Genomic DNA, 57671 nt, shown 5'->3' on the forward strand with positions numbered 1-57671 from the left:
CTGGCACGGTGAAGAACATCACCGTGAGCCAGTCGTGTGGCAAGTGGTTCGTGAGTATCCAGACCGAACGCGAGGTCGATGAGCAGCCCACGGCGCAGGGGGCGGCAGTTGGCATCGACATGGGCATTGCCCGGTTCGCCACGCTTTCGGATGGCTCCTTCTACGCACCCCTGAACAGCTTCAAACGCCATGAAACCGCGCTGTGCAAAGCGCAGCAGGCGATGAGCCGCAAGGTCAGATTCAGCCGCAACTGGAACAAGGCGAAAGCCCGCGTCCAGCGCATTCACTCGCGCATCGGCAATGCCCGCCGCGACTACCTGCACAAGTGCTCCACCACGATCAGCCAAAACCACGCGATGGTGTGTATCGAGGACTTGCAGGTACGCAATATGTCCAGGTCGGCGGCAGGCACGGCCGAGGCACCGGGAAGAAACGTTCGGGCCAAGTCTGGCCTGAACAGGTCCATCCTCGATCAGGGCTGGTTCGAGTTCCGCCGCCAACTGGACTACAAGCTGGCGTGGCGCGGCGGCTGGCTGATTGCCGTGCCGCCGCAGAATACCAGCCGCACGTGCCCTTGTTGCGGCCATGTGTCGGCGGCCAACCGCCAGACGCAAGCGCTGTTCAGGTGCGTGGGATGTGGTTTTGAAGGCAACGCCGATGTGGTCGGGGCGATCAATGTACTAAGGGCGGGACACGCCCGGTTAGCCTGTGAAGTGAGCGCAGAGGTCATGGCGCCAGCAGCAGGAACCCACCGAAGCGACTCGGGGGCGGCTCGATGCCGCGCCTGAGCGCCGTAGGAATCTCCGGCCTTCAGGCCGGGGAGGATGTCAATGCCGTCCATAACGACCAGTGCTCGCCCACCTTGATGGCCGAGCGCTTCAGGCGTTCGATATGAGCACCCAGAGTTTCCTCTCGCATGCGTGCGATGGGGCCGGCGATGCTCAGGGTGGCGACCGGGGTCGAGTTGTCTGGTCGTGAGGGATCGAATACGGCCACCGCCACGACACACACGCCCACTTCACCTTCTTCGCGAACGACCGCGTGGCCCTCTTTGCGGATCAGGGCGATGTCATCGAAGATGTCGCGAATCGAAACGCGCGCATTGGGGCCTGCGTAGTCCCGGGTGTTTTCGATATCCCAGGCGGCGAGAATGCGCATGGCACGTTCATCGCGCATGGTGGCAAGCCATGCCTTGCCCGCCGCAGTGGTATGGGGAATGATTTTTTCGTCCAGGGCGCGTCGGTACTGCAGGCCTTTGGTGTTTTTCGTGGCTTGCAGTACCCAGGTCAGATGATCCTCTGCAACCGCCGCCAAACGAACGTGCTCACCGGTTTCAGTGGACAGATCGTCAAGCAACGGTTGCATGATACCGGCGAAGCCCGTTTCAGTGATGTAGTTCACCCCCATGCTGGGGATCATCAGTGTCAGGCGGTAATGATCGTGCTCGTTCTGGCACACATAGCCCCTTTCACGCAATGCACTCAATATGCGGTGAGCCGTGGCCATCGGGACTTGGGTCTGGTCGCTGATTTCAGACAGAGCGAGACCGCCTGGGTGCGAGAGCAGCAGTTCCAGTGTGTTGAAGTAGCGGCCGATATGTGACAATTTTTCCAATCCTCTTTGTTGCTGGCCGTAGCCAGCCATCCTTGCGCCACAAATGCTAGAGCGTGATGGGTATGCCGCCAAGACGATCTGACTCGTAGGCCGCCTCGATGACGCTCATGACTCGGTGCATCGTGGCAATTCCGGCGCCTGTGTAAGTCGTCTCACGATCAGGGGCGAGGACGTCGGTAACGAAGGTGTCGTAGTACACGTCCGAGTTCAGGCTCATGTGAAGGTCGCTGGCCTGTCCGGTGGTGTCGATCAAACGCAGGCCATCCGGGGTTGAGCGCACGTAGAACTGATCGGTCGACAATGAAAATGAGTACTCCCGTTGCTCGGGTGTATTTGCCGGGTAATTGTAACCAGTTTCGATCGTGCAGATGCAGCCGCTCTCGGTCACGAGAGTCATCATCGAGCCGATCTCTACGGCGGTCAGCTGCGGGTCGCGGTGCATCACCGCGGACACGCTGCGAATGCGTTCTCCGGAGATTTCCTGAACCAGATCGATGAAGTGAGCGGCCAGGTTGATCGTGCAGCCGCCACCCGAGCGTTTCGGTTCAAGCATCCAGGAACAGTTGTTGGTCAGGTAGCGTCCGGGCGGCCCGGCGTTGAAGCGAAACGACTGGGTTCTCCATTTGGCTTCACTTTGTAGCGCCGCTTGTTTGAGGCTGCTCAGTAACTCACTGTGCCTCCAGACCAGCGGCACCGCCACGAACAGGCCTGCAGCTTCGGCGCGTCGTTGCAGATCCTGGACTTCGTGCGGGTTGAGCCCGCAGGGCTTCTCCATGGCGAAGGGAATATTGCGCTCGATCAATGCCTTGCCTATGGCATGCAGCTCATCGTGCGGACCGAAGGCGAATACAAAATCCGCTTCCTGATTATCCAGCAGGGTTTTCCAGTGATCGTAGAGTTGTGCTCCGAAGCGTTGGGCGAGGGCAGGGCCGCGCGACCCTGTGGCGTCGGATACCGCCGTGACGGTCACATCAGGCAGACGCTCAAGGGCATCAAGATAGAGAGGGGTGTGCCAGTGGCTTACTTCCAGAAGAACGACTTTCAAGCATTCATTCCTTATAAACAGTGTGTGAAGAACTTGCCGGTCCCCATGGGATTGCTTAGCAGGCTAGCATGAGCCAGTTTCGAACGGAAGTGGATTCCGTTTTGTTGGCGGAGCCAGAGAGCGCTCACACTGAGCAGCAACTTCAACAGGTGCAAGGGGATGTGCACTGGCAGGGCAGTGCACATCGTTGGCCGTTTTGAGGGGGTGGGGCGGGGTTTAAGCGGGTCAGGTTGCACGCGATGCTTACAATCCGGCCCAATAGCGACGCTCGATATCTTCGAAACCCAGAAAGCTTAATGCCAGCAGGGCCTGGCCCAGGTGCATAGGTTGGCCATCAAGGGTCTGGCAGCCTCGCGACTGCGCTTCGAGCAGCAAGGCAGTCGGCTCGGACCGGGTGATGATATCGACCACCACCGTCGCCGGGTCCAACCGCTGTGCGTCTAGCGGCATCGGGTCGTCAGGGTTCATGCCGAGTGGGGTGGCATTGATCACGATGTCGTGACCGGCAGGGTCTGCCAGGCCTGCATACGCCGTGCACGGACCTTCTTTGGCGACTTGCTGCGCAAGCTCCAGAGCGCGGCGCGGATCCAGGTCTGAAATGGTCAGTGATCGGGCGCCAGCAGCGGCCACGGCAAACGCAATTGCCCTGCCTGAGCCGCCCGCACCGACAAGCAGAACGGATTTCCCGAGCAGCGTGACGCCATGCCGCTGCATACCCTGCACGCAGCCGGATCCGTCGAACACGGCACCCACCCAGCGCCCGTCACGTTCACAGCGCACGACGTTGATGGCGCCGACCTGGCGTGCGGTAGGGTGAAGCACGTCGACGATGTCGAGCATGCTCTGCTTGTGCGGCATGGTGACCAGGAGGCCAGCCAGGTTGCCTACCGCTCGCATGCCTCTGACAAAGTCAGCCAGGCCGCCTGTGCCTACCTGCAATGCAATACAAACGGCGTCAGACTGTGCTTCGGCAAATAGCCGGTTCAGCAACATTGGGGACTTGGCGCTCTTGATGGGATCACCAATCAATCCATAAATACGTGTGCTGCCTGTAATACGTGGATGCATATGAACCCATACAGAAAAGTCGCTGTTCAGATCAACCGAACAGCGAAGTGGTGTTGACAGGACAGGTTTCAGGAGTGTGTCGCTGACCCTGATTGGACGGCATTGACTTGCGGCTTGGCCATGGATTGTTTCTGGACCCGCTCGTATTCCTCTTTCGACATCGGGACCGCATTTGGATCACCAAGGTCCTTCAGGCGAATACGGTATGTTTCGCGGGTAGTAATAGCAGCGACCGCAGAGATGAGGCAGATACCAAACGTCAGTGCGCCGATTTTCAGAGGAATATTCTCGGTCCCTGGAGGCGCAATCGATACGAAAAGCGCCGGCAGAAACGCTGTGCAGGCCACGCCGATATTCTGACCAATCGCCATCCCGGTCACACGCACGCGTGTACGGAACAGCTCTGGAAACAGGCTTGGGAATACCCCATTAAAGCCTTGGTAAGCCACGCCCCACATCAACAGCGAGAGGATCAGCGAAAGCCACAGGTTGTGAATGCTGATCGCATAGAGGTAGGCAAACGACAAAAGCCCACCGCAAAGAACACCCACAATAACCGGAGGTCGACGGCCAATCCTGTCAGACAGCTTGCCGACAAAGGGGATCAGTATGACGGCGCACAAGTTGCCCAACACCGGTATCCACATGAACACCCCAGAAGGGAAGCCAATGCCGTAGGCGGGCTGCACTGCATAAGTTGCTCCGAAGACGGAGGCGACGATGGCAAGCACTGCAGAGAGCGCCATACCAATCACGCGTAGCACATCGCGCCAGTTCTGCGTGAGCACTTCAACCATAGGTAGTTTGTGGGTCACGGTTTGGGACTGCGCCTCAGTGAATACTGGAGCTTCATGGACTTCACGACGGATAATCCACCCGGCGACAAGCACCAGGGCGCTGAGCAGAAATGGAATTCGCCAGCCCCAGGCAGCAAACTGATCAGCGGGCATGAACTGGGCTAGCGGTAGGAAAACCGCAGCCGCCAGAAGTTGTCCGGCTTGTACGCCTTGAAGCGTAAAGCTTGCGAAATAACCTCTACGCCCGTCAGGCGCGTGTTCCAGCGTCATGGAGCTTGCACACGAGACCTCTCCCGCTACAGCAAAGCCTTGAATCAGGCGCAAGAAGATCAACAGGGCAGGCGCCCAGACACCGATCTGTGCATAGGTCGGCAGCAGGCCGATGCACACCGTTGAGAACCCCATCAAGAACATGCAATAGACCAGTACGGTCTTGCGTCCATGCCGGTCGCCCAGGTGCCCCAACACCACGGCGCCGATTGGACGAGCGATGTATCCGACGCCGAAGCTTGCCAGTGAAACGATGATTCCCACGGTTGGATTGTCTGTCGGGAAAAACAGCTGCGGGAAAAGCAAGGCCGCTGCGGTGGCATAGATGAAAAAGTCGTAGTACTCCAACGCCGAGCCGATCCAGCCGCTTGCTGCGGCCTTCTTTGACTGACGCTTGAGATGTGGATCGCCATGGGTGCTTTGACTCATGTGAAGTCTCCAATATCGTGATTTTGTTATTGTAACGATGTTCCATTTGTAATGTTGTTCCCTGGATTGGCGCCTTGTCAAGCGATATAACGGGGGTGAGATCACTCGGAGAGTGGAGAGCAACCCATGAATAAAGGTGTTGAAACCGCTCGTAATGCTCGAGGCATTTTTTGCAGGCCTCTGCGTTGACTTGTCGATCCTGGAGTGCCTACTATTGGAACCACGTTCCAGATAGAACCGAGTAACCAGAATCTATCGCTACTGATTAACAGTCGAGAAAAATCCCATGAGAGTCGTTAAAGGTGCTGTTGACCGCTGCCTGGAGGCCATCGAGCTGCTGGCCCGTGAAGCCCGCTGGATGCGAATGTCCGATATCGCGGCTGAGCTGGGTATGGAGAAAGGACCCGCCCACCGTGTGCTAGCTCAATTGGTAGAGCAAGGGTGGGCCGAGCAGGATGAAGCGACTTCCCAGTACCGCCTGACACTCAAGCTGGCGCTTCTGGGGCAAAGCTATCTCAATGGTATCGGTTTGCCCGAGCTGGTTCAGCCCATCATTGAAAACGTAGCGTCCATCTCCCACGAGCTGGTACGACTGACGGTCGTCTGTGAGAGCGGTCTTTCATGGCTCGCCTCGGCCCAGGGCGCTGCGCCAGGGTTGATGTATTCGCCAGCCATGGATCAGCCCATCAATCTCTACACCACTGCCAACGGCAAAGCCTGGCTTGCCTCGATGCCTGATGAGCAAGCCGTCGAGATTGCTATACGCAATGGCCTCGGTAAAGACCAGGGTGTCGGTAAAGGCCCAAGGGCTATCACAACCATCGAACGCTTGCTGACTGAACTGGCGGCGACCAGAGAACGTGGTTACGGACTGGTCGTGGAAGAAGCCGAGGCTGGGGTCTGGGCAATTGCGGTGCCGGTGAAATTGATCTCGTCTGGCGCCGTGGTCGGCACCATGAGCATTGCCGGACCGGTCATGCGCATGCATCCGGACCGTTACGCCGATTTGCACGCACTGCTCGACGATGCGGCGAATAAGCTCGGCACGGTTTGGCCTCGACAAGCCAGCGTGCAGGGGTAAATGCCATGCATCAGACTCAATCAGCCATTGTGCAAGCCGCTACTGAACTCGTGCGCGCGCGTCGAACGGGCCGCCGCCTGGAGGCTCTGCCCTGTGACGAGGTGTTATTGGGCCTGGAGCAAGGCTTTGAAATACAGCAACAGGTCGGCGTTCTGGCCGGCAAGACAGTGGGCGGCTGGAAATGCGCCATGCCCAAGCCAGGCAAATGGATAGTCGCACCTATATATACCGACAGCATTGTGCGCACCCCCCGATACCCCTTGGACTTCGCAACCTCTACCGTGCGAATCGAACCCGAGCTTGCCTGCGTCCTAGGGGCTGACCTGCCGGCCCGTTCGACGCCTTACACGGCCGACGACATCCTTCGCTCGATCAGTCAGGTACACCTTTCACTGGAGGTAATCGATTGCCGATATGCCGATCCGCACAAGGTGAACTTCGAGCAGCTTCTGGCCGACGGGCTTTTCAATCACGGTCTTGTATTGGGGCCTCAAGCGATTTCGCTGGACGCACGAAATCTTCCCCTTCACCTCGATGTAACCCTGAGTTACCCCGGTGTCGAGCCTGTGAGCATTTGCGGGGCTCATCCGGATCATGACCCTGTATCGCCAATCGTCTGGCTCGCCAATTTTCTTTCTGCACGTGGCATCGATCTGCGCACAGGTCAGGTTGTGATCACGGGCTCGTATGCAGGTGTTTTAGAAGTTCCCATTCACCAGCCGCTGAACATTCAGTTTGGCGAGGCAGGATCTCTGCCGGTCTTTTTCTCAACGCTTGAGGAGTAACGTATGCGTTTGGTTCGTTTTGGTCTGCCAGGACAAGAGCTGCCTGGAATTCTGGATGCTGAAGGACAAGTCAGGGACCTTTCTGGCATCGTCGATGATATTGATGCGGCGGCGCTGTCGCCTTCGAGTCTCGAGAAATTGCGCGGCGTCGATATTGAGCGCCTGCCACGGGTGCCCGCTGGAACACGCCTGGGGCCGTGCGTGGGCAGCGTTCCGAACCTGATCTGTATCGGTCTCAACTATTCTGATCACGCCGCTGAAACCAACACGCCCATACCGAGCCAGCCGGTCGTGTTCAACAAGCACACCGGGTCTATCAGCGGTGCCAACGACCCTGTGATTCTGCCGGGCGATGCGAAGAAACTCGATTGGGAAGTCGAACTGGCGATCGTCATCGGTTCACCTGCCTGGCATATCGAACAAAGCAAGGCGTTGGATCACGTTGCCGGTTATTGCCTGGCCAACGATGTCTCTGAAAGGGCCTATCAGCTTGAATACGAAGGCCAGTGGACCAAGGGTAAAAGCAGCTTTTCCTTTGCACCGCTGGGCCCTTGGCTGGTGACCCGCGATGAAATCGCCGACCCGCAGAATCTCGACCTCTGGCTCGAAGTGAACGGCAAGCGTTTCCAGAACGGTAACACCCGGACAATGATTTTCAGCGTGGCGCACATCGTCTCCTACCTGAGCCGTTTCATGCCGCTGATGCCGGGCGACGTGATCATTACCGGAACGCCGCCGGGCGTCGGGTTGGGCCAGAAGCCGCATGTATTTCTCAAGGCTGGCGACGTCATGCGCGTTGGGGGGCAAGGTCTGGGCGAGCAGTCTCAGACGGTCGTGCCCTATGTCTCGGAAATGGGCGCAGCCTGGGCTGTCGGTCGTTACCCTAACGTTGATTGATGCCTACTGGAGGAAGAACCTATGAGTTTTGCAGGAACGGGTGTCGTTGCAATCTGGCATGACCTTCTCCCCGAAGCGCGGGATGAGTTCTATGAGTGGCATAACCGTGAACACATGCCCGAACGCCTGGGGATCCCGGGCTTCCAGCGCGGACGGCGATACATTGCGCTGGATGCAGGACCTCTCTACTTCAACCTGTACGAGGCCGACTCCGTGCAGGTGTTAGGGGGCGCCGATTATCTGAATCGTCTTAATGCGCCGACGGTATGGACGCAGAAAGTCGTGCAGTCCTACCGCAATGTCGCCCGGTCGATTTGCGACGTGCACTATACCGCCGGCGTGGGTCATGGTGCTTATCTGTTGACTGTCCGTTTCGATGTCGCCGCCGAGCGCTACACGGACGTTCTGCAAGCGTTGCGTGATCGGGTTCTACCGCCGCTGGCGGATGCCCAGGGGATCACCGGCGTGCATTTCGGCACAGCCGATGAAGCCGTCAGCAAGGTTGAAACCGCAGAGAAAAAGGCCCGATCGGAGGGTACTGAAATTCCGTCCTGGGTCATCATGATCGAAGGCTGCGCCGCCGACTATGTTACCCATGCCAGAGAGCAACTGGTGGCCGAGCTTGGCACCCTGCTGGACAACCCTGCGCAGCCGCTCAGTGCCACGCTTTACCAGCTGGAATATACCCGATGCAAGACACCGGAGTGCGCGGGTTGATGAGTACTGGCCTGCGGTGATACTGCAGTTTTCCATCTGCCTGAGGCCTGTTGCCGATGACACTGGACATTATCCATTCCAACTTTTGCAACGGGATTCGCTATAAGCATCTGGTGTTGATCGACACCCTGGCGCGCACTCGAAACATGCACACCGCGGCGGCGTGCATGAACCTCAGCCAGCCAGCGTTGAGCAAGATGCTGCGAGACCTCGAGGATCTGTTCGGATTCGCTCTGTTCGAGCGCCTGACGCGCAGTATGGCGCCCACCGAGCTGGGCGACTATGTGGTGCGTTACGCCCAGCGTGTGCTGGCAGACTCGCAACAGTTCGTTGATCAGGTCAATCGCCTGCGCAAAGGCGGGCACGGCTCTATACGTGTCGGCGGAATTTTTGCTGCTACTGCATGGGTACTGCCGCAGGCCATTGCCACCATCAAGGCCCGCAGTCCATTGTTGTCGATCGAGGTGATGGAGCACTCCAGCGATCATCTGCTGACCATGCTGGAGCAGAACAGGCTCGACATCATGATTGGGCGATTCACTGAAGAACGCTTCGGCCAGATGTTCAACTACCAGCCACTTGAGCCTGAGCCTTTCAGCCTGGTGGTCAATAGCGAGCATCCTCTGAACCAACTGGCCAGCACGCCATTGTCGGCGTTGGGCGATTGGCCGTGGGTACTGTACCCGGTGGGCACGCCGATCCGTGACCGTCTGGAACAGGCATTCCGGGTGGCCGGGATTGCCACGCCCGCCGACAGTGTAGAAACCATCTCGATGCCGATGTTTTTGCAACTGCTGCAATCGGCGCCGATGATCGCCATGTTGCCGTGTTCGATGGTCGCCAGCCAACTGGCCAGCGGCCAACTCAAGGCTTTGCGCAGTCCCTTGTATCTTCCGGCGCTGGAGTATGGCGTGGTCACGCGCAAGGATGAACCACTGAGCGCTTCGGCTCGAACGTTCGTTGATATTTTGCTGGAAGGTGTCTGGATTCGGCGTGAAGAACAGAGCCTGTCAGTTCGGCGATAATTGGAACAGGAGGCAAATAAGCGGTTGCCTTCAAATAATGCCGTATTGATGACGGCGTGTTAATTGTGTCGCGTAGAAATTTAAATATCCGTGCCTGTTTTTATAGGGCAACGATTTGAAACGTCATGCGCGCACTTTTTGATTCTCATTTTAATGAAATAACGTTATCGCACGATCAAATTATATCATTGGGAAAGTTGCCTGAGAGTTCTTACAGTAGATCTGAATTAGCCTGATGCTATACGGGCAACCCAATAACAATAAGTCAGCCGCACCGCCCTGAGAGGTCCTATGCAACTGATTGCCAAATCCGGCGACCCTGCCGTTATCCGCCTCAACCCGCTGGACAACGTTCTTATCGCCCGCCAGGCCCTGCAGCAAGGGCTGCACCTGGAAGCCGAGGCGATTACCGTGCGCCAGTCGATTCCCTCAGGCCATAAAATCGCCACGGAGCGAGTTGAGCACGGACAGCCCTTGCGCCGCTATGGACAGATCATCGGTTTTGCTTCGCAGCTCATCGAGGCCGGTGACCACGTGCATGTCCACAATGTACAGATGGGTGATTTTTCCCGCGACTACGCCTTTGGCGTCGATACCCGCAGCACGCCGCGCGCCGAGGCGGTGTTCCAGGGCATCGTGCGAGCCGATGGGCGGGTTGCCACGCGCAACTATATTGGCATCCTCACCTCGGTGAATTGTTCGGCGACCGTGGCCCGTGCCGTTGCCGACCATTTTCGCCGTGATATTCATCCCGACGCATTAGCCGACTATCCAAACATCGACGGTGTGGTGGCATTGACCCATGGCGCCGGTTGCGCGGTGGACCCCTCCGGCGAGGCCCTGGGCCTGTTGCGCCGGACCTTGGGAGGATATGCCGTACACCCCAACTTCGCTGCGGTGCTGATCATTGGCCTGGGGTGTGAAACCAACCAGATCGACAGCCTGCTCGAGACTCAGGGGCTGACGGCGGGGGCGCAGTTACGCACCTTCACGATTCAAGGCACAGGCGGTACGTCGAAGACCATTGCGGCCGGCATCGAGCAGGTCAAGGCTCTACTGGCAGAGGCCAATCAGGTCGAACGTGAGCCAGTCAGTGCTCGCCACCTGGTTGTCGGCCTGCAATGTGGCGGTTCCGATGGTTACTCGGGCATCACTGCCAACCCGGCATTGGGTAACGCCGTCGACCGCCTCGTGGCGGCCGGGGGCACCGCGATTCTGTCGGAGACACCTGAAATCTATGGTGCCGAGCACCTGCTGACGCGTCGTGCGGTGAGCCGTGAGGTCGGCGAAAAGCTGATCGCCCGCATTCACTGGTGGGAAGACTACTGCCAGCGCATGAATGCCGAACTGAACAACAATCCCTCGGCCGGCAACAAGGCCGGCGGCCTCACCACGATCCTTGAAAAGTCGCTGGGCGCAGTGGCCAAGGCCGGCTCCAGCAACCTCGTCGATGTCTACCAGTACGCCGAAGCGGTCCGGGCTCAAGGCCTGGTGTTCATGGACACACCGGGCTACGACCCTGTGTCGGCCACCGGCCAGGTGGCAGGCGGCGCCAACCTGATTGCCTTCACCACCGGTCGCGGCTCGGCCTATGGCTGTGCGCCGGCGCCCTCCATCAAGCTGGCGACCAACAACCGGGTGTTCGAACACCAGGAGGAGGACATGGACGTCAACTGCGGCGGTATCGCCGATGGCTCGACCAGTATCGAAGAGCGCGGTGCGTACATCTTCGAACAGATGCTGCGCATAGCGTCCGGCGCGCGCAGCAAAAGTGAACAGCACGGCTATGGGCAGAACGAGTTCGTGCCCTGGCAGATTGGCGCAGTGACCTGACTGACAGCCCACTCCTGAATATCGAGGTATTTACTCATGCACCTTAGCGGATCCAACTTCATTGCCGGCCAGCGCAGTGCTCAAGGCCAGACCCTGGTCTACAGCATCAATGCGCATACTGGCGAGCGCCTGCCTGGCGCTTTTTACCAAGCCACACTGGGCGAAGTCGATGCTGCCGTGACGGCTGCGAGCGCGGCATTCGCGCTGTATCGCAACCTGCCGGCGACCCGTCGGGCCGAGTTTCTGGAAGCCATTGCCGACGAGCTGGACAGCCTCGGCGATGACTTCGTCACCTTGACTTGTCAGGAAACGGCGCTGCCCAGTGCGCGCATTCTTGGTGAGCGCGGGCGTACCAGTGGCCAGATGCGCCTGTTTGCCCGCGTACTGCGTCGCGGTGATTTCTACGGTGCCCGTATCGACCAGGCTTTGCCGGCACGCACACCGCTACCGCGCCCGGACCTGCGTCAATACCGCATCGGGGTCGGTCCGGTGGCGGTGTTCGGTGCCAGTAATTTCCCGTTGGCGTTTTCGACGGCCGGTGGTGATACCGCCGCTGCACTGGCTGCTGGCTGCCCGGTGGTATTCAAGGCCCACAGCGGTCATATGGCCACGGCCGAGCGGGTGGCCGAAGCATTGATCCGCGCCGCCGAGCGTACCGGCATGCCAGCCGGTGTCTTCAACATGATCTTTGGCAGCGGCGTCGGCGAGGCGTTGGTCAAGCACCCAGGCATCCAGGCCGTGGGCTTTACCGGTTCGCTGCACGGTGGCCGGGCCCTGTGCGACATGGCCGCCGCTCGCCCACAGCCGATTCCGGTGTTTGCCGAGATGTCGAGCATTAACCCGGTGCTGGTACTGCCGCAAGCCTTGGCCAATCGTGGTTCGCAAATGGCCAGGGAACTCACGGCCTCGGTTGTTCAGGGGTGTGGCCAGTTCTGTACCAACCCTGGCCTGGTGCTGGGGATTCGCTCGGCGGCCTTCAGCGCTTTTATCGAACAGTTGTCCGGAAATATGGCCGAGCAGGCGGCCCAGACCATGCTCAACCCTGGCACGCTAAACAGCTACAAAAAAGGCTTGCGGGCGTTGCAGGCACATCCTGGCATTAAGCATCTGGGTGGTGCTGCGCAACATGGCACACAGGCGCAGCCACAGTTGTTCGAGGCCGATGTCAGCCTGTTGTTGACCCAGGATGAACTGTTGCAGGAGGAAGTCTTCGGCCCTTGCACTGTGGTCGTGCAGGTTGCCGATGAAGCCGAACTGCTGCGTGCTGTCGATGCCTTGCACGGCCAGCTCACCGCCACCTTGCTGGCCGACAGCGACGACCTGAGTGCCTTCGGCCACCTGTTCGCCGCGCTGGAAGTGAAGGTCGGTCGCGTGTTGCTCAACGGCTACCCGACGGGTGTCGAGGTGAGCGATGCGATGGTCCATGGCGGTCCATATCCGGCCACCTCCGATGCGCGCGGCACCTCCGTCGGCACGCTGGCCATTGACCGCTTTCTGCGTCCGGTTTGCTATCAAAACGTCCCCGATGCCTTGCTGCCAGCGGCTTTGCAGAATGCCAACCCACTGGGTATTCAACGTTTGATCGACGGCATCCCCAGCACTGCAGCCTTGAGCTGATCCCAATAAATGACAGTAAAGGTACACCTATGACTGATCGATTGAACACCAACCCTTCGCTGAAGTTAAGCCACGACACCAGCGTGTTCGACGCTGGAAGTTGGGTAGGGCGGGTATGGCTGCCGGATCTGGGCCCGGCGGTGGTCTTTGTGAAGCACGGCGCTGTACACGATATCAGCGCTCATGCAGCGACCGTTTCGGCCCTGTTGGAAGTGGCCGACCCTGTGGCTTACCTGCATACCCTGCCGCTGGACGAGCCACTGATCGAGCTGTCAGCGTTGCTGGACAATAGCGATCCGACTCAGCGTGATCCGCGCCAGCCATGGCTGCTGGCACCCATCGACTTGCAGGCAGTGAAGGCTGCCGGTGTGACCTTTGCCACCAGCCTGCTGGAACGTGTGGTGGAAGAACAGGCCAAGGGCGACCCCGCCAAAGCCGATGCTGTGCGTCACTCACTGGTCAGCCGCATCGGCGCAGACCTGTCACAGATCGTACCGGGATCAGCCCAGGCTGAAGCGCTGCGCAAGGTGCTGGTAGAGCAGGGGTTGTGGTCCCAGTACCTGGAAGTCGGCATTGGCCCGGACGCCGAGGTGTTCACCAAAGCCCAGCCGCTGTCGGCGGTGGGTTACGGGGCTGACATTGGTATACATCCCAAGTCGAGCTGGAATAACCCTGAGCCGGAAGTGGTGCTGGCAGTGTCGAGCGATGGCCTTATAAAGGGCGCCATGCTTGGTAATGACGTAAACCTGCGCGACTTCGAAGGCCGTAGCGCCTTGCTGTTGTCAAAGGCGAAGGATAACAACGCGTCCACCGCGTTAGGCCCTCTGCTGCGCTTGTTCGATGAAAGCTTCTGCCTGGACGATGTACGCAGCGCGGAGGTGGATCTCAGGGTTGAAGGGGAGGATGGTTTCGTTCTCTGCGGCCGCAGCTCCATGCGCAAGATCAGCCGCGACCCGCAGGACCTGGTGCAGCAAACCATCAACGAGAATCATCAGTACCCGGACGGATTGGTACTGTTTCTCGGTACTCTGTTCGCCCCCAATCAGGATCGCGACCAGCCCGGCAACGGCTTTACCCATAAGCCAGGCGATGTAGTGAGCATCAGTAACTCACTGCTGGGTAACCTGTGTAACCGTGTGACCACCAGCGACCTGGCACCGCGGTGGGAGTTTGGTTTGCGCTCACTTATCGACAGCCTCGGCCGGCGTGGTTTGCTGGACGTTGCAGCTACCGCACGCCAGCCCGGCTCATCCCGGACTCAGGGGGTTGTGGGTACGGGCGATTCTGGAACTGTTTAAACACTCGTTGTTTCAGGGGCACGAGTCAATTTATTGAAACGTTTGTTCTGAATCTCATTCGTGAGTTTTCAGCCGGCTTGGCTGTGCTCATAAAAACTGTCTGTGATGGAAATAATAACAATGAAAATCCGTGCATTCGATACTGTTTACAATCACTCATCGCTGTTCTTTGTGTTGCCATTACTCGGCACGGCAATGGGCGTGCAGGCCGCTGACACTGGCTTTATCGAAGACTCTACTGCGATGCTGACGCTGCGTAATTTTTATATCAATCGAAACTTCGTTAGTGATTCAGCCGCTCAAAGTAAAGCCGAGGAGTGGAGCCAGGCGTTCATTCTGAATTACACGTCAGGCTTCACGCAGGGGACCGTGGGTTTTGGTGCCGACGCTATTGGTATGTACGCCATAAAGCTCGATGGCGGGCGTGGTACGCGCGGAACACAACTGCTACCCGTGCATGACGATGGTCGCCCGGCGGATGATTACGGCCGCTTGGCCATTGCGGGCAAGGCACGAATCTCTGCTACTGAGTTCAAGGTTGGCGAGTGGATGCCGAACCTGCCGATCCTGCGCTCGGATGACGGTCGATCGTTACCTCAAACGTTCCAGGGCGCACAGATTACCTCTCGCGAAATCGAGAATGTGACCCTGTATGGCGGGCAATTTCGTGGCAACAGTCCGCGAAATGACGCCAGCATGGAAGACATGTTCTTTGCCCAGAAACCGGGGGGCAGGACGGACCGGTTCAACTTTGTCGGCGGCGAATATACGTTCAATGACAAACGTACCCTGCTTGGCCTCTGGAGCGCTGAGCTCAAAGATATATACCGCCAGCAACTGTTACAGCTCACTCACAGTCAGCCTGTAGGCGACTGGGTACTCGGTGTCAACGCAGGATGGTTCATCGGTAAGGATGAAGGACGTTCCCTGAGTGGAGACCTTGATAACCGTACCGGGTACGGATTGTTCTCAGCCAGGCTCGGCGGACATACCTTCTATGTCGGGTTACAAAAGGTATCGGGTCAGGACGGCTGGATGAAAGTCAACGGTACGTCGGGTGGCTCGCTGGGCAATGACAGTTACAATTCAAGCTACGAGAATGCCAATGAGCGATCCTGGCAACTGCGGCATGACTACAACTTCGCAGCATTGGGCGTACCAGGTCTGACCCTCATGAACCGTTACATCAAGGGCACCGATGTCCATGTCGGTACCGTGACTGACGCCAGTGAGTGGGGGCGTGAGAGTGAGCTTGCTTATGCTTTTCAGTCCGGCCCGTTCAAGAACCTGAACATCAAATGGCGTAATTCGACACTGCGTCGTGATTGGGGGACTAATACGCGCTTCAACGAGAACCGATTGATCGTCAATTATCCACTTTCGATTTTCTGAAAATAAACGGGTTGCATCGTCGAAACGGCAGGCCATTCGGGGAGGCCTGCCGATTGAGTGGCTTTGGCTTGTCCAGTGGTGTCTGTGTGCCAGTGAAAGTTACGCCAGCAAGGATGATGGCGCTTGTATTAAGTTGCTGAGAAAAGAAAGATAAAAATAGAGCCACAAAAATCCGCTGTCGATCCTTATCAGAAGGCTTGAGTTGCTGGTGCGCGCCACTGATTCTCAAATAAATTCTAATTGTCGGATTACCGGTTACGAGGTTCGAACTCTGCTTGCGATTGCCAACTACCTGAAGGATCAGAAGACAGATCTACAGCGTCCGCAGCCATTGGACGCAAAAGATCCGCGTATGGTGGCCGGCAAGGCTACCTATGCTGATAACTGCTCGGCGTGTCACATGAGTAACGGAGAGGGAGTTGCCAGGCTTTTCCCATCCCTGAAAAACTCCGGGTCGGTATTGGCTGAAGACCCTACGACCATTCTTCGGGTTGTCCTGCGTGGTACTCAGGCGGTGGCAACAGATGCAGCGCCGACAGGCCCGGCAATGCCACCCTTTGGTTGGCGTCTTGATGATACCCAGATTGCAGCATTGGCTACGTATCTGAGAAATACGTGGGGTAATGCGGCGGGACAAGTATCGAAAGATCAGGTGAAAACCCAGCGCGCTGAGCTAGCTTCTCAACCTTAATGGTCATAACCATCAAGCCTGGGCAAACATTGTGTATCTCCAGGCTTGATGGGGGCGTTTAAATGTCCATCCAGAGCAGCGATTTCTTCTCATCGTTCATTTCGTACTTACGCACGAAATCCAGTTTTCCGTCTTCTAGAATGCGGAAAATTGCCAGATTCGAACGGATCTTCCTCAGCGAGTCACCATCCTTGACCCAGACCGTCTTTTGATTCGCCACAACCAGCAGTTTGCCCGATGGATCGACCTTCATCGTCCGGCCTTCGATGCCTTCGGCGTCGATGATCTGGATCAGTTTAGGTTCACCCGTTGCCGGGTCGATTGAGAAAACCGCTACGTTGTTCTCGCCACCTGCACTTACTTGCTTACCATCCTGCTCCACCGTCGCGTCTGCCCGGTTTGTTACGTATAGAAATTTTCCGTTGTGATTGATCTGGATGACGCCACCCCGTTGGCGCGGCGTTTCAAGATTGGCTTTATCCTGAAGGGTATCAACATGAAAGGCCGGCCTTGTAGCCAAGGTGCCGTTGCTTTCCAGTGGATACATGTAGAGCTTGCTGCCGCGCTCCATGGATACATAAACCCAAGGCTGGCTAGGGTGGTAGGCCAAATGGCGTGGGCCGACGCCAGGGTCGATGGCCGAGGTCATCAGCTTTGCTAGCCGACCCTGGTCGTCGATGTTGAATGTGTTGATGCTGCCCGGCTGATCGGGCACTTGCCCGACTGCGTCATTCCCGCGTGCTAGCGCAACCACCGTCTTGTCACCTGGCGTGAACGTAACCTGATGGGTAAATATGCCTGCTTCGGGTACCTGATTCTGGGCAACCGCAGGGCTGACGCTACCGTCGTCTTTAATGGGGTGGACACTCAATGTGGCGGACTGGTTGTAGGCGACGACGGCGAAGTGATTTTGGTGATCCAACCCCAAGTTGATAGGCCGTTCCGGTAGCGTGATTGCTGTTCCGAACTGCCTGAGCTCGCCCGTCCCTGCATCGATTTTGTAGCTGTTCAGAACATGGGTGTCACCCTTGGCTCCGAGAGTCCCACTCCCGGCGTTGCTGGAGACTACATAGAGAATATCACCCGCATTATTTTTGACTGCGAACTGCACGTTGGCGGGCGCGAGGGTTTCACTCAAGTAGGTGAGAGAGGCGTTGTCTGGGTCAATGCTGTAGCCCAGGATTTTCTCCCCCAGGCTCGCGTACAGCAGTTCTGCATGATGAGTTGCTGGTGACGCTGGGTTGCCTGCAGCCAGAGCAACAGTGGGTAAAACAGCAGCGAGAAAAAAGGCGCTGAATATCGTCTTCATGGTGGCTTCTGCGGTGGTGGGATAATCGGCAGAAAGTCGGACTGGCGTCTAACACCAGAGACAGCCCGACAATCGCCAGGCTGCATCTGTCACTCAACAGGTGATCAGATGCATAGATCAAACAAGCTCTCTGATAGGCGAATCAGAACCGGTAAAGTCGTGCCGGGTTTTCAACGAGGATTTTGCTGATTTCCTCCCCGTTGCGTGTCCATACACTGAGCAAATCCATCATGCCGGCGTCGTCAGGCATGGCCTGGCGTTTGGTCTGCAGGCTGGGGTGAGGCCAGTCGGTTCCCCAGATCACTCTGTTTGGTGCAAGCTCGATCATGGTCTGGGCGAGTGACTTGATGTCCTCATAGGCCGGCCCACCCAATACTGAATCCTGATACGCCCCTGAAATCTTCACCCAGGCTCGATCCCGGCTCACCAGTTCCGCAATGAGTGCGTAGGCAGGGTGATCAATTCCGGCGGGATGCGGGATTCGACCAAAATGATCAAAAACGATTTGGACGGGCAGGTCGCTCAGTATTTCTTTCATGCCGAGCAACTCATCGGCACGCATATGAATCTCCACATGCCAGCCCATATCTGCGATACGGTGCGCCAATGGCTTTATCATCTGGGGAGTAGTGACACTTGCCACGCCCAGATTGAATCGAAGCCCACGAATTCCGGCCGCATCCAGTCTCTTCAATTCGGCAAGATCAACCTTGTCATCGACGACCGCAATGCCACGTGACGATGAGCCAAGTTGTGCCAAGGCTGCTACCAGACAGCTATTGTCCGTGCCGTAGGACGAGGGCTGGATCGCTACGCTACGACTCAGTCCCAGTCGGGATCGTAGCTTCAGGTAGTCTGCAACGCTTGCTGTGGGCAGATTTCGATCATCGACATAGGGGTAAGCCCTGTCATAGATATGATGGTGGCAGTCGCACGCCAGAGGAGGGGCTTTCAGAGCAGGCAAACCAGACCCTGCGCTAAAAGGGTAAGCCGTTTCAGCCCTCGTGAGTGGGGCGTGAGATCCGACGAGACCAACACCAGCAATCACCGTCATTGCTTTCACAAAGTCCCGGCGATTCATTTCCATACTGTTCATTTTTTTATCCTTGTTATCAGTACGCTTCATTCCCGACACGGGCGAGCCCTCAGTGAGGGCTTGCCCGTACCGACTAACCTTCCACTTTTTTCCTCTGGCTCGCTGTGCGCAGTCGAATGTTCAGCGCTTCGACGGCCAGAGAGAAGCCCATCGCGAAGTAGACGTATCCCTTCGGAATATGGAAATCGAGTGCCTCACCGATTAGCACGACACCCACGACAATCAAAAACGACAACGCTAGCATTTTCAGGCTCGGGTGTTTATCGATGAAATCGCTGATGGGCCCAGCCGCTAACATCATGAACAGAACCGCAACGATGATGGCTGCAATCATGACTGGAACGTGAGAAACCATACCGACTGCTGTAATCACTGAGTCCAGTGAGAACACGATGTCGATAATTGCGATCTGAATGAGGGTGCTGAGAAAGCCGCTACCTTTTTTGCCAGGCAACTCCGGGTCTTCTTCTGCGCCTTCTTCGGCTTGATAAATTTCGGTGCTGCTTTTCCAGATCAGGAACAGGCCGCCGAAAAACAGTATGAGATCGCGACCTGATATGCCTTCCCCGAGTACGTGGAAAAGATCCGCCGTCAGTCTCATGATCCAGGTGATCGATAGCAGCAGCAGGATCCTTGTCACCATTGCGAGGGCAAGGCCGAAAATCCTTGTCCTGGGCTGCATCGACTTTGGCATGCGGCTCACCAGAATCGAGATCATGATGATGTTGTCGATACCCAGAACAATCTCAAGAATGGTCAAGGTAAAGAACGCGACCCATATTTCTGGATTTGTAAGCCATTCCATAATGCGTATGTCTCTTGCTCTTACGTTAGAAAAAAGGGCGTGGGGCCCAAAACTGGAAGAAAAAGGGGCAGTCAGCATAGCGCTTATGCCCAGCGCTCAAATGAGCCAACGACCGTGTTTCAACATCGAAAACAGGGATAAAGACCAATAATATCGCCTGCCTGGCGATATCCTGACGTCGCCAACCGGTCAATCAGTCGAGGAGCAGAGATTGGCCCTCCATCTCTACGGGAATAGCTAGTTTCATGAGGTGCAGCAGGGTGGGTGCTATGTCACAGAGGCTGCCGTCTCGCAGTTGGCAATCCTGTGCCCGGTCACTGACGTAAATCAGAGGGACAGGGTTTAACGTATGAGCGGTGTGGGGCTGACCGGAGTCAGGATCCAGCATCTGTTCGACGTTTCCATGATCAGCCGTAATCAGGCATTCGCCTCCACTTTCAAGCGTGGCCTCAATCACGCGTTGCAGGCATTCATCCAGTGTCTCGACGGCTCTGACTGCAGCGTCAAAGTCTCCGGTATGCCCGACCATGTCGCCGTTCGCGTAGTTACAAACGATCAGATCAAAGGCGCCGCCGCGAATCGATTCAACCAATCGGTCAGTGAGCTCGTGTGCACTCATTTCCGGCTTTTCGTCGTAGGAGGCGACGGTCGGCGACGGAATCAAAATGCGCTCTTCTCCCGGGAAGGGCTGTTCGCGACCGCCGTTGAAGAAGAACGTGACGTGGGCGTACTTCTCGGTTTCGGCGATCCGCAGCTGAGTCTTGCCCAACTGGCCTAAGTACTCACCAAGACTGTTGTCAATCGACTCTGGCGGGAATGCACACAAGCTTCCCAGGTCTTGGGAATACTGCGTCAACGTCAGAAAGCGATCCTTGGCAATCGTGACTGGGCGGGCGAAATGATCGAAGGTCGTATTGATCAGCGCCTGGCTTAATTCCCGTGCTCGATCAGGGCGGAAGTTCAGAAACATCACGCCGTCAGCGGGTTCCATCCGCACCGGGTCGCCAATGACAGTCGCTTTGACGAATTCATCTGACTCTTCACGTTCGTAAGCGGCTTGAAGTGCATCAGATGCGCAAGCGCTCTGGTAATCCGCTTCGCCGCAGCTGACCAGCTTGTAAGCTGTTTCAACCCGCTGCCAGCGGTTATCCCTGTCCATCGCGTAGTACCGACCGACCACTGTCGCAATTCTGCCCGAGCCCAGGCTGGCAAGCTCACGCTCAAGTGACTCGATAGCCTCAAGTGCGCTGCGAGGCGGAGTATCTCGGCCATCGAGAAAGGCATGGACGAAAAAGCGCTTTACCCCTTTTTCGACAAGGATTTTGCAGGTTGCAATGATTTGGTCGACATGGCTGTGCACGCCGCCAGGTGAAAGCAAACCCAGCAAATGCACGGCGCCCTTTCTCTCTAGAACGCCGGTCAGCAAGGTGTTCAGCGCTTCGTTGTTGGCGAAATCACCGTCAACGATCGCTTTATTGATCCGTGTGAAACTCTGATATACCACACGGCCTGCGCCCAGGTTCATGTGGCCAACTTCAGAGTTGCCCATTTGCCCTTCAGGCAGGCCAACGGCCATGCCCGAAGTTGCGATACGAGCGTTTGGATACTGCTTGAGCAAAGCATCAAATACTGGTGTTTGGGCCGCTGCGAAGGCATTGGAATCCTTCGCATCACGCAAACCCACTCCATCCAGAATAATCAGTGTGCGAGCACTCATCGTTCAGCCACTCAGAAAATGTAATCGGTGGTCAGGAAGCTGGATTCCCGATTACGGATAATCTCGCTGATAAGCGCCTTATTGCCTTCCTGGAACTTGGTCGCAACCAGTGTGCGGATCGAAAATACCCGCAAGGCGTCGTCGACTGACAGGGTGCCTTCAGCAGAGTTTTTGCGACCGTTGAACGGGAAGGAGTCCGGGCCACGTTGGCACTGTGCATTCAGGTTGATGCGGCCGACCTGGTTGGCAAAGGCGTCGACCAGTCGGCCAACCTGAGCGGCATTGGTGCCGAAAATGCTCAGTTGCTGACCGAAGTCTGAGTCCAGCACGTAGTCAATCACTGTCTCGAGATCACGGTAGGGCACGATTGGAATAACCGGGCCGAACTGTTCTTCCTGGTATACGCGCATGTCCGCAGAGACCGGGTAGAGTACGGCCGGGTAGAAAAAAGACTCACGGGTGGAGCCGCCGCCTTCGTTTACGACCTTCGCGCCTTTTGCCACAGCATCCTCAACCAGGCCGGTCAGGTAATCCGTTTTCCCTGGTTCCGGCACGGGTGTCAGCGAAACGCCGGACTCCCAAGGCATGCCAGGTTTGAGCGCTGCCACTTTGCTGTTGAATTTTGACACGAACGCGTCGGCGACATCCTCATGAACGAACAGGATTTTCAGCGCAGTGCAACGTTGGCCGTTAAACGATAAGGAGCCGGTCACCGCTTCGCTGACGGCGTTGTCAAGGTCGACTTCCGGCAGTACGATGCCTGGGTTTTTGGCGTCCAGACCCAATACAGCGCGCAGGCGGTAAGGTTTTGGATGCAGTTTTTTGAGTGCGCTCGCACCTTTGTTGGTGCCAATGAAAGCGAAAATATCGACCTTGCCGCTGGCCATCAGCGCGCTGACCGTTTCGCGTCCGCTGCCGTAGATTACGTTGATGACGCCAGCGGGGAAGCTGTCGCGGAATGCTTCCAGCAATGGGCGAATCAGCAAGACGCCGAATTTCGCGGGTTTGAATACCACGGTGTTGCCCATGATCAGCGCGGGAATCAACGTAGTGAACGTTTCATTGAGCGGATAGTTGTAGGGACCCATGCACAGTGTTACGCCCATTGGTACACGGCGGATCTGCCCCAGCGTATCTTGTTCAAGCTCGAACCGACTTGAGCGTCGATCAAGCTTTTTCAGCGCATTGATAGTGTCGACAATGTAGTCACACGTGCGGTCAAACTCTTTCTCCGAGTCCTTGAGGTTTTTGCCGATTTCCCACATCAAAAGCTTCACGACCGCTTCGCGCTGAACGCGCATGCGGGCCAGGAAGGCTTCAACGTGCTGGATGCGTTCGGCAACTCGCATCAGTGGCCATGCGCCGTGGCCGTTATCGTATGCTTTCACCGCTGCATCAAGGGCGACCAGTGCGGTCTCGGCATCCAGTTGCGGAGTGCTACCGAGTACAACGGGCTCATCGCCGCTTCGTGTACTCAGGAATACCGGGCTGCGTACGGAGCCCAGCGGGCCGTGCCACGTCTGCAGGGCACCATTGACCAGGTATTCACGCTGCTCAATTATTTCGCCGAGACGATACTGTTCTGGAATGTCTGAGGCTGAAGGGAACACATTTTCGAGAAGGCCTGTGGTGCTCATGCTGTACCTCTTGGATTTATTCTTGCGGCATTGCAGATGGCGATGAACGAGGCGGCATCCAGTGATGCACCACCAATCAGTCCACCATCAATGTCGGGCTGTGAGAAAAGGGCTTTTGCGTTATCTGCCTTGACACTACCGCCGTAAAGAATCTGAAGATCGATGGCTGCCTGCTTGTTGAAGCTACCAATCACACCTCTGATATGCTGATGCACTGCCTGGGCTTGTTCAGGGGATGCGGTTTCGCCGGTGCCAATTGCCCAGACGGGTTCGTAAGCAATCACGCCGCGCGTCAGTTTCTCAATCCCTGCATGCTTGATGACGGCAGTCATCTGGGTTGTCACCACGCTATTGGTGATTCCTGCGCGGCGTTCATCCAGTGTTTCTCCTACGCAAAGCACAGGAATGAGTCCTTGCTCTATCGCCGCTGCAAACTTTTGGGCGACCACTTCATTGGTTTCTCCAAACAACGCTCTGCGCTCAGAGTGGCCAACAAGCACATAGCGACAACCGATATCGCGAAGCATTGAGGCGCTGACCTCACCTGTGAATGCCCCGTGGGTCGCGGGGCTCAAATTTTGAGCGCCGAGTACGACGTTGGTGTCTTGAAGGTGCGCTGCTACCGATGCCAGGTAGGGGAACGGTGGACAAATCGCAACCTCAAGGTGGCCTTCGTTTGTCTGGCTGGCCAGGACGTTTCTGAGGAGCACCTCATTGGTCTGCTGGTCGCCGTTCATTTTCCAGTTGCCAATGACAAGATTAGGCTTCATGGAAGGCCTCCTATGCGTTGCGCTTGAGCAGTGGCTCAGCGCTGTAGGGGGCAGACTCCTGAAGCGCTGCCTCGATACGAAGCAGACGGTTGTATTTACCGACGCGGTCGGAGCGGCAAAGGGAGCCTGTCTTGATCTGACCTGCGCAGGTCGCTACTGCAAGATCGGCGATAGTCGTATCTTCTGTTTCGCCCGAGCGGTGAGAAATCACGGCGGTATAACCCGCGTCCTGCGCCATGCGGATAGCGTCCAGTGTTTCGCTGAGGCTCCCAATCTGGTTGAACTTGATCAGGATCGAGTTAGCGATGCCTTTCTCGATGCCTTCGCGCAGGATGGAGGTGTTGGTGACAAACAGATCGTCACCAACCAGTTGAACCCGTGAACCCAGCTTTTTGGTCAGCGCAGCCCAGCCTACCCAGTCGCTCTCGTCCATGCCGTCTTCTATCGAGATAATTGGGTACTTGTCACATAGCGATGCCAGATAGTCTGCGAAACCTTCGGAGTCGAAAGATTTGCCCTCACCAGCCAGTACGTATTTGCCATCTTTGTAGAATTCGGATGCGGCGCAATCCAGCGCCATGGTGATGTCTTTACCCAGCTCGTAGCCGGCGCGTTCGACGGCTTCTTTGATGACCACCAACGCTTCTTCGTTCGAGCTCAGCGAAGGAGCAAATCCTCCTTCATCACCCACGGCGGTACTAAGCCCGCGTTCTGTCAGCACTTGCTTGAGGGTGTGGAAAATTTCGGCGCCAATGCGCAGTGCTTCTTTGAACGATGGTGCGCCAACCGGCTGAATCATGAACTCTTGAATGTCGACGTTGTTATCAGCGTGTTCGCCACCATTGATGATGTTCATCATGGGGACTGGCATGCTGAAGCGACCAGCCTGGCCGTACAGCGCAGCAAGGTGCTGGTAAAGCGGGATCGATTTGTACTCAGCAGCGGCTTTGGCAGTTGCTAGAGACACGGCCAGAACCGCGTTGGCGCCCAGATTGCGTTTACTGTCCGTACCGTCGAGCTCTATCATCGCGGCATCAATTGCCCGCTGGTTGAGAGCGTCCATGCCGACGATCTCATCTCGAATGGCGGTGTTCACATTGGCAACGGCCTTGAGAACGCCTTTACCTTTGTAACGTATGCCGCCATCGCGCAGCTCCAGCGCTTCGCGAGACCCAGTAGAAGCACCCGACGGTACGCTTGCTGTTGCTTTGATACCGCCCGCCAATGTCACTACGGCCTCGACGGTTGGGTTGCCGCGCGAGTCCAGGATTTCATGAGCGACGACATTTACGATCATGCTTTTGTTAGTCATTTTTATGATTACCTTGCAAAGGGGTATCTTGCTGGACGGTGACAGCAACGGTTGGCGAGACGTCATCGATCTGCAGCTCTTGCTGTTCCGCGTACTGAGCGCGGATGTCGAAGTCGCGTGGCCAGTTTTCGGTCGCTTCACCTTTAGCGTTATTCGTGCTCTGCATAGTGATGCTCCTCAGCGAATCGCTTCGCCGACCCGGACTACCCGGAGTGAGTTCGTCCCGCCTTGGGCGTTGGCGTAATCACCTTTCGTAATCAATACGTGATCGCCATCAGCCACAACCCCTCGACGCACTAGCTCATCTACGGCGCGGTGATTAACTTCCTCGTTGGGATAGTCGTCGGAGTCGAACGGGATGGTCGTGACGCCGCGAAACATCGTGACCCGGTTCTGAGTGCGGGTATTTCTCGAAAAGGCGAAGATGGGCAGGTGTGAGCGAATACGCGACATCAGTCGAGGCGTATCGCCACTTTCAGTCATGCAGATGATCGCTTTGACACCGTGCAGGTGGTTGGCGGCGTACATGGCAGACATCGCGACCGATTCGTCAATCTTGTGAAAGACCTCATCAACGCGGTGCTTTGATCGGTGTGCCAATGGATGCTTTTCTGCGCCCATGATCACCCGATGCATAGCATCAACGGTTTCAACAGGGTAGGCACCAGCTGCTGTCTCTGCAGAAAGCATGACCGCATCAGTGCCATCGAGCACGGCGTTTGCCACATCGAACACTTCCGCGCGAGTCGGCATCGACTGAGTGATCATGGTTTCCATCATTTGGGTCGCGGTGATCACAACGCGATTGAGTGCGCGAGCTCGATCAATGATCAGCTTTTGCACGGCAACCAGTTCGGCATCACCAATTTCGACCCCCAGATCCCCGCGTGCCACCATCACCGCTTCTGACGCTTCGATGATTGCATCAAGGATGCTCACATCGTTGACGGTTTCTGCGCGCTCAATTTTGGCGACCAGTCCGGCCTCGCCGCCCGCTTCATGTAATAGCTGGCGAGCCAGGTGGATGTCTGCTGCATCCCGTGGGAAGGACACTGCGAGATAGTCGACCTTCATGGTCGCAGCGGTCTTAATGTCGACGCGATCCTTTTCTGTCAGCGCCGACGCCGAAAGGCCGCCTCCCTTGCGGTTGATGCCCTTGTTATTAGAGAGGGGGCCGCCGACGATGACCTCGCACTGCAACTTGGTTTCTTCAACGCGAAGAACTTTGAGCTCAATTCGTCCATCGTCCAGCAGAAGGATGTCATCCGGACGGCTGTCAGTGATCAGTGCTTCGTAGTCGATCCCCACTCGGTGATGATCACCAGCATTTTTGTCCAGGGAGGCATCCAGCACGAACTGCTGTCCTTTTTGAATGACCACCTTACCTTCTGCAAACCGGGCGATACGAATCTTCGGGCCTTGCAAGTCAGCCAGCACGGCCACAAAGCGTCCATTCTTTGCGGCCAGCTCCCGTACCAGAGTTGCCCGGGCAATGTGATCTTCAGCGCTTCCATGGGAGAAATTAAGACGCACTACATCAACACCGGCCTTGATCAGCCCCTCGATGGCCTCCCTGGTTTCGGTGGCGGGGCCGAGGGTGGCAACGATCTTGGTTCTTCTCTGCATTACGGGGTTCCTTGAGGAATTTTGTAGGTAATGGTGCAAAATGGATTTTTACGCGTAAATAACCAGATTCTATTTGTTGGCTGAAAGCCAGTTCGACGCGTTTCAATGCGTTTCGAAAACCCGTTTTACGGCCTTTTTACTCTAATTTATCTTGATTTTATGCGCTAAAGTAGCTCGTCTTTTGGCCGAATCAATGATGTGTGGGTTCAAAAAGATTCGCACATTGTAGCGTTAAAATGCAATATTATTTTGGTAGTGTCAGCTGGCTTTCCAGATCTGACTGAATCGCCGGTGCTGTTCGACTGCAGCCCTCGCGCTCGAAGGGGCGTTACTGCACGCGGCAGCAAGAGGTTGAGGTTCGAACGCATAACAAGAAATCGCGGCTTAACCGCCAAGCGCACCCACTTCCAACGCTGGTAAACAAAACATGCCAACTGAAAAGCTCTGTGGTACCGGGCACCGGGAAATCTCTCAGTCTCAGCAATTTTTTACCGAGGTTCTGTCCTCGCTCATTTCGTTCGCCAAGGGGCTCTTCCAATGTTGATGAGGAAGATTCGGATTGCTCCCCGGGCGTTTATAGGATTCGCAGCCATCGCATTGCTGAGCGTGTTCCTCGGGTTGTTCGCGCTGAAGCAGATTCGAGATGTCCAGGTGCAAGCCGCCGATATCCAGGACAATTGGATGCAGCGTGTCCGAGCGTTGGGGGCCTCCAATGCATCATTGAACCGTTACCGAATGGGTTCCATGCAGCACATTCTGTCGACCACTGATGATGAGATGCAGTCTTACGAGGAAAAGACCGCTGGGCGTTTGAAGAGTGTGCGTGAGCAGATGGCGACCTATGCAAATCTGTTGACGACAGATGATGATAAAAACCGATTGGAGGCGTTTAACCGTAGCCTGGAAACGTATGCCAAAAATCATCTTGAGTTGCTAAGGCTTTCACGTCAGGGGGATAAAACCCGTGCACGCGCTTATCTGATGACGATTCGAGACTCTTACGATCAGATGACCAAAAACTTTGACGACCTGATTGATCGGGCAAATGAGGGTGCCGAACTTGCGGGTCAGCACTCTGACAGGGCCTACTCGAAGGCCGTGCAAGGCATTAGCCTGGTTATCTTGCTGGTGGGCATCGGCACGATACTAGTGGCGTGGTTGCTCACCCGTAGTATCACATTGCCCATCATGGCTGCAGTGCAGGTGGCCGAAACTATCGCAAAGGGCGATCTGACCAAGCCGATCAATCCCGAAGGAAACGACGAGGCGAGCCGCTTGCTTGCAGCGCTGGCCACCATGCAGGGCAGCCTGCTTACTACTCTCAAACAAATTACGGGCTCTTCCACGCAGTTGGCATCTGCCGCCGAAGAGCTAAACGCGGTAACGGTTGAGGGGAGCCGGGATCTGCAACAGCAGCACGGTGAGATTGAGCAGGCAGCTACGGCTGTCACGGAGATGACCGCCGCGATTGAAGAGGTCGCGAGGAACGCTTCATCAACGTCTGACCTATCGCAAGAGTCCCGGGCGATTGCTCTGAAAGGGCAGCAGCGAATGATGGAGGCGTTGTCTGCAATCCAGGGCCTGACTCACGGTGTAGCCATAAGCTCCGAGCAGGTAGGTGGGCTTGCCGATCAGGCTCAAGGCATTGGCAAGGTGCTTGATGTCATACGTACAATTGCTGAACAGACCAATTTGCTCGCACTCAATGCCGCCATTGAGGCTGCACGGGCGGGCGAGGCGGGCAGGGGGTTTGCAGTAGTTGCTGATGAAGTACGGGCGTTGGCTCACCGGACAGCTCAATCGACCCGTGAAATCGAGGAAATGATTGGTAGTATCCAGAAAGGCACTGCTGACGTGGTTGGTACCATGCAAACCAGCAGTAACATGACTCACCAGACCCTGGAGCTTGCGGAGTTAGCCAAAGTTGCGCTGGAAGAGATTGTCTCGGCGAATGATGAGATCAATGACCGAAATCTGGTGATCACCACTGCGGCTGAAGAACAGGCGCATGTGGCTCGCTCAGTGGATCAGAATCTGCTCAATATCAGAGAGCTTTCGATTCAGTCTTCCGAAGGCTCGCGTCAAACCACGGCAGCTTCGCAGTCATTGGCCAATCTGGCTTCAGAGCTCAACACCATGGTTAGGCACTTCCAGATCTGAAAATGCGCCAGGAACCCTTCGCTGGACTTATACTCCGGCAGCACTGGCCACGCCAGCGAAGGATCATCGTTCAAGTTTTTAACAAGTCAGTGAGTGAAGAATGGCTTCAAGCGCTCTAGTACAAAGGATCGTCGCAGAAATCCGCCAGAAAATTCAGGTCAAAGAACTTGAAGTGGGTGCGCACATGAGCGCCCAGAAAGTGGCTGATGAATTCAAAGTGTCCCGGTCTCCGGCCCGTGAGGCCTTGGTCACGCTTGCGAATGATGGCTACTTGGAGCAATTTGCCAACCGGGGTTTCTTCGTCCTGGAGCGGGCGCATGAAGTCATTGCACTCAATGACGAGGTGCGATCACTCGAAGAACCTGAGGAGTATTACCGGCTCTCCGAAGATTGGCTGAACAATCTGATTCCTCAGGAAGTGACCGAGCAGTTCTTGCGTAACCGATACGGCCTGACCAAGGTGCAAGTAATCGATATTCTCAACCGGGCCGCCAAGGTGGGTTGGGTAGAGCCTAAGCCTGGATACGGCTGGCGCTTCCTGGATGTTGCGAAGACTCCAGAAACGCTGGAGCAAATTTACAAGGTCAGGTCGCTCATCGAGCCAGCAGCATTACTTGAGTCGACCTACCAGCATGACATGGAAGTCCTGCGTCGCCTGAAGAAGGAACAGCAGGACATGCTGGACGGTGGGATTGATACGCTGCCAGCTGATGTGCTGCTCAAAAACGGTATCCGCTTTCATGAAGAGTTCATCAAACTCTCCGGGAATCCGCTTTACCTGATGATCCTCAAACAGATGAACAACATGCGTCGTCTGCTGGAGTACCGCTCAATGATCGACCGCAAGCGCCTTTACAAGCAGTGTACCGAGCATATTCAGATGATCGAGCTGGTGGAGCAGGGCAACAACCTGGACGCGGCACATTTGATGAAGCGTCACCTCAGTGGGTCGTTTGCTCGCAAGTCGCCGATTCTTAAGTTGCGGGTTGAAGATCAGACCTCCACCGAAAATGCCTAATGGTCGTGTAGGGCCTTTCGACTAAGGTCGAGCAACCCTACACCAATACCTTCAGTCGACCTTCTGTTCCTGTGAGGAGCGCCGCTTTACCCAGCAGTTATGAATTGGCTCAGCAAACAGCATCACCACGATCAACCGCATGATCTGCATCGCCGTCACCAATCCTACCGCCAAATGCAAAGCCTCTGCGGTGAGGTACATCTCTGTGCTGCTGCCCGGCATCATGCCCAGCGCAAGTGTGGAGGTCGGTAGACCGATGATGTGGCTCAAGAGCCACGCCACCAGGACGGTAAAGCCAATCATCGACAGCGTAAAGGCGGCCACCTTCAGCAGGTAAGTCGGGGCTGACTTGAAGAACTGCCGGTCAAAATGGATGCCCAATGCGCAGCCGATCATCAGTTGTCCGTAATGGCTCAGTTCCACCGGTAACGCCATCTGCAGATCAAACAGCGCCGTACAGATCGCACACAGCGCCATTGGGCCAAACATCCAGGGGTTTGGCCAGCCGAGGCGCTTCCAGGTCATGGCCACCAGCGCCCCTCCCAAGAGCATCGGAGCCAGCCAGCGCCAATCTGTTGGCAGCCTGGCATAGGACGCGTTGGGCAAAATGTGCGCTAGATAAAACATGGTAGGCGGCACGCACAGAACGATTAGTACCAGCCTGACGCTGTGGGCTGCAGCGATTTTCCCTACATCAGCCTCATGCCGGATTCCTAGCTGGATCATCTCCGCAAAATTTGCCGGCATGAATGCGAAATAGGCGGTAGTCAGATCCATTCCACGGCGATGCATGAAGCTGATACCCACGAGTGCGATCCCTAGTGTAAGGAAGGCCACAAACAGCATCATGGGAAAGCGTTGGATGATCTCGTCCAGTACCAGAGGTGTGAAATGCAGGCCGATGGATGTTGCGATCATCCATTGGCCGGAAATTCTTCCTTTTGGGATTTCGCTAACATGCCAGCCGATGCACCGCACCAGGATGATGGCCAGCATCGAGCCGATTATCCACGGCAACGGCCAATGCAACCAGGTCGCAAGCATCGCACCGCATATGCCCAAGACGGGCGTTCCCCACCACGTGCTAAATCCCTTTAGAAATAATTTCATTAGGCAAAATCGCGACGGTCAGCGAACACCATACATACCGGACTGCCTGTTTCCACAATGTGCCCTGTCTGGCTCAGGCGCCCAGTTGCGGGATCGACCGAGAATGTGATGATGGTGTCGGTATCCTCGTTCGCCGCATACAGGAACTGGCCTGACGGACTTAGCGCAAAGAAGCGGGGCGTCTGACCGCCAGTAGGGAATGCTTCGACAAAGGTGAGCAACCCGTTCTGTTGATTGATAGAGAACAGCGCAATACTGTCGTAGCCCCGATTGGACGCGTAAAGAAACAGACCAGCTTTATCCACTTCAATCTCAGCAGCCCGGCTGGTGCCGACGAAACTCTCTGGCAGCGATGAGAGCACCTGTAATGCAGTCAGCCCCCCGGTTGCACTGTCGAACCCGTAAGTGGTGGCGGTCGAATCCAGTTCGTTAATAGCGTAGGCAAGTGGCAGGGTCGGGTGAAATGCAATATGCCGTGGCCCGGCACCTTCACGGCTTACTACATAGGGCACGCTGGCTGGTATGAATGTGCCGCTGGTGGAGTCGAACTCGAAGCTAAAAACCCTGTCCAGCCCTTTGTCCGGAACGATGATAAAGCGCCCGCTCGGATCAAATGGGTTGAAATGGGGCTTCGCATGGTTTTGTTCTATGCGATGGGGCCCTATTGGCCCTTCCATAATCGTGCATTGAACAAGCTCGCCGAGTTTCCCGTCGGTCTGGATCTCGATCACTGCGAGTGAGCCGCTTGAATGGTTGCTGACCACCAGAAAGCGATTTTCGGGGTCAATAGCCAAGTGAACCGGGTTGAGGCCTCCCGTCGTAACGGTGTTCAGTAACGACAAAGACCCATCTTGGTTGATCGAGAACGCGCTGGCTTCTTCGCGATCCCCATGCACGCAGTACAGAAAATTCTGGTTCTTGCTCAAAGTCAGGAAGGAGGGGTTGGTCAGCCTGTCCACGAGCTGAATGTGGGCAAGTGATCCTGTCGCCTGATCAACCTTGTAAACATTGATTCCATCCCCGCGAGCGTTTCTTTCTCGCGTTGTGCGGCATCCAACGTATGCGTACATACACAGCTCCGAGTTAAAAAGTCAGGCGATCAAACTCGCGTCTGATGCTGTTAAGACAAGCAAACCATCTTCGTCGGCGACGATCAGGTCACCGGGCTGAACAGTAATGTGGGCGAGTGTGACCGCAATCCCGCAAAGGCCTTGACCTTGTCGGTTAGAGCCTTTGGGTACAGCCCCCAATGCTCGAACGCCGATATCCATCGCAGCGATGCGTCTGACGTCGCGCAAACACCCATTAATGACGATCCCTTCCCAACCGTTATCTATCGCTATCTGAGCGCTCATGTCACCGAACACGGCACAACGTTCGCTGCCGCCTGCGTCGACGACTAGCACTTTGCCGCGCCCATCTGTGGCGATGGCTTCCTTGATCCTTGAGCTGTCTTCGTAGCACTTGATAGTGACCGCCTCGCCCCTGAACTGATGCCGTCCCCCAAAGCTTTTAAAACGCGGTGGAAGAAACTGAGCGCGCTCTTTCAACTGGTCACAGATTTCGGTGGTGTTCATGCGCAGCTCTCCACAGATTTTTTCGTGTTGGAAACGACTTTTCTGACTACGTAAGGAAGAATGCCGCCTTGGCGCAGGTACAGAATTTCCTGGCTTGAATCGATCTTCAGGACGAGCTCGAATGGGCACTGCTGGCCATTTCTTGTGATGAGCAACCGAATTGAGTTGACCCCTACGGTCAAGCTGTCCAGTCCATTCAGGTCAAACTGCTCAGATCCATCGAGCGAGAGGTCGGCTGCGCTTTGGCCTGCGTTGAATTCGATCGGGAACACACCCATGCCAATGAGGTTACTGCGGTGGATTCGTTCGAAGCTTCGAGCCACCACCGCTTTCACCCCTAGGGTCGCCTGAGCCTTTGCCGCCCAGTCCCTGCTTGAACCCGCTCCGTAGTTGAAGCCTGCGAATATCAGCAGTGGGATCTTGTTTTCGACATAAGTTAGCGCTGCGTCGTAAACGCGCATGACCTCACCGGAGATGTTTTTTGCCCAGCCACCTGCGGCAGGCTGTTCCAGCAGCAATTGATTTTTCACCGCCCGGTTAACGAAAGCTCCACGCATCATCACTTCGTGGTTGCTGCGTCGAGTCGAGTATTGGTTTAGATCGTCAGCTGCCTCACCACGATGAAGTAGCCACTGCCCAGCCTGGCTTTCGCTAGGGATCGCACTCGCAGGGGAGATGTGGTCGGTGGTCACGTTATCGCCCAGCACCATCAGAGGGCGAGCGCCTGTGATGGTCAGCGATTCAGCGGGCAGTGCGCTGACGCCTTGAAGATAAATGGGGCGGCGCAGGTAGGTAGATGCCGGATCCCATGGAAACTGGACACTGCCAACCGCTGACAGTTGTTGCCAATGATGAGTGCCGTTCCAAAGTGTCGCATTGCGTCTGCGAAACAGCTCCGGCAATACGGTGCACTTGACCAGTGCGTTCACCTGGTCGTCATGCGGCATTAGCTCATGTAGAAACACATCGTTACCGTCAGGATCTTTGCCCAAGGGTTGATGCTGGATATCAGTGTTTATCGTGCCCGCGATTGCATAGGCGACAACCAAAGCAGGTGATGCCAGGTAGCCGATCTGGACTTTCGGATTGACCCGACCTTCAAAGTTGCGGTTTCCAGAAAGCACCACAACGGTCTTGAGGCCTTCATCGGCGAACGTTTCCATGTGCGGTTCCAGCTTGCCGGAGTTACCGATACAGGTCATGCAACCAAAGCCGGCCAGATCGAATCCCAGCGCTGAGAAATCAGCCATCAAATCTGCGTTTTCGAGGTAGTCGGCGACTACCTGCGAGCCAGGTGACAAAGACGTTTTTACCCAAGGTTTACGCTGCAAGCCACGAGCCCGAGCATTGCGCGCAAACAGACCCGCCTGAACCATCTGGCTGGGGTTGGCAGTATTTGTGCAGCTGGTAATAGCGGCGATCGAGATCACGCCATGGCTTACAGCCTCGCCAAAAGACGGTTCGAAGAAAGTGGCGTTCTCGTCGGCGGTAGTTGCTATCACATCGGCACCTTCTCCCATGATGTCCTGGCGGAATGAGAGCGCTGCATCTGAGAGTTTGCGCCATTGATGCGGTTGATGCGGGCCTGCAACGCTCAACTCGATAGCGTTCAGGTCTAGCTCGATCACTTCCGTGAATTGCGGCTCAGGATCGCTGTCATGACGCCATAGCGCTTGAAGAGGCAGGTAAGCGTCAATTTTTGCCAGGGCGTCATCGTCGCGTCCGGTCAGACGCATGTATTGCATCGTCGTATCATCGAATGGGAAAAATACTACGGTCGCCCCGTACTCTGGCGCCATATTTGAGAGCGTTCCACGAGCGGCCCAACTCAGTCCTGATAACCCCGGCCCGCAGAACTCGACGAATTTACCAACCACGCCCCGTGCGCGCAGGATTTGGGTGACGCGCAGTGCCAGGTCAGTGGCGGTGACACCTGGGCGCAAGCGGTTGGTCAGACGGATGCCTATGACCTCGGGGAAGCTGATAGGAACAGGTTCTCCGAGCATGGCTGCCTGGCCCTCAAGTCCGCCGACGCCCCAACCGAGAATACCGATCGCGTTGATCATGGGTGTGTGGCTATCGGTCGCGACCATGTCATCAGGGTGCAGCAATGGCTCGCCATCAGTAGTGCTGCTTTCCCAGACAACCCTACCCAGCGATTCCATGTTCACTTGGTGGATGATGCCGGTGCCAGGCGGCACTACCTTGAAGTTGTCCAGGCTCTCCTGTGCCCATTTGATGAAGCGATAGCGCTCAGAATTTCGGCGATAGTCGATGTCCAAATTGCGTTCTACCGAATCTGCCTCTGCATAGCTTTCCACGATGACGGAGTGGTCGATGGTCAGCACTGCGGGAATCATCGGATTCATCGTGGCTGATGTTCCGCCCATCTCACTGACCATGTCTCGCATACCGGCGAAATCCGCCAGTGCAGGCAAGCACGTGGTGTCGTGAAACATTAGACGATTTGGAAAAAAAGGCACTTCGCAGTCTGTTCGTTGAGTATCCAGGCACTCCAGGAAGTCTGGCAACGAGCCTGGTGAGCAGCGTGCGACGTTCTCCAGCAAAATCCGCAGCGAATAGGGAAGAGTGATGAGCTTGTCCGCTGAAACGACTTTTTTGAGATCAACAAAGGCGTACTCGAGCTCACCTATGTGGAGATGATTGAGAAACCGTGGGTCGATGGCTGAAATCATATGACCTGCAACTGGCGTTCGTGAGTCGGAGATGCTTGGCACCGATTGATACAGTGATCCTAAGCAACGGCCCCCTCTGCGAAAATTGATCCTTCAAGAAGGAGGCGTTCTCCTCATGTGAACGTTAAGCCGTCAGGTGCCCTACAAACGCTTTCACCGTGGGTGCCAATGCTTCAAAGTTTCGAGACACGATGTTCAGTTGCCGGTGCGCCCAAGGTTCTTCCAGGGTGATGGCATGCAGATGCAGTGGCTTGAGATATCGCCGCAGAACATCACGAGGCAGGATACAAATGCCCAGATTTGCCGAGGCCATCTGGCACATGCATTCAAAACTGGTGACGCGAATTCGCTGCCGCACTGATGTACCAAGCTTACTGGCATGCTCAGAAAGCAGGTTGTGGACGGAGCTTTCCTGATGGGGGCCGATAAACTCGTACGACAATGCTCGTTCGAAGCTGACACCTGTGAATTCAGCCAATGGGTGTGTGTCGGACACCGCGACAACAAGTTCATCAGCACGGTAAGCGATCGAATCGAGCCCCATCGCGGGTGTCTGCTCCGCGATGATCCCAAGATCAGCGCGACCGTCTGCCACAGCTCTCACGATGGCTGCACCAACCCGTTCCTCAATGTCGAACTTGATCTCTGGATAACTGTTCAGGAAGCGACTGATATCCAGAGTCAGGTGCTGCGCCAGTGCTGAGGTAATAGCGTGCAAGCGGATATGGCCTTTGGTACCGGAGCCGTATTCACCCAGCTCAGAATCCATTTTCCCCAGTGTTTCCATCAATTGTACGGTGTAATGCCTTAATGACTGACCCGCCGGGGTTAGCTCCATCCCGCGTGGGTACCTGACAAACAAACTCGCCCCGACCTTGGCTTCCAGCTCGCTGATCCGTTTGCTGACAGCAGAAGTCGCCAGATGGCAGCGTTCGGCTGCCCTGGTAAGGTTTCTCTGCTCAGCAACCGCCATGAATATTTCCAGGCTCAGCAGGTCGTGGCGCATTTTTCGTCTCGCTTAGCGCTGTGCGTACCGCCGTTGCAGATCAGCAATCTGCTCGGGTGTCAGCGTCTTGAATTTATGTTGGAAAATCAGCAGAAATAGCTGCGCAGTAGCTTCCAGCTCCTCGGTAGCGTCCACGGCGGCGCTCAAGTCAGAGCCCGCTACCACTGGCCCGTGATGTGCCAATAGCATTGCATGGTGTTTCCCGGAGAAAGAACGCACTGCGTCAGCCAATGCCGGATCACCTGGAGCGTAGTACGGAACGAGTGGAAGCTTGCCTACGCGCATTGCGTAATACGCGGTGATTGCCGGCAGCAAATCGTCAGGATCAAGGCCGTCCAACACCGAAACAGCAACAGAGTGCGTTGAGTGCAGATGCACGACAGCACCGCTGGTTGGCCGCTCCTCATACATCGCCAAATGCAGGAGCGCCTCTTTGGACGGCTTGTCGCCGCTGATATGGCGACCGCTCCAGTCGAGTTTGGACAGTCGCGCCGGATCCAGCCTGCCCAGCGAGGATCCTGTTGGCGTCAGAAGCCAACCATCGTCGACCCGTGCACTGATGTTGCCTGTGCCACCGTGGGTCAGTCCCCGGTCATACATTGACTTACCGAGCAGCACAATTTCTTCGCGAAGCTTGGTTTCGCTCATTGCACTTGCCCCAATGCTTTCTCAAAGAAATCTACGGTTCCGAAATTACCCGACTTCAGCGCCAACGCGATGGGTACATCTCTGAGACCTACTGTCCAAGGCACGCCAGGATCGATAGATGCCCCAATGCGAAGTGCTTCCACATTAAGCGCCTTCACGACTGCGCCCGAAGTTTCGCCGCCGGCGACGACAAGCTTTCTTACACCCAAGTCGACCAGGCCAATCGCAATGCGTGAAAGTGCATCTTCAACAATCTGTCCCGCTGCTTCGACGCCAAGCAGTTCTTGAGCAGCTTTAACTGTCTCTGGCTTGGCGCTACCGTAAATCAGTACGGGCTCGTTCTGAATGATGCTTTTTGCCCATTCCAACGCCTGCGTTACCTGATCTTCGCCTTTGGCGAGCGTAAGTGGGTCGATTTGAAAACTCGGTCTTGTGGACTGCCAGTGCGCGACTTGAGCGTTTGTGGCAACCGAACAACTGCCGGACAGCACGGCACTAAGACCACCAACAGACGGCAGCTCAGAGGCGGCTTCGCTACCGATCAATAGGCCTTTGCGACCAAAGTTATCAGGCAGGCCCAAGGCAATCCCGGAGCCACCCGTGACCAGTAGGTGATCCTGAATGACGACAGCAATTGCCCGTAAATCATCATCGGTTACCGCGTCGACGATGGCGTAGGAATACCCGGAATCCTTGACCTGCGCCAAAGTTTTCTTGAGCAAACCATTGCCTTTAGAGACGGCGCTGTGGGGTACGAGCCCGACCTTCTTGCGGGTCTGCTGCTGAAGCACATTGACCAGATTCGAATCCGTCATGGGCGTTAGTGGGTGATGACGCATACCCGACTCGCTCAGCAGTACGTCACCGACAAACAGATGTCCTTGATAGACCGTTCGTTTGTTGTCGGGAAAGGCAGGGCAAGCGATGGCGAAGTCGACACCCAGAGACGCCATCAGCGCGTCGGCTACTGGGCCGATATTACCTTTCGGGGTGGAGTCAAAGGTCGAGCAGTATTTGAAAAAATACTGACGACATCCGATCTTTTTAAGCCACTCCAAGGCCTCCAGCGATTCACTGACCGCTTCATCTGCCGGCAACGTGCGGGTCTTGAGTGCAACAACCACCGCGTCAATGTCATCCGGGATAGGCTCTTTGGGAATGCCGATCACCTGCAGCGTGCGCATGCCGCCGCGCACCAGTGTACTGGCAAGATCGGTGCCGCCGGTAAAGTCGTCGGCGATGCAGCCCAGCAACAATTTAGTCACTGCTAATCCTCCCGCTCCTACCATGGCGATCAGTGATCGCTATGATTGGATATTGAATTCTTGTTGGTATGGAAATGCCTGGATAAAGCAAAGAGGAGCAACGCGAGCGTTGCTCCTCTTTCAATTAGCCCAGGATGACCTTGGCTACTTCTTCGCCGAACGCTTTGGTGCCCAGCTTGCCGCCCAGATCAGGGGTACGTTTTTCCGGGCTTTCCAGAACAACGTCGATAGCACGATCCATCTCGGCAGCAGCAGCCACCAGGTTGGAGTTGTTGCGCTGCTCACCCATCCATTGCAGCAGCATGGCAACGGAAAGGATCATCGATACAGGGTTAGCGATGTCCTTGCCTGCGATATCCGGCGCCGAACCGTGCTGGGCCTGAGCGGCGCAGTGCACGTCACTGGCCATGATCGAACCGGCCAGGCCGAGGCTACCGGACAGCTCGCTGGCCAGATCGCTGATGATGTCACCGTAGAAGTTGGTCGCAACCAGAACATCGAAACGCTCTGGGCTGCGCACCAGGTGAGCAGTTGAGGCGTCGACCAGCAAATCGTCCAGTTGAACTTCAGGGAAGTCCTTGGCTACGTGACGCACAGCCTCCAGGAACAAACCATCTGTCATGTGAAAGCTGTTAGCTTTGTGGATCGCAGTTACCTTCTTGTTTCGCTTCATCGCGAGTTCGAAAGCGCGGCGTGCAATACGCTCGCTGCAATGACGGGTGATTTTGCGGGTCGACAGTGCCATGTCCGGGCTCGGCATAACTTCGCCCCAGCCACGGCTCATGTTGCGGTCTGGATAAAAGCCTTCGGTGGCTTCACGCATGATCACCAGATCCATGGTCTTGCCTTCTTTCATGTTCGAAGTCAGGAAAGGGCGAGTGCGTGCAGGGCGGACGTTAGCGTAAAGATCGAGGCCGATACGGAAGCCAGCGGATACGTTACGACCGCCTTTTTCAGGAACCGGGTAATCAGCATGAGATTGAGTGCCCAGAATGATACCGTCGTAGGTCTTGGCCTTTTCCAGGATCTCGTCGCGTAGGGTGGTCCCGTGCTTTTCGAGGCTTTTGAAGCCGACGTCGTCATAGTCGAACGTCAGACCCAGGCTGAATTTTTTGTTAACTGCATGAAGGACAGACATCGAAGATTCGACGATTTCCGGGCCGATACCATCGCAGGGAAGAACAAGAATACGCATCACAATCTCCTAACTTTTTTTATTCGAAGCTGAGGCAGGCCGTACGGTGCCCGAGAATTTTATGTACCACGTAAGGACGAAATACAATGACATGAAGACGGTTGCCTAGCCTTTACCGTCTGGCGACTGAATCGCGTTTTCGGTGTCCGGTCGTCAAAATTGCGCCCTGACAGATTGCATTTTATTGCATCAATATCCAGATTGTGCAACCTTTGTTTTCACAAATTGCTTTTACCCCTGCAACCTGGAGTGTTTATGTCTTTTAAAACGACTGATCTGTGTGATGAATTCGGCGACAAGGCGCGGGTTCTTGCGCCGCTATTCCAGGATCTGGGTGGCAGGAAGGATTTCACTGGGGAGGCGGTGACCGTTAAATGCTTTGAAGATAACTCCCGTATCAAGGAGCTGAGCGCAGAATCCGGAGTAGGTAAGGTCTTGGTGGTAGATGGCGGGGCAAGCGATCGCTGCGCGTTACTGGGGGATATCATTGCTGAGGATTTGGTGAGGAACGGTTGGGCGGGTGTGCTTATTTTCGGTTACGTCCGCGATCGGGCGGTGCTTGAAAAGCTGCCTATCGCGATCAAAGCCTTGGGGGCATCACCGCGCAAGTCGGTCAAGCGTTTTGAAGGGCAAGTGGGCGATCCCGTGACCTTTGCAGGGCAGACAATCGCCAATGGTGATCGTCTCTATGGGGACGACGATGGCGTAGTAATTCTCAACGAACCTGTTCCTGCCAACTAAGTCGACACTGAGCCTTCGATGATTTTCTGTTGCTCAAGCTCATCCTTGGCTTCTTTGGCTGTCTTGAGGCGGCCTACGATGTCCAGGTGGTTGCGCAGGAAGTCAGCGGCTTCAAGGCGTCGGCCCGACTGGATGAGATCGAGCAAATGAATATGCTCCTGACATTGACTGATCAGTCGAGTTCTATCGACGTTGGCTTTGTAGCCCATAAAACGTCGCAGTTGGTTCTGACGCCGGATGGCTTCCAGAAAAAAAGCATTGCCCGAGCAGCGAACAATCAGCTCATGCAGTTGCGCTCCGATCTGGAAAAGCTGGGAGCGGGAAAGTTTGAAAATATCGCCGTCAAGCAACTCTTGCTGAACTTGTCTGGCCTTTGCAAACGCGACCTCGTCGACCTTGTATCCCGGCTCAAGTATGGCTGCGGGCTCAATCGCCATGCGAAACCGATAGCTTTGAATGTGGGCGTTCGAGTCATGGAGGAAGTTGTTGATCTCCCAACCCTGGCCAGGCTTGCGCTCGATCATGGCTTCGTTCGCCAGCCGATTCAATACTTTGATGAGTTGTCCGCGAGGCACTTCATACCGACGGATCAGCTCTGCTTCGAAAAATGTAGTGGGGACCTCACCGCGAAGCACGTCGTCAACAACACGCAGGTAAAAATCTTCGAAAGGATCTGCGTCCAGGAGCTTATCGCTGATGTCGATCGTACTGGCGTCGCAGGTCAGGTAGTAGCCTCGATTGGGTTCTTTGGTCGCCAAGCCGAGCTCTTCGAGCAACGCAAAACCCCGGCGTATGGGGGATCGGGAAACACCGAGCTCTTTGGCAAAGGCTTCTTCGCGCAAAGGCTCGCCAGCGCGCATGGAGCGTGCCCGAGCCATATCAATGATCTTTGGGGCCAATTGCTCAGCAAGATCTTTTTTTATCGTCGGCTTCATCGAGAGTTATTGCGCCTGGACATTACGTTGCGGCGTGCAATTCCAATTGCATTCCGTTTCACCAAAATACCATACCAACCGTTTCTCATGGCGGCACGGGCTTCGCGCGAAATTGCCGTATCAAGAACGAAGACAGAGGTCATTCATGACACCCAAGCGTATTTTTCTCATCCACGCCACCTCAGTAGCCATCGAACCTATCAATCAGGCATTCGCTAGATTGTGGCCTGAGGCTCAATTGGCAAACCTGCTCGAAGATTCGCTTTCTCAGGATCTGGCCAACGCTGGGCGTATCACTGATGAGCTCAAACATCGATTTTTATCACTTGCACACTACGCCGTTCAAGCGGGGGCAGAAGGGATTTTGTTTACTTGCTCGGCGTTTGGCGACGCCATTGATCTGTGCAAAAACCAGCTATCCATACCGGTGCTCAAACCCAATGAAGCGATGATTAGTGAGGCGATCGCTCAGGCGTCCCGAATCGCTATCGTTGCAACGTTCGCTCCTGCTATCGAATCCATAACTGAAGAGCTCTCTCAAGCGGCCAACTCAGCGGGGCTTTCTCTTGAGCTCACAAGCTTCACCTGCCCAGAGGCGTTGGAAGCCCTGCGCTCAGGCAACGCACTGCTCCACGATCAAATGATCGCTGAGCTCGTGGCTGGTATCGAGGAACAGGATCTTGTGTGTTTTGCGCAGTTCTCCATGGTAACCGCGGCTGATGCGGCCAAAAAAACGACCGCGCTGAACATCCTCACCACGCCAGACAGTGCGGTGCTCAAGCTTCGTGCTTGCCTGGAAAGCTGATCTCACTTCATATGCCCATGTCAGAGGCTTGGCAAAATGCTCAATTTTAATGCACACCTTGGATTTCAGTTCACGGAAAAGCCTTTTCTCAAACGATTCGAAGCTGCTGCCTTAGCAGGATTTCGAGCGGTTGAGTTTCCGACACCCTACGATTATGAAGCGTCAGTGATCTCGGACTTGTTGAAAGAGCATCAGTTGAAAATGGTGCAGTTCGCTGCGCCTATGGGGTTAACGAAAGGGTTGGCCGCAGCAACGTCGCGAGATTCAGAGTTCAGGGCGGGGCTAGCAACGGCCGTGGACTACGCGAACCGATTGGGTTGCACCCATATCCACCTGATGTCAGGTACTAACATTACCAACGAGCTCAGTACCGATAGCCAGACCTATCTGAGGAATTTGCGATATGCCGTTGATTATCTGGCTGATCAAGGTATCACCAGCCTCATTGAGGTCATTAGTGCCAAGGAGATGCCCGGTTACTACCTATGTAACTTCGATTTAGCCTCACCTGTGCTGGACGCGATTCCTGAATTAGGCCTGATTCTTGATGTGTACCACGCTCACTTGGTGACAGGTGATGGCTTAGGTGCTCTGAAGGCCTGGCTTGACCGCATCCAGCACGTTCAGGTTGCGGATTGGCCGGGTAGGCATGAGCCCGGCACGGGCCATTTGGCGTTCGCGGAAGTTTTCAGTTTCCTTGATGCCGTTGGCTATGAAGGCTGGATTGGCTGTGAGTATCGGCCGCTAATCGCCACTAACGAGGGGCTGGGGTGGCTGAACAAATGGGGCGTCATCCCTAAAAGCGGGTTGCGTTCTTCTAAAGAGAACAGCTTTTAGGTGTGTTCAAATGCAAAAATCAGGTCGTTTTAAAAATCTCGGTCTGATCGTCAGGTTTGGGCCCGGATTTTAGCTCTTTTTAAGATCAACCGTGCAAATTGGGACTGGATGAGCGGTTTTTTAGAGTAAAACGTTGCTCTTTTGCGAATTGTACGTCATTGCGTTGCAAAACAATGTGCGGTCACGTTTATTAGGGCCAGAAGCCTCAGGGCTCACCAGTCGTACTCCCAACAAAAACCAAAACAGGAGTGTTCGTATGTCTAAGCGCATTGCGTATGTCACAGCTGGAATGGGTGGTTTAGGTACTGCCGTATGTCAGCGTCTCGCCAAAGACGGTTTCACCGTCGTTGTGGGCTGTGGCCCTAACTCACCTCGCAAAACTGCCTGGCTTGCTGAACAAAAAAAGCTCGGCTTCAACTTCATCGCCTCTGAAGGTAATGTCGCTGACTGGGAGTCGTCGAAGCTCGCGTTTGAAAAAATTACCAAGGACGTGGGCCCAATAGACGTGCTCGTTAACAATGCTGGCACTGCGGTCAACGTGGTTTTTCGGGACATGCAGCCTGGTGATTGGAAAACGGTAATCGATACCAACCTGAACTCCCTTTTCAACGTAACCAAGCAAGTCATCGACGGCATGGTTTCACGTGGCTGGGGGCGAGTGATCAACATCTCATCCGTAAACGCTCAACTGGGGCAAGTAGGGCAGGTCAATTACTCCACGGCCAAGTCAGCCATTCGGGGCTTCACTCGTGCTCTGGCTAAAGAAGTGGGATCTCGTGGTGTGACGGTTAACACGGTTTCCCCTGGTTATGTCGCCACCCCGCGTCTGAAATCAATTACCACGGTGGATGCGATGGATCGCATTATTAACGAAATCCCCTCCCGCCGTTTAGGTAATCCGGAGGAGATTGCGGCGATCTGCTCCTGGCTAGCATCGGAGGAATCTGGATATGCGAATGGTGCTGATTTCTCAATCAACGGCGGCTTACATATGAGCTGACAGCCGTTGTATCGGTACGATGTGACTGAACAATGCTGTAGCCAACCTGATTCTCGAAGGCGCATTAGCGCTAAATCATAAAAACAATGTACTTCTAATCGAGGACATACCAATGCTGTCTTTGCTTGGTTACGGCATGATCGTGACCTTTATGGCCCTGATCATGAGCAAGCGGCTCTCGCCCTTGGTCGCGCTTACGATCACACCCATTGTATTTGCTCTGATCGGCGGCTTCGGCCCTGAGATGGGCAACATGATGATCGATGGCCTAAAAAAGGTTGCACCTACAGCGATCATGGTGATGTTCGCCATCCTCTATTTCGGGATGATGTTCGACACTGGGTTGTTCGACCCGATCATTCGCACCTTCTTGAAAATTATTAAGGGCGATCCGGTCAAAGCGGTCGTTTTCTCCACGCTCCTGGCTGGTATGGTTTCGCTGGATGGTGATGGCTCGACCACGTACATGATTACGGTCACCGCCATGTTACCGCTGTTCAAACGGCTACAGCTCAACGCGTTGGCGCTGACCTGCGTAGTTATCCTTGCGGCGAGTGTTACAAATCTCCTCCCTTGGGGGGGGCCTTTGGCTCGGGCTGCTGCATCACTGCAGGTTGAAACGTCGGATCTTTTTATTCCGATTATCCCGTCGATGATCATTGGATTCGTGGGCGTTATGGCGCTGGCCTATTTCATCGGCCTTCGCGAGCGCAGTCGATTGGGCAAGCTCGTTTTGCCTCATGATGCTGAAGTTGCTGCCTACGACGAAGACGTTACAGGAATGCCTTCCATGTCGCAGGAGGATGAGGATCTGCGCCGTCCGAAGCTATTTTGGGTCAATGCGCTGCTCACCATCGGTTTGATGACAGCGCTGGTCATGGAGCTATTGCCGCTTGCTGTTCTGTTCATGGTGGCGTTCTCAGTAGGCTTGGTCATCAATTACCCGAATATGGCAGATCAGCGTCGTCGCATTGCAGCCCACGCACCGACGGCTCTCAACCAGATCGCGATCTTCCTGGCGGCTGGTATCCTCGCCGGCATCCTATCCGGCACGGGTATGGTTAATGCGATGTCTGCAAGTTTCCTGGCGATGCTTCCAGATACCTGGGGACCTTACATGGCGCCTATTACCGCATTGGCGAGTATCCCTGGCACCTTCTTCATGTCAAACGATGCGTTCTATTACGGAGTACTTCCAGTATTGGCTAAAGCCGCTGAAGTCTATGGAATCACCCATGCTGAAATCGGTCGTGCTTCTCTGGTTGGCCAGCCAGTGCATTTGCTCAGCCCTCTGGTAGCGTCAACATATCTGCTTTGTGGTCTGGCGGGTGTCGAGTTCAGCGATCATCAGAAGTACACCATGAAGTGGGCATTCGCTCTCAGCTTCCTGATTATGGGTGCGATGATCGCCACCGGTGCGTTCTCGATAGTGCCCGTCAAGTAGACTTTTGATGACCCTAAAAAACCCGCTACGGCGGGTTTTTTCTTCCCTTGGTTTAGATGCCGCCGGTGAGATCAGAACATTAAGGATCTGTTTTGGATACCCTTTTCAAAAGAGCCGAGCAATCAATGAAGGGCTATGAAGGTCATGGGAGGCCGAAGCATCTGACTCCGGCCGTTGAGGCATCAATAGGTACCAACTTCTACCCATTGCAGCTTAGCTGACAGGGGCATACCTCCAGTGAGTTTCATCCCCTACGGATATCAAGCCGGAGGAGGGGAGGCGTGCCGTCTGGCGGACGATTAGGCTGCCGGTAATTACATTGTCGGTAGGCACTTCTGATGACTCAAATAGCTGGGCGCTGACGATCTCTACAGCGCGTTGGACCATACTCATAGTCGGCTGTACATAGGTCGTTAGGCCTATCAATGGCCATCTGGCCATTTCGATATTGTCGAAGCCTACGATTGAGATGTTTTTGCCGGGTGTGAGGCCGAATTCCTTCGTCGCAACATTCAGCGCTGCAATCGCCATCAGGTCATTAGCGCAAAAAATCCCGTCCGGTGGCTGGCGAGCTGCAAGTAGGCGTCGGGCCGCAATAATCGCTCCGTCAAATGAGAAGTTGCCGATCTCGCGCATCGGCGGTGGCATGCCGTTGCTCAGGATTTCCCTAGTGAAACTCAGTTCGCGATCGCGGCTGGTCGAAGACAGGTCATTGCCGGCAATAAAGGCGAGGTTTTGGTGTCCACCGGCGATCAGGAAGTTGGCGGTCAAACGCCCGCCTTCAAAGTTGTCGCTGGTGACGCTTGAGACGGTTTGGCTATCATTTTTTCGGTTCAATAGAACAACGGGGAGTCCAGTCTGTTTGCATTCCTCTGCGAATGAGGAGGAGAGGGTTGAGGACACCAGAATAACGGCCTCCACTCGATATCTCAGTACGTCCTCAAGAATGGGGTCGGAATTATCATTGGAGGCCGTTGAAAACAACAGCACTCTATATCCCTTCAGCTCAAACGCTTGGGACAATGCTTCGAGAACGGCGGAGTAAAATGGATTGGCCATACTTGGCACGACCACAGCGATCAGGTTGGATCGACGTGTGATCAAAGATCGTGCAGCAAGGTTTGGTCGATAGCCGAGCGCGGCTGCAGCGGCTTCGACCTTCTCCCTGGTAGCGGGGGAGACGCTTGCCCCTTTGGTGTAGGTGCGCGAAACGGCTGACTGAGAAACCCCAGCCAACTGAGCCACATCATGTGCTGTGATCAGACGACGATTCTTGTCGACCATCGAAAACGAATCCTTACTGCGGAAAGAATTTTTAATCTTACGCATGAGCCTATTTTCAAACCACATTAAACTCCTTATGATTGGGATTGCATACGTATGCAAGCTCGCACATAAAAATCCAAAAAGGAGCCTCCATATGGCCCGGTGGTTGAAAAAAGGTGCAGAAGCGGCCGCAGTGAAGGCAACTGATCTTCAGGTGCGTGCTACTGTAGAACGGATACTCGCCGACATAGAAACACGAGGAGACCTCGCTGTTAGGGAACTGGCGATTCAATTTGATGGTATGGAGCGTGAGAGTTATCGCTTGTCGGCAGAGGAAATCGACGCGTGCTATTCACAATTGACCAAGCGTGACTTAGCCGATATCAAATTCGCCCAGGCCCAAGTTCGAAATTTTGCTGTACATCAAAGAGCAAGCATTCAAGACGTTGAAGTTGAAACCTTGCCAGGTGTGATTCTGGGTCATAAAAACCTTCCCATGAATGCCGCGGGGTGCTACGTACCAGGTGGGAAATATCCGCTGCTCGCTTCGGCTCACATGTCCGTTGTTACGGCCAAGGTTGCAGGGGTGCCTCGGGTAATCACGTGCGCGCCGCCGTTCAATGGTAAGCCTGCTCACGCAATCGTTGCCGCACAACACATGGCCGGTGCAGATGAAATCTATTGTCTTGGTGGTGTTCAAGCTATCGCGGCGATGGCGATTGGAACCGAGACCATTTCTCCCGTGGACATTCTGGTTGGGCCCGGCAACGCCTTTGTCGCTGAAGCGAAACGTCAGCTCTTTGGCCGTGTAGGTATCGATCTATTCGCCGGGCCAACTGAGACACTCGTAATCGCCGATGACAGCGTAGACGGGGAATTGTGCGCTACTGACTTGCTTGGCCAGGCTGAGCACGGGCCTGACTCGCCAGCAATTTTACTGACGACCTCCGAGAAACTTGCTCGCGACACTATTGTTGAGGTCGAGCGTTTGCTTCATATCCTCCCAACTGCCGACGTAGCTCGCCAATCATGGGAGAATTTCGGACAAGTCATTGTTGCAGACAGCAACGATGAGATGCTGGCTATTGCCAATGACCTCGCGTTTGAGCATGTACAAGTCATGACCAACAACCCAGACTGGTTTCTGGATAACATACGTAACTATGGCGCTCTGTTTTTGGGGCCACGTACCAATGTCGCATTCGGAGACAAGGTAATCGGTACCAACCACACGCTACCCACCAAAAAAGCGGCGAGGTATACGGGTGGATTGTGGGTGGGCAAGTTCTTGAAAACCTGCACTTATCAGCGCGTACTCGCTGATGAAGCGTCAGCGCTAATCGGCTCTTACTGCTCGAGGCTGTGTGCGCTTGAAGGCTTCGCTGGCCATGGCGAGCAGGCGAATATTCGAGTTCGTCGCTACGGCCAACAAGATGTGCCCTACGCCGGCATCGTGGAATAACTGTCTCCTCGTTGAGCTGCGCCGGTTTGATAGGTATCGGTAAAAATTCTATAAGGGGAACTGTGTGTCGGATGAGCTAGAAGCAATGGTATTTCCGTCGTCTCGGCTTGACGGGAAAGTTGCGTTAATTACCGGTGCAGGCGGGGGAATCGGAGCGGGAATAGCCTTGGCATTCAGTGCCGCTGGCGCAGATTTGGTTTTGGTAGGACGCACGAAAGAAAGCTTGGAAAATGTCGCAGCTATCATTCGCAGCAGGGGCGGTAAGGTAGAAATTAGGGTTTGCGATGTCACGCAAAGTGCTGCAGTGCGGGACTTGATATCTGGCATTGATACGCTGGACATCTTGGTGAACAACGCAGGTACCAACTACCCAGAGCCTATTCTGGGGGTGAGCGATGATCATCTGGATGCGATGCTGAACCTAAATGTGCGGGCCTGCTTTGTAGCTTGTCAGGCAGCAGTCGGAAAAATGTTGGAAAAACGCGTTTCTGCCAAAGGAGTCATTATCAATGTCTCTTCGCAGATGGGGCATGTCGGTTCTCCAAATCGTACAGTCTATTGCATGACGAAACATGCGATAGAAGGGCTGACCAAGGCAATGGCCGTCGAACTAGCTCAACAGGGGATTCGTGTTAACACGCTTTGCCCAACGTTCGTTGAAACCGGACTGGTTCGTAAAATCGTCGACACCGCTGAAAAGGAAGCTTTTCTGTTATCCAAAATACCTATGGGGCACATGGCGAAGATTGAGGATATTGCCGGTGCTGCTGTTTATTTGGCGAGCCCCGCTGCGCGAATGGTAACCGGAACATCTTTAAGGGTGGACGGGGGGTGGACAGCTCAATAAACACGACCTTCGCAGACGATTAATTCCAACGCTGTGAGCCCGCGAAACTTCCAATATGATCGAAAAGTAGAGAACTCATGTCCAGACCACCACGAATTTTTTTGATTCATGCAACCGACGTCTCTATTGCGCCTATCAATGAGACCTTCCGAGCGCTGTGGCCCGAAGCCCAGCTTATGAACCTGTGGGATGATTCCCTGTCTATCGACATCGCTGCCTCCGGAAGTCTGACCGACAAACTAAGACGACGTATCCACGATTTGGCCAGCCACGCGTTCGCCGCTGATGCCGATGCTGTTCTTTATACGTGTTCGGCCTTTACCGATGCGATGGAGGTGTGCAAGCGGCGTTACTCTAAACCAGTCTTGAAGCCCAACGAAGCCATGGTGATCGAAGCGGTGTCTATGGGGTTACGCATCGCGGCGCTCACCACATTCTCACCAGCAGTCGGTCCAATACTTGACGATTTTATTGCCCATGCATCATCGGTTGGTAAGTCGATCGAAGTCACCCCTATACTTTGCGAAGGCGCTCTGCAGGCCTTAAAAAAAGGAGACGCTACAGAGCATAATCGGATCATCCGTGAAACTGCTGCGGCTTTAACGGGCTATGACGTGATTTGTTTTGCTCAGTTTTCCATGACCCAAGCCGCGAGCGAAGTACGCAAAGTTTTCAACGGCCCTGTTCTAACAACGCCGGAAAGCGCAGTAATGCATCTTAAGGGTCTGCTGACGGTATAGCTATCTACCTGTCCCAAGGCACCACGCGCACGCCATGCCTACCCAAAAGACCCCACAATGCGGCGTGCGTAGAGATCCAGAACAACAGTCAGGTAATGCCATTTCTCTTAAGCAGGGTCGCTCAGCTCCAGGGCAAACATACGGTAGGACTGTCCGAGTAAGTGGCTCATGCGTTCGAGCAGTTCATCCTGGATTTGCTCAAGATCGAATGATCCGGGTTCTGCATCGAAATAGCCCAAGGTCTCGAGCCAGAAATCGATGAACTAAACGGGGGCGGTTGGATATCGGTTCCAAGTTCGTTCTGCCTGGCTGCGTAGGCTGATCAGGCGTTCGATCTGAGGCTTACCCAATCCGGCATACGGGGTTTGTGGAATCGCGGGTAGTAAATGTTCGAGAGTGTCCAGCATCCGGCTGATGTGCGGCTGCGAAATCGGATAGCCTCCAGCGGCAAGATGTCGTGCCAGTTCCCGTTGTGAGAACACGCTTCCCCCTGCTTCGAGCATGGTTTTGAGTTTGGCTACCGCCAGAGCCCGCTCGATGAAAGTGAGTTGGCCGTGCAGATCGCTTTCAGCCAGATGGCCGAGTAGGGCGGTGATTTCATTGATCCAAGGTCGGAACAGGCAATGAATGCGAAAGAAGCGCTCGTCGCGAGTTTCCTGCCACAGCTCGCCGAGAATCGCCAAGCGCGTATTACCGCCGTTACGGATGATGAAACAGGTTTGATCCGGCCGTCGGGTAATCGGTGGCGGTTGATCCAGCCCCCGTTCACGGATCGAAGCCTTGATATCGTCGTATAGCGGATTACGGATGAAGCGCGGGTAGTGGGGTCGCAGCTCCTCCAGCGTGACCAACATAGGCGTTTCAGTAAGTGGATCGGACAGCCGCTCCGGGTTGAGCCCAATATGAGATCGACAAGAGCACCAATGACGTTCAAGTAGTTTGATCTGCTTTGATCGCTGAGTTGCTGTTTGTTTTCGGCAAGCATGCGTAGGTCGTCACGCTCCAGTCCCGCAGCTTTAAGCTCGTCGATCACCTCTTGTAACCTTGCTTCGGTATTCTTCAACTGCACCTGCAGGGCATCCCGATCTGCCTGTAAAATCGAGTATGTGTTGGAGTGAGTCGATTCATGAACCAAGGCTCTTTCATTGAAAAGAAAAGATGACCGCTGATCTGGATGGTAGTAATGCACCCACTTCTTGAGGTCTGAATGCCTAATGGTAAGCAGGCTATGGTCGACAGGTGTCCCAGGCCTGAACGTTACGCCCAACGCTCCGTAATGTAGCTCTTGATTTCGAACAGCATCGAGGATTTTTTCAACATTCGCTAACAGGCATGGCCATTGAGGAAAAGCATTGAGAAGCCGACTTGGACAGTCTAATGCGACCTCCAGAATTTGAGCCTCGTAATCAACCAATTCGCACCAGCGTATGGCGGCCTCAATAGGTCTGTAGAACAGCTTTGCAATGGGGTTGAGTTCTGCCTGGTCGCGCATAGAGGGCCCCTCTTTCGGAGGGCAGGCCTCGTAGCGACTGTCCTCAGGATCATATCAAGACGTAGAGTCGCGTCGTCATTTTAGACAGGAAAAGATACGCTTTAATGAACTGGCGTCAACTAGGCGCGGAAGATATCCCTAGTAGGTCAAAGGATAACGTTTGGAAGGATGTAGCCGTCTGGAATGCGGTCGCTAGCCAGTAGATCTTCAATTAACCACAACCTTATATCCCAATCGCCATTCAATCGCCTTGTTAAGGTTCGAATCTATCGCCTCGACCTCAAAAGATAGCTTGGTATGCTTTGCATAACGACGCTGGTTGAACGCATTGAGGGTCCGCTTGAACCGATGCTTGTATGCGTTAACAATTGAGGGGCTGAATATTAATTGTGTATGCCGCCGTAGATATTGCATTGCGAGCGCTGTGCGTTACTCTAATGATTGGGGCTCTACTAAAAAACGTATTAGCATAGTTCTGCAATTTATATCCGCGTTGTGGTGGTGCCTTAAGAGATCCAAATTCCAATCGACATTCCCAAGTATATATCCTCCTAGTTTGAATGACTGATTATAGAGTTAAGCAGCCCTGGAAATCGCATTTCCAACTCCTCCTTGCGAAGAGAGTTTATATGGGTTGCGCCTATACTGCGAGTACGCATCAGCCCAGCATCACGTAGAACTCTGAAGTGGTGGGAAGCGCTTGATTTAGGTCGACCGCCATCTAACTCACCACAGGTCGCTTCAGCCCGGCCAGCAAGGTGACGAATCATCTCCATACGCGCGGGGTCGCTCAAAGCATAGAGAATACGCTCAAGCACGAACTCCTCAGCTTTCGGGTGTTTGAACGCTCTCATCGTCAGAACCTACAGTGGAAGCTTAAAGTTGGATGATAAAATCGCCGTTATCGATGCAGCGTAATCGTTTGGGCGGGCCTGAGTGCACGCCCATTAACGCAATTGTAGAGCCTGCTGCTTGGTCGGCCTCAGTCAGCCTTTACCTCGATTGAATAACTACGTGGCTTCTGAGAGTGATGCAGACACGGGTCTTTAATGGTGGCTGGGCTTATTTCTTGAAAATATCAATGTTCTCGCGAAGCCAGGCGGACAGCGAGCGCGGCGGGGTGCCGGTGAGGTCTTCAACCGTAAAGGTCCGCTCTGTCAGTACGGAGTCATGGAAAATACGATCAAGCCCAACAAGAATCTCGGCAACAAACGGTGAAAGTCCGTTAGCGACTAACTCATAATGCTGCGCGGCAGGGGATCGATGAGCATAGGTAACTTCATGGCCTAACAGTCCGGACAATTCCTCCGCGATTTGCGGCATTGTCCAATTCCGAGGCCCTGTGAGGTGATACGCACGTTTGGATCCTACTGCCACCTCTTCCAGTAACGCTATGCGCGCAGAATCCGCTACATCTCGGCTGTCTATCAGATTCACCCGCCCATTGCCTGCGGCACCCGCCCAGGTACCCGAGGCAACAGCGCTGCCAGCACGCTTTAGTACGTCCATGAACGTCGTGGGTCTCAACACGGTAGAAGTTATGGATCGTTGACCCAGATGCGCTTCTATCAACGAATGCCAGGCAAATGGATTCATCGGGGTTGAGGGTCCCATAACCGAAAGCTTCACGATGTGACGGACGCCCGTTTCTACTGCTGCGTCAATGAGGGCTATCTCGTTGGCGACCTGTTGCGGGGAAGTGCCATGGGCAATGAACAGTTTGTCGACACCTGCAAGCGCTTTCATGAGAGTTGATGGCTGATCAAAATCCAGCTCTGCAGTGGCCACTCCTTCGGGGAAGGGGGTGGTTGATTTCTGACGTGTGAGGGCAAGTATCGTTACTGGGTCTTGCGCTAACAGACTGATCAATCGCCGTCCTACACGACCCGTAGCGCCAGCGACAGCGATGCTGAGTGCTTGCGTCCGATTAGTCGATTGATTGTGCATGATAAAAATCTTCCTCTATGATGGAACGATCAGTCCAGGTATGTTGGTCTGATCGTTCCATGTTGTCAACGGAGGATTTATGAGTGGCAAACCGCAATATGACGAAGGTGCCGTCCTGAAAGCGGCAACGGGTGTTTTCTGGCGTCACGGCTACGCAAATGCATCTGTGAGCGATCTGTCCAAGGCAACGGGTCTATCTCGATCGAGCCTGTATCAGCGGTTTGGAGACAAGGGTGGGCTCTTCAACGAGTCCCTTCAGCTGTATACCGACCGCGTCACGACGCGAATGAAATCGACTCGCGCACAGACATCCAAGACGAGCGTGGAAGCACTGCTACGTGAGTTTCTACCGAGGGAGTCTGACGTTAAGCGTCCGCTTGGCTGCCTGATATCTCGCAGCAACGCTGAGCAAGAAGACCTCACTGTCGAGGGAAAGCACGCCGCGAATTCTGCGGCCTGTCAGCAACGGCAGATTATTGTGGACATTTTGACTCAGGGTCAGCAGGAGGGTGAGGTAGGGCAGGATGTCGATTTGGATCTACTGGCTTGGTATTACTTTGGAATACTACAGGCTGTTGTAAATCTACCTTCAGTCGGTGCGAACAGCCAGACCCTTGACGGCCTTATTGATCTCGCAATGTTGGCATGGCCTGAAAACAAGGTGTGACGGCTTTTCTTTTCTTTGCTTTGTGAAGGTGAGGGTGGCAGGTAACCTATCCGTCTAGCGGAACAAGATCCTTATGTGTTGACGTCACTCATGGCGGGTTATGAACTGACAAGGAACATGGACGTGTCAATCAATGTCAATAATGTGGTTGACAAAAAATCCGCAACGCAGAAGGGGATTTCGACACTGTGAGTTATGGTGCACCGCGTTACACACGCATGACATTGAACTACAAACTCTAGCTCTTACGTGTCGGCGTGCCGTCATTGGTGCGCCTGAGGAATTTTACAGTCACTATGGATATCGCAAAAAACTGACTCTGGGGCCTTCCCCGCATGGCAAAGACTCCCACCGCGTTAACGGTTTCGATACGAAGTCCGTTACTCCCAAATATGTTGCACTGGCCATCGCCGTATCGCTGAGCGGGTTGTCCACAATTGCCTCGGCAGTGTCACAAGCCCAGACCTGTGAAACACCACCGGGCGGGATAATGTTCATCACTCAGGACTGCATCGATCCGCAGTTTGATCGCCCGGTAATAGACCGCCAGGAAGATTTGAAAAGGCCTGTTCTGACGCACCGCGTTTCCGGGCACTTCGAAGGCACCGATGTTAAATTCAGTTTTTTCTTCCCACCGAAGGCCCAATGGAATTTTGCTTTTTAAATTCATTAATTTGCAAAACTAATGAATGTCCCCTTCGACGGATGCACGACGTCAGTGGCATTTCGACCATTTTCTGCCTTGGTAAATGAGCCAATTTCAGAAAGGTGTTGACTTTTTAAAAAGGTCGCAAGAGACGGTAAGGGAGGCCGTCGTTGTTAACCACTACGCGGTATGCGCGGTAATCCTAGGCGCTCATGTAGAGTTAGTAGGGCTAGGGGGGTGGGGCAAATTGAAGATATAACGCGTTTCAGGTGGCCGGTGGTGGTGTGTTAATAATAAATCACTCTGTCAGGTTTTTTTGTGCCGCCTCATCAAACTTCAACCGGGCAGCCTCAACATCAGGCAATTTATCAAGCGTCCATTTATGCAATTCGCGAAAGGGTTGCTGCAATGTTTGACCAAGTGGGGTGATCTCATACTGCACTGCCACGGGTGAGAACGAAATAATCTGGCGCGAGACGATGCCATTTCGTTCTAACCGCCGCAGGGACTGAGTAAGTGCTTTCTGAGTTACCCCCTCCAAGCGGCGCCTGATGGCATTAAAACGATGCGGCCCGTCGTCAAGCACAGCCAGGACCATCATCGACCATTTGTCTGCGATTTGGTCGAACAACGCTCGGCTAGGGCAGTCCGACGAAAAACATTGGGGCTTTAATTCCAGCATCGAAGTTTCCTCATGTATACCTAGGCTATTCTAGGTGCCTAATTCATATTAGGTCTAAAAAATATACTTATATGGCTTCCGAAAGTAAATGGAACCCATACAATGTCAAACCTTCCCGCTTCACGTGACGGTTCCGGCATTCCTTTTTTCCACGGTGAGGCAGCGTTGGCCGATGGAAGAACGTAATCGATTCTGTCCATATCACGGGTGGCCGCATGGGGCCGCAACTTTGGCACACCGTAGCAGCGCCTGACGTCAGCGGCTGGAAGCCTGATGCACCGGTTCCAAGCCCTTCTGGACTCAACTCGCCAAACGAGCCACGCGGTGTGTCAATGAGCGAAGGGGATATCGCAGACACCTTAGCGGCTTTTGCCAAGGCAGCGGCGGATGCTAAGTGACTGGGTTTCGAAACCATGGAAATCCATGGGGCTCACGGTTATCTGATCGATCAGTTCTGCTGGCCGGCACCAATCAGCCGACCATCATGCCGATGGACGCAGCAGGACTTTTGGCGTGCGTCCAGCCGAGATGTCTGCGCTGATGGGATACTAGCTGCTGGCATCGGTTGAGGCGGGGCTTGATGTTCTGCATTGCTCGCGGCGATGCTTCTGGGGTCCTGAGTTCCCCGAAATTGACCCTAAAAACGGACTGAACTACGTGGGCTGGGCGAAGAAAGTCATCGGAGCCACAACCCTCAGCGTCGGCTCGGTCGGCCTGGATAATAAGGGTTGGGTCATCATCCAAAATCCACGAATACAGGATTGCGTTGGAGTGTGGCACGTGCATTTACCGCAGCTAAATAGCGTTGCTAATCGCTAGAGATTAGCCGGCAGCGCCCATGTCGCGATTTCTCGCCTCGCCCACATCCGCTTCCGTCCTTTTGCTCCGTTGTCAGGCCAACAGCGAAGCCTGAATGTTGTCAGGCAGTAGGTTTCCACAAACCTACTAAGGCGAAGAAAAGTGCCTAATAGACACTAGGTTTATTCCATATACCATCATGATAGTCCTCACTTTCGAGGCAAGCGGTCCGAGCCGTCACCTTCGTTCGTTGCTCTTGTCGGCAAGCTGCGATGCGCCAATTGTTCATCCGACAAGAAGCACCTCTTCGGTGACGCCGCGCCTGACTAAACATCAAGGCGAGCGGGACATCAATAAACGGTATATGGAGAAAACATGGAAAAGCTGAAGCTTCTGACCCCCTTGAGCAACAAAGAGCTCACCTTCAAGAATCGGGTATTCATGGCGCCGATGACCAGAGGTCGATCCAACGATCAGGTCGCCAACGAACTGACCGCAACGTACTACGCGCAGCGCGCATCAGCAGGACTCATTTTCACGGAAGGCACCCAGATCAGCGACCAAGCGGTCGGGTGGACGAATACCCCAGGTATCTATACTACCGAGCAAATTGCGGGGTGGAAGAAGGTAACTCGGGCAGTTCATGACGCGGGCGGTCTGATTTTTGCGCAACTTTGGCATACAGGTAGAGCATCACACCCTGATTTCCATGGTGGAGAACTGCCAGTGGCGCCATCGGCAGTCCCCTTCAATAGCCAAGCGTTCACGCCAGAAGGCATCAAGCCTTCTGTGACCCCGCGCGAAATGACCCTTGATGACATCAAGGCCACCATCGCAGACTATGAAAAGGCTGCGCAGGCTGCAAAGGATGCGGGCTTCGATGGCGTTGAGGTTCACGGAGCCAATGGTTACCTGCCTGCGCAGTTTCTGGAAGACGGTTCAAACAAGCGAACCGACGAGTATGGTGGCACTGTGGAAAAGCGGGCTCGGTTCCTCCTTGAGGCTACCGATGCTGCAATAAAGGTCTTCGGGCCGGCCCGAGTCTCGGTCAGGTTGTCACCACGCATTCCGTACAACGACATGGGCGACTCCAATCTCGAGCAGACCTATATGTACGCGGTAGATGCGCTGGAAAAGAAGAACGTTGGCATTCTGCATTTTATGGAGTCTTCAACCCTGCCGGAAGGTGCTAAACCTCTGGCACCGGGCGCTCGCAAGCGATTCTCAGGGATTTTCGTATTGAATGTTGGCTACGACCGGGAGTCTGCGGAACAGGTGCTGGAAGGTGGCTTGGCTGATGCAGTCACATTCGGCACGCTGTTTATCAGTAATCCTGATCTGCCTGAACGCTTCCGCCAAGGTGCTCCACTGGCAACACCGGATGCATCCAAGTTCTACAGCGGCGCAGAAGAAGGCTACACAGACTATCCGCTGATGGCGTAATAAATCCCAATCTAAGCGCACTGGCTGAAGTCCAGGTCTTGACCTGAACCAGTCCGCTCCTTCATTGGCCGTGCCTACTGGGCACGGCGTTTTTATTTGGTTAATTTCATGGTCTAAGATCTAGCCGCCGTTGGACATAGACGTTGCCCAGGACAGAGGGGGCGTTCCCGGGCGGCACCTTGCACTCAGGGCGGTCTGCTCGATGTCACCGGTTATGAAACGCAGAGATATTCTAGCTCTCAACCAGGCACTGACCGATCGTAGTGCCTTACCAGTCAGGTCGGTCTCAGTGTTTGTCGTTTCGGCAAGCACCGATCCTCTGAACAATTGATCGATCCCAAGCAAGACATCGGCCGTCAGCTCCCTGCCGCCTGAATCGATCAATACCTCGCGGTGATTCTCAGGGGGCGATG

At 54.9% G+C, this 57671-nt stretch carries 51 protein-coding genes and 3 pseudogenes (1 of these 54 running past the window's edge); 26 read left to right on the forward strand and 28 right to left on the reverse strand.

Features of this window, described 5'->3' with window-relative positions:
* Positions 1-788: transposase (locus tag NRB16_RS25040; protein WP_257107200.1), on the forward strand; the 788-nt coding region annotated here is incomplete at its 5' end.
* Positions 789-810: 22 nt separating this feature from the next.
* On the opposite strand, the gene NRB16_RS25045 is transcribed toward NRB16_RS25040, so the two are convergent.
* From NRB16_RS25045 to NRB16_RS25060, 4 genes are all read right to left on the reverse strand, one after another.
* The gene (locus tag NRB16_RS25045; protein WP_257107201.1) at positions 811-1644 is read right to left on the reverse strand and encodes an IclR family transcriptional regulator; all 834 of its coding nucleotides are present in this window, start codon (positions 1642-1644) and stop codon (positions 811-813) included.
* A gap of 16 nt (positions 1645-1660) precedes the next feature.
* Positions 1661-2659: a Gfo/Idh/MocA family protein gene (locus NRB16_RS25050; protein WP_257107202.1), complete on the reverse strand. Its 999-nt coding sequence runs from the start codon at positions 2657-2659 to the stop codon at positions 1661-1663.
* 243 nt (positions 2660-2902) lie between these two features.
* Positions 2903-3727, reverse strand: coding sequence for a shikimate dehydrogenase (locus NRB16_RS25055; protein WP_257107203.1), 825 nt, complete (start codon positions 3725-3727; stop codon positions 2903-2905).
* 68 nt (positions 3728-3795) lie between these two features.
* Complete coding sequence (locus NRB16_RS25060; RefSeq protein ID WP_257107204.1) at positions 3796-5223, reverse strand: MFS transporter; 1428 nt, start codon at positions 5221-5223, stop codon at positions 3796-3798.
* Positions 5224-5509: 286 nt separating this feature from the next.
* Between NRB16_RS25060 and NRB16_RS25065 the strand changes: the two genes are divergently transcribed.
* From NRB16_RS25065 to NRB16_RS25110, 10 genes are all read left to right on the forward strand, one after another.
* Positions 5510-6304 (forward strand): IclR family transcriptional regulator, encoded by a 795-nt coding sequence (locus tag NRB16_RS25065; protein WP_257107205.1) that lies wholly within the window; start codon positions 5510-5512, stop codon positions 6302-6304.
* A 5-nt stretch (positions 6305-6309) separates the two neighbouring features.
* Positions 6310-7089: a 2-keto-4-pentenoate hydratase gene (locus NRB16_RS25070; RefSeq protein ID WP_257107206.1), complete on the forward strand. Its 780-nt coding sequence runs from the start codon at positions 6310-6312 to the stop codon at positions 7087-7089.
* 3 nt (positions 7090-7092) lie between these two features.
* Positions 7093-7986 (forward strand): fumarylacetoacetate hydrolase family protein, encoded by an 894-nt coding sequence (locus NRB16_RS25075; protein WP_257107207.1) that lies wholly within the window; start codon positions 7093-7095, stop codon positions 7984-7986.
* Between the two features lie 21 nt (positions 7987-8007).
* Complete coding sequence (locus NRB16_RS25080; RefSeq protein WP_257107208.1) at positions 8008-8703, forward strand: hypothetical protein; 696 nt, start codon at positions 8008-8010, stop codon at positions 8701-8703.
* Between the two features lie 56 nt (positions 8704-8759).
* Positions 8760-9728, forward strand: a complete 969-nt coding sequence (locus NRB16_RS25085; protein ID WP_257107209.1) for a LysR family transcriptional regulator — start codon at positions 8760-8762, stop codon at positions 9726-9728.
* A gap of 291 nt (positions 9729-10019) precedes the next feature.
* On the forward strand, positions 10020-11561 hold the full coding sequence (locus NRB16_RS25090; RefSeq protein WP_257107210.1) for a UxaA family hydrolase: 1542 nt from the start codon (positions 10020-10022) through the stop codon (positions 11559-11561).
* A gap of 36 nt (positions 11562-11597) precedes the next feature.
* Positions 11598-13178: an aldehyde dehydrogenase (NADP(+)) gene (locus NRB16_RS25095; protein WP_257107211.1), complete on the forward strand. Its 1581-nt coding sequence runs from the start codon at positions 11598-11600 to the stop codon at positions 13176-13178.
* Between the two features lie 29 nt (positions 13179-13207).
* Complete coding sequence (locus tag NRB16_RS25100) at positions 13208-14476, forward strand: fumarylacetoacetate hydrolase family protein (RefSeq protein ID WP_257107212.1); 1269 nt, start codon at positions 13208-13210, stop codon at positions 14474-14476.
* Positions 14477-14596: 120 nt separating this feature from the next.
* Positions 14597-15868, forward strand: coding sequence for an OprD family porin (locus NRB16_RS25105; protein WP_373568507.1), 1272 nt, complete (start codon positions 14597-14599; stop codon positions 15866-15868).
* Positions 15869-16076: 208 nt separating this feature from the next.
* On the forward strand, positions 16077-16559 hold the full coding sequence (locus NRB16_RS25110) for a c-type cytochrome (RefSeq protein ID WP_257107213.1): 483 nt from the start codon (positions 16077-16079) through the stop codon (positions 16557-16559).
* Between the two features lie 58 nt (positions 16560-16617).
* Here the strand turns inward: NRB16_RS25110 and NRB16_RS25115 are convergent, their stop codons facing one another.
* The 9 genes from NRB16_RS25115 to pyk all read right to left on the reverse strand — a co-directional run bounded on the left by NRB16_RS25115 (position 16618) and on the right by pyk (position 26831).
* A complete protein-coding gene (locus NRB16_RS25115; protein WP_257107214.1) occupies positions 16618-17868 on the reverse strand; it encodes a lactonase family protein in 1251 nt (416 codons plus the stop codon).
* A 142-nt stretch (positions 17869-18010) separates the two neighbouring features.
* Entirely contained in the window at positions 18011-18994 is a 984-nt protein-coding gene (locus NRB16_RS25120) for an amidohydrolase (RefSeq protein WP_257107215.1), read from the reverse strand.
* A gap of 43 nt (positions 18995-19037) precedes the next feature.
* Positions 19038-19769, reverse strand: a complete 732-nt coding sequence (locus NRB16_RS25125; protein ID WP_257107216.1) for a TerC family protein — start codon at positions 19767-19769, stop codon at positions 19038-19040.
* A gap of 193 nt (positions 19770-19962) precedes the next feature.
* Positions 19963-21486 (reverse strand): 2,3-bisphosphoglycerate-independent phosphoglycerate mutase, encoded by a 1524-nt coding sequence (gene gpmI / locus NRB16_RS25130; RefSeq protein WP_257107217.1) that lies wholly within the window; start codon positions 21484-21486, stop codon positions 19963-19965.
* Positions 21487-21497: 11 nt separating this feature from the next.
* Positions 21498-23123 carry an NADP-dependent glyceraldehyde-3-phosphate dehydrogenase gene (locus tag NRB16_RS25135; RefSeq protein WP_257107218.1) on the reverse strand — a complete coding sequence of 542 codons (1626 nt, stop codon included), beginning with the start codon at positions 23121-23123 and terminating at the stop codon, positions 21498-21500.
* Complete coding sequence (gene tpiA, locus NRB16_RS25140; RefSeq protein ID WP_257107219.1) at positions 23120-23893, reverse strand: triose-phosphate isomerase; 774 nt, start codon at positions 23891-23893, stop codon at positions 23120-23122. Before tpiA ends, NRB16_RS25135 begins: the two co-directional genes overlap by 4 nt.
* Before the next feature lie 10 nt (positions 23894-23903).
* Positions 23904-25190 (reverse strand): phosphopyruvate hydratase, encoded by a 1287-nt coding sequence (gene eno / locus NRB16_RS25145; RefSeq protein ID WP_373568508.1) that lies wholly within the window; start codon positions 25188-25190, stop codon positions 23904-23906.
* Positions 25191-25197: 7 nt separating this feature from the next.
* Positions 25198-25371: a hypothetical protein gene (locus NRB16_RS25150; RefSeq protein WP_257107221.1), complete on the reverse strand. Its 174-nt coding sequence runs from the start codon at positions 25369-25371 to the stop codon at positions 25198-25200.
* A gap of 11 nt (positions 25372-25382) precedes the next feature.
* Positions 25383-26831 carry a pyruvate kinase gene (gene pyk, locus NRB16_RS25155; RefSeq protein ID WP_257107222.1) on the reverse strand — a complete coding sequence of 483 codons (1449 nt, stop codon included), beginning with the start codon at positions 26829-26831 and terminating at the stop codon, positions 25383-25385.
* A 543-nt stretch (positions 26832-27374) separates the two neighbouring features.
* Between pyk and NRB16_RS29855 the strand changes: the two are divergent.
* From NRB16_RS29855 to NRB16_RS25165, 3 genes and pseudogenes are all read left to right on the forward strand, one after another.
* Positions 27375-28133, forward strand: a pseudogene (locus NRB16_RS29855) (MCP four helix bundle domain-containing protein); the annotation flags it as partial.
* Positions 28128-28991, forward strand: coding sequence for a methyl-accepting chemotaxis protein (locus NRB16_RS29860; RefSeq protein ID WP_373568509.1), 864 nt, complete (start codon positions 28128-28130; stop codon positions 28989-28991). The pseudogene NRB16_RS29855 and the gene NRB16_RS29860, both read left to right, overlap by 6 nt.
* Positions 28992-29091: 100 nt before the next feature.
* Complete coding sequence (locus NRB16_RS25165) at positions 29092-30009, forward strand: GntR family transcriptional regulator (RefSeq protein ID WP_257107224.1); 918 nt, start codon at positions 29092-29094, stop codon at positions 30007-30009.
* Positions 30010-30060: 51 nt separating this feature from the next.
* On the opposite strand, the gene NRB16_RS25170 is transcribed toward NRB16_RS25165, so the two are convergent.
* The 8 genes from NRB16_RS25170 to NRB16_RS25205 all read right to left on the reverse strand — a co-directional run bounded on the left by NRB16_RS25170 (position 30061) and on the right by NRB16_RS25205 (position 39506).
* Positions 30061-31119, reverse strand: coding sequence for an AbrB family transcriptional regulator (locus NRB16_RS25170; protein ID WP_257107226.1), 1059 nt, complete (start codon positions 31117-31119; stop codon positions 30061-30063).
* On the reverse strand, positions 31119-32189 hold the full coding sequence (locus tag NRB16_RS25175; RefSeq protein WP_257107227.1) for a lactonase family protein: 1071 nt from the start codon (positions 32187-32189) through the stop codon (positions 31119-31121). The genes NRB16_RS25170 and NRB16_RS25175 overlap by 1 nt, the downstream gene beginning before the upstream one ends.
* A 21-nt stretch (positions 32190-32210) precedes the next feature.
* Positions 32211-32696: a ribonuclease E activity regulator RraA gene (rraA, locus tag NRB16_RS25180; RefSeq protein WP_257107228.1), complete on the reverse strand. Its 486-nt coding sequence runs from the start codon at positions 32694-32696 to the stop codon at positions 32211-32213.
* Positions 32693-35392 carry an aconitate hydratase AcnA gene (acnA, locus tag NRB16_RS25185; protein ID WP_257107229.1) on the reverse strand — a complete coding sequence of 900 codons (2700 nt, stop codon included), beginning with the start codon at positions 35390-35392 and terminating at the stop codon, positions 32693-32695. The genes rraA (NRB16_RS25180) and acnA overlap by 4 nt, the downstream gene beginning before the upstream one ends.
* A gap of 124 nt (positions 35393-35516) precedes the next feature.
* Positions 35517-36398: a LysR family transcriptional regulator gene (locus NRB16_RS25190; protein ID WP_257107230.1), complete on the reverse strand. Its 882-nt coding sequence runs from the start codon at positions 36396-36398 to the stop codon at positions 35517-35519.
* 12 nt (positions 36399-36410) lie between these two features.
* On the reverse strand, positions 36411-37046 hold the full coding sequence (gene otnC / locus NRB16_RS25195) for a 3-oxo-tetronate 4-phosphate decarboxylase (RefSeq protein ID WP_257107231.1): 636 nt from the start codon (positions 37044-37046) through the stop codon (positions 36411-36413).
* Entirely contained in the window at positions 37043-38335 is a 1293-nt protein-coding gene (gene otnK / locus NRB16_RS25200; protein WP_306456526.1) for a 3-oxo-tetronate kinase, read from the reverse strand. Before otnK ends, otnC begins: the two co-directional genes overlap by 4 nt.
* 100 nt (positions 38336-38435) lie before the next feature.
* On the reverse strand, positions 38436-39506 hold the full coding sequence (locus NRB16_RS25205) for an isocitrate/isopropylmalate dehydrogenase family protein (protein ID WP_257107233.1): 1071 nt from the start codon (positions 39504-39506) through the stop codon (positions 38436-38438).
* A 255-nt stretch (positions 39507-39761) separates the two neighbouring features.
* On the opposite strand from NRB16_RS25205, the gene rraA (NRB16_RS25210) reads away from it, so the two are divergent.
* On the forward strand, positions 39762-40247 hold the full coding sequence (gene rraA, locus NRB16_RS25210; protein WP_257107234.1) for a ribonuclease E activity regulator RraA: 486 nt from the start codon (positions 39762-39764) through the stop codon (positions 40245-40247).
* Here the strand turns inward: rraA (NRB16_RS25210) and NRB16_RS25215 are convergent.
* Positions 40244-41182: a GntR family transcriptional regulator gene (locus tag NRB16_RS25215; protein ID WP_257107235.1), complete on the reverse strand. Its 939-nt coding sequence runs from the start codon at positions 41180-41182 to the stop codon at positions 40244-40246. The genes rraA (NRB16_RS25210) and NRB16_RS25215 overlap by 4 nt on opposite strands.
* A 145-nt stretch (positions 41183-41327) precedes the next feature.
* Here NRB16_RS25215 and NRB16_RS25220 point away from each other — a divergent pair, with 145 nt between their 5' ends.
* The 4 genes from NRB16_RS25220 to NRB16_RS25235 all read left to right on the forward strand — a co-directional run bounded on the left by NRB16_RS25220 (position 41328) and on the right by NRB16_RS25235 (position 45268).
* Positions 41328-41987: an aspartate/glutamate racemase family protein gene (locus NRB16_RS25220; RefSeq protein ID WP_257107236.1), complete on the forward strand. Its 660-nt coding sequence runs from the start codon at positions 41328-41330 to the stop codon at positions 41985-41987.
* Positions 41988-42023: 36 nt separating this feature from the next.
* Positions 42024-42824, forward strand: coding sequence for a hydroxypyruvate isomerase family protein (locus NRB16_RS25225; protein WP_257107237.1), 801 nt, complete (start codon positions 42024-42026; stop codon positions 42822-42824).
* A 256-nt stretch (positions 42825-43080) separates the two neighbouring features.
* A complete protein-coding gene (phbB, locus tag NRB16_RS25230; RefSeq protein WP_257107238.1) occupies positions 43081-43824 on the forward strand; it encodes an acetoacetyl-CoA reductase in 744 nt (247 codons plus the stop codon).
* 112 nt (positions 43825-43936) lie between these two features.
* Positions 43937-45268 carry a CitMHS family transporter gene (locus NRB16_RS25235; RefSeq protein WP_257107239.1) on the forward strand — a complete coding sequence of 444 codons (1332 nt, stop codon included), beginning with the start codon at positions 43937-43939 and terminating at the stop codon, positions 45266-45268.
* A gap of 213 nt (positions 45269-45481) precedes the next feature.
* Here NRB16_RS25235 and NRB16_RS25240 read toward each other — a convergent pair whose 3' ends face one another.
* The gene (locus tag NRB16_RS25240) at positions 45482-46618 is read right to left on the reverse strand and encodes a LacI family DNA-binding transcriptional regulator (RefSeq protein ID WP_257107240.1); all 1137 of its coding nucleotides are present in this window, start codon (positions 46616-46618) and stop codon (positions 45482-45484) included.
* A gap of 70 nt (positions 46619-46688) precedes the next feature.
* Here NRB16_RS25240 and hisD point away from each other — a divergent pair, with 70 nt between their 5' ends.
* The 3 genes from hisD (at position 46689) to NRB16_RS25255 (ending at position 49583) form a co-directional block, all read left to right on the forward strand.
* Complete coding sequence (gene hisD, locus NRB16_RS25245) at positions 46689-47996, forward strand: histidinol dehydrogenase (RefSeq protein WP_257107241.1); 1308 nt, start codon at positions 46689-46691, stop codon at positions 47994-47996.
* 85 nt (positions 47997-48081) lie between these two features.
* On the forward strand, positions 48082-48843 hold the full coding sequence (locus NRB16_RS25250) for an SDR family NAD(P)-dependent oxidoreductase (RefSeq protein WP_257107256.1): 762 nt from the start codon (positions 48082-48084) through the stop codon (positions 48841-48843).
* A 77-nt stretch (positions 48844-48920) separates the two neighbouring features.
* Entirely contained in the window at positions 48921-49583 is a 663-nt protein-coding gene (locus NRB16_RS25255) for an aspartate/glutamate racemase family protein (RefSeq protein ID WP_257107242.1), read from the forward strand.
* Between the two features lie 116 nt (positions 49584-49699).
* On the opposite strand, the pseudogene NRB16_RS25260 reads toward NRB16_RS25255, so the two are convergent.
* The 3 genes and pseudogenes from NRB16_RS25260 to NRB16_RS25270 all read right to left on the reverse strand — a co-directional run.
* Positions 49700-50485: pseudogene (locus NRB16_RS25260) on the reverse strand (ParB family protein); the annotation flags it as partial.
* 1141 nt (positions 50486-51626) lie between these two features.
* Complete coding sequence (locus tag NRB16_RS25265) at positions 51627-51929, reverse strand: helix-turn-helix transcriptional regulator (RefSeq protein ID WP_257107243.1); 303 nt, start codon at positions 51927-51929, stop codon at positions 51627-51629.
* A gap of 208 nt (positions 51930-52137) precedes the next feature.
* Complete coding sequence (locus NRB16_RS25270; protein ID WP_257107244.1) at positions 52138-53022, reverse strand: NmrA family NAD(P)-binding protein; 885 nt, start codon at positions 53020-53022, stop codon at positions 52138-52140.
* Positions 53023-53101: 79 nt separating this feature from the next.
* On the opposite strand from NRB16_RS25270, the gene NRB16_RS25275 reads away from it, so the two are divergent.
* Both NRB16_RS25275 and NRB16_RS25280 read left to right on the forward strand, forming a co-directional pair.
* Positions 53102-53689, forward strand: a complete 588-nt coding sequence (locus NRB16_RS25275; RefSeq protein ID WP_257107245.1) for a TetR/AcrR family transcriptional regulator — start codon at positions 53102-53104, stop codon at positions 53687-53689.
* A gap of 490 nt (positions 53690-54179) precedes the next feature.
* Positions 54180-54353 (forward strand): hypothetical protein, encoded by a 174-nt coding sequence (locus NRB16_RS25280; RefSeq protein WP_257107246.1) that lies wholly within the window; start codon positions 54180-54182, stop codon positions 54351-54353.
* 280 nt (positions 54354-54633) lie between these two features.
* Here NRB16_RS25280 and NRB16_RS25285 read toward each other — a convergent pair whose 3' ends face one another.
* Positions 54634-55017 carry a helix-turn-helix domain-containing protein gene (locus NRB16_RS25285; RefSeq protein ID WP_257107247.1) on the reverse strand — a complete coding sequence of 128 codons (384 nt, stop codon included), beginning with the start codon at positions 55015-55017 and terminating at the stop codon, positions 54634-54636.
* Between the two features lie 99 nt (positions 55018-55116).
* Here NRB16_RS25285 and NRB16_RS25290 point away from each other — a divergent pair.
* Together NRB16_RS25290 and NRB16_RS25295 are read left to right on the forward strand one after the other, a co-directional pair.
* Positions 55117-55737: pseudogene (locus NRB16_RS25290) on the forward strand (12-oxophytodienoate reductase); the annotation flags it as partial.
* Between the two features lie 453 nt (positions 55738-56190).
* Complete coding sequence (locus NRB16_RS25295) at positions 56191-57258, forward strand: alkene reductase (protein ID WP_257107248.1); 1068 nt, start codon at positions 56191-56193, stop codon at positions 57256-57258.
* Positions 57259-57638: 380 nt separating this feature from the next.
* On the opposite strand, the gene NRB16_RS25300 is transcribed toward NRB16_RS25295, so the two are convergent.
* Positions 57639-57671, reverse strand: partial view of a hypothetical protein gene (locus NRB16_RS25300; RefSeq protein ID WP_257107249.1) — the end only. 198 nt of this gene lie beyond the right edge of the window; only the last 33 of its 231 coding nucleotides appear in the window; the start codon falls outside the window, past its right edge — the gene reads right to left on this strand; the stop codon is at positions 57639-57641.

Source organism: Pseudomonas sp. LJDD11, assembly GCF_024584215.1.
Taxonomy (GTDB): Bacteria; Pseudomonadota; Gammaproteobacteria; order Pseudomonadales; family Pseudomonadaceae; genus Aquipseudomonas.

What these genes read in the sequence shown, in the direction of transcription:
- NRB16_RS25275 (WP_257107245.1), top strand. Translation starts at nt 53,102, where the DNA reads ATGAGTGGCAAACCGCAATATGACGAAGGTGCCGTCCTGAAAGCGGCA.
- phbB (WP_257107238.1), top strand. Translation starts at nt 43,081, where the DNA reads ATGTCTAAGCGCATTGCGTATGTCACAGCTGGAATGGGTGGTTTAGGT.
- NRB16_RS25075 (WP_257107207.1), top strand. Translation starts at nt 7,093, where the DNA reads ATGCGTTTGGTTCGTTTTGGTCTGCCAGGACAAGAGCTGCCTGGAATT.
- NRB16_RS25240 (WP_257107240.1), bottom strand. Translation starts at nt 46,618, where the DNA reads ATGTGGTTTGAAAATAGGCTCATGCGTAAGATTAAAAATTCTTTCCGC.
- NRB16_RS25045 (WP_257107201.1), bottom strand. Translation starts at nt 1,644, where the DNA reads ATGGCTGGCTACGGCCAGCAACAAAGAGGATTGGAAAAATTGTCACAT.
- NRB16_RS25225 (WP_257107237.1), top strand. Translation starts at nt 42,024, where the DNA reads ATGCTCAATTTTAATGCACACCTTGGATTTCAGTTCACGGAAAAGCCT.
- NRB16_RS25080 (WP_257107208.1), top strand. Translation starts at nt 8,008, where the DNA reads ATGAGTTTTGCAGGAACGGGTGTCGTTGCAATCTGGCATGACCTTCTC.
- rraA (WP_257107234.1), top strand. Translation starts at nt 39,762, where the DNA reads ATGTCTTTTAAAACGACTGATCTGTGTGATGAATTCGGCGACAAGGCG.
- NRB16_RS25070 (WP_257107206.1), top strand. Translation starts at nt 6,310, where the DNA reads ATGCATCAGACTCAATCAGCCATTGTGCAAGCCGCTACTGAACTCGTG.
- NRB16_RS25090 (WP_257107210.1), top strand. Translation starts at nt 10,020, where the DNA reads ATGCAACTGATTGCCAAATCCGGCGACCCTGCCGTTATCCGCCTCAAC.
- NRB16_RS29860 (WP_373568509.1), top strand. Translation starts at nt 28,128, where the DNA reads ATGCAGGGCAGCCTGCTTACTACTCTCAAACAAATTACGGGCTCTTCC.
- eno (WP_373568508.1), bottom strand. Translation starts at nt 25,190, where the DNA reads ATGATCGTAAATGTCGTCGCTCATGAAATCCTGGACTCGCGCGGCAAC.
- NRB16_RS25095 (WP_257107211.1), top strand. Translation starts at nt 11,598, where the DNA reads ATGCACCTTAGCGGATCCAACTTCATTGCCGGCCAGCGCAGTGCTCAA.
- NRB16_RS25265 (WP_257107243.1), bottom strand. Translation starts at nt 51,929, where the DNA reads ATGAGAGCGTTCAAACACCCGAAAGCTGAGGAGTTCGTGCTTGAGCGT.
- acnA (WP_257107229.1), bottom strand. Translation starts at nt 35,392, where the DNA reads ATGATTTCAGCCATCGACCCACGGTTTCTCAATCATCTCCACATAGGT.
- NRB16_RS25220 (WP_257107236.1), top strand. Translation starts at nt 41,328, where the DNA reads ATGACACCCAAGCGTATTTTTCTCATCCACGCCACCTCAGTAGCCATC.
- NRB16_RS25250 (WP_257107256.1), top strand. Translation starts at nt 48,082, where the DNA reads ATGGTATTTCCGTCGTCTCGGCTTGACGGGAAAGTTGCGTTAATTACC.
- NRB16_RS25255 (WP_257107242.1), top strand. Translation starts at nt 48,921, where the DNA reads ATGTCCAGACCACCACGAATTTTTTTGATTCATGCAACCGACGTCTCT.
- NRB16_RS25165 (WP_257107224.1), top strand. Translation starts at nt 29,092, where the DNA reads ATGGCTTCAAGCGCTCTAGTACAAAGGATCGTCGCAGAAATCCGCCAG.
- NRB16_RS25150 (WP_257107221.1), bottom strand. Translation starts at nt 25,371, where the DNA reads ATGCAGAGCACGAATAACGCTAAAGGTGAAGCGACCGAAAACTGGCCA.
- NRB16_RS25125 (WP_257107216.1), bottom strand. Translation starts at nt 19,769, where the DNA reads ATGGAATGGCTTACAAATCCAGAAATATGGGTCGCGTTCTTTACCTTG.
- NRB16_RS25175 (WP_257107227.1), bottom strand. Translation starts at nt 32,189, where the DNA reads ATGTACGCATACGTTGGATGCCGCACAACGCGAGAAAGAAACGCTCGC.
- hisD (WP_257107241.1), top strand. Translation starts at nt 46,689, where the DNA reads ATGGCCCGGTGGTTGAAAAAAGGTGCAGAAGCGGCCGCAGTGAAGGCA.
- NRB16_RS25235 (WP_257107239.1), top strand. Translation starts at nt 43,937, where the DNA reads ATGCTGTCTTTGCTTGGTTACGGCATGATCGTGACCTTTATGGCCCTG.
- NRB16_RS25115 (WP_257107214.1), bottom strand. Translation starts at nt 17,868, where the DNA reads ATGAAGACGATATTCAGCGCCTTTTTTCTCGCTGCTGTTTTACCCACT.
- NRB16_RS25055 (WP_257107203.1), bottom strand. Translation starts at nt 3,727, where the DNA reads ATGCATCCACGTATTACAGGCAGCACACGTATTTATGGATTGATTGGT.
- NRB16_RS25295 (WP_257107248.1), top strand. Translation starts at nt 56,191, where the DNA reads ATGGAAAAGCTGAAGCTTCTGACCCCCTTGAGCAACAAAGAGCTCACC.
- NRB16_RS25085 (WP_257107209.1), top strand. Translation starts at nt 8,760, where the DNA reads ATGACACTGGACATTATCCATTCCAACTTTTGCAACGGGATTCGCTAT.
- NRB16_RS25060 (WP_257107204.1), bottom strand. Translation starts at nt 5,223, where the DNA reads ATGAGTCAAAGCACCCATGGCGATCCACATCTCAAGCGTCAGTCAAAG.
- tpiA (WP_257107219.1), bottom strand. Translation starts at nt 23,893, where the DNA reads ATGAAGCCTAATCTTGTCATTGGCAACTGGAAAATGAACGGCGACCAG.
- NRB16_RS25215 (WP_257107235.1), bottom strand. Translation starts at nt 41,182, where the DNA reads ATGAAGCCGACGATAAAAAAAGATCTTGCTGAGCAATTGGCCCCAAAG.
- NRB16_RS25270 (WP_257107244.1), bottom strand. Translation starts at nt 53,022, where the DNA reads ATGCACAATCAATCGACTAATCGGACGCAAGCACTCAGCATCGCTGTC.
- NRB16_RS25065 (WP_257107205.1), top strand. Translation starts at nt 5,510, where the DNA reads ATGAGAGTCGTTAAAGGTGCTGTTGACCGCTGCCTGGAGGCCATCGAG.
- gpmI (WP_257107217.1), bottom strand. Translation starts at nt 21,486, where the DNA reads ATGAGTGCTCGCACACTGATTATTCTGGATGGAGTGGGTTTGCGTGAT.
- rraA (WP_257107228.1), bottom strand. Translation starts at nt 32,696, where the DNA reads ATGAACACCACCGAAATCTGTGACCAGTTGAAAGAGCGCGCTCAGTTT.
- NRB16_RS25190 (WP_257107230.1), bottom strand. Translation starts at nt 36,398, where the DNA reads ATGCGCCACGACCTGCTGAGCCTGGAAATATTCATGGCGGTTGCTGAG.
- NRB16_RS25205 (WP_257107233.1), bottom strand. Translation starts at nt 39,506, where the DNA reads ATGCGTATTCTTGTTCTTCCCTGCGATGGTATCGGCCCGGAAATCGTC.
- NRB16_RS25280 (WP_257107246.1), top strand. Translation starts at nt 54,180, where the DNA reads ATGTTCATCACTCAGGACTGCATCGATCCGCAGTTTGATCGCCCGGTA.
- NRB16_RS25170 (WP_257107226.1), bottom strand. Translation starts at nt 31,119, where the DNA reads ATGAAATTATTTCTAAAGGGATTTAGCACGTGGTGGGGAACGCCCGTC.
- NRB16_RS25120 (WP_257107215.1), bottom strand. Translation starts at nt 18,994, where the DNA reads ATGAAGCGTACTGATAACAAGGATAAAAAAATGAACAGTATGGAAATG.
- NRB16_RS25135 (WP_257107218.1), bottom strand. Translation starts at nt 23,123, where the DNA reads ATGAGCACCACAGGCCTTCTCGAAAATGTGTTCCCTTCAGCCTCAGAC.
- NRB16_RS25100 (WP_257107212.1), top strand. Translation starts at nt 13,208, where the DNA reads ATGACTGATCGATTGAACACCAACCCTTCGCTGAAGTTAAGCCACGAC.
- otnK (WP_306456526.1), bottom strand. Translation starts at nt 38,335, where the DNA reads ATGGTAGGAGCGGGAGGATTAGCAGTGACTAAATTGTTGCTGGGCTGC.
- otnC (WP_257107231.1), bottom strand. Translation starts at nt 37,046, where the DNA reads ATGAGCGAAACCAAGCTTCGCGAAGAAATTGTGCTGCTCGGTAAGTCA.
- NRB16_RS25285 (WP_257107247.1), bottom strand. Translation starts at nt 55,017, where the DNA reads ATGCTGGAATTAAAGCCCCAATGTTTTTCGTCGGACTGCCCTAGCCGA.
- pyk (WP_257107222.1), bottom strand. Translation starts at nt 26,831, where the DNA reads ATGCAGAGAAGAACCAAGATCGTTGCCACCCTCGGCCCCGCCACCGAA.
- NRB16_RS25105 (WP_373568507.1), top strand. Translation starts at nt 14,597, where the DNA reads ATGAAAATCCGTGCATTCGATACTGTTTACAATCACTCATCGCTGTTC.